Annotated in this window: 36 protein-coding genes and 1 tRNA gene (1 of these 37 only partly in view); 17 read left to right on the top strand and 20 right to left on the bottom strand. The window is 66.4% G+C overall.

From position 1 onward, the window contains the following. Both BLR41_RS09110 and BLR41_RS09105 read right to left on the bottom strand, forming a co-directional pair. Positions 1-414: S-adenosylmethionine synthetase N-terminal domain-containing protein (locus BLR41_RS09110; RefSeq protein WP_281240952.1), on the bottom strand; the 414-nt coding region annotated here is incomplete at its 3' end. A gap of 66 nt (positions 415-480) precedes the next feature. Further along, a complete protein-coding gene (locus BLR41_RS09105) occupies positions 481-2,178 on the bottom strand; it encodes a glycine/sarcosine N-methyltransferase (RefSeq protein ID WP_092627531.1) in 1,698 nt (565 codons plus the stop codon). A 1,295-nt stretch (positions 2,179-3,473) separates the two neighbouring features. Here BLR41_RS09105 and BLR41_RS23480 point away from each other — a divergent pair. From BLR41_RS23480 to BLR41_RS09090, 3 genes are all read left to right on the top strand, one after another. Next, positions 3,474-4,241 carry a sugar-binding domain-containing protein gene (locus tag BLR41_RS23480; protein WP_245694016.1) on the top strand — a complete coding sequence of 256 codons (768 nt, stop codon included), beginning with the start codon at positions 3,474-3,476 and terminating at the stop codon, positions 4,239-4,241. After that, positions 4,238-5,329 carry a glycoside hydrolase family 2 TIM barrel-domain containing protein gene (locus BLR41_RS23475; protein WP_245694015.1) on the top strand — a complete coding sequence of 364 codons (1,092 nt, stop codon included), beginning with the start codon at positions 4,238-4,240 and terminating at the stop codon, positions 5,327-5,329. Before BLR41_RS23480 ends, BLR41_RS23475 begins: the two co-directional genes overlap by 4 nt. Positions 5,330-5,449: 120 nt before the next feature. Then, entirely contained in the window at positions 5,450-6,520 is a 1,071-nt protein-coding gene (locus BLR41_RS09090; protein WP_092627530.1) for an aldose 1-epimerase family protein, read from the top strand. A gap of 99 nt (positions 6,521-6,619) precedes the next feature. Here the strand turns inward: BLR41_RS09090 and BLR41_RS09085 are convergent, their stop codons facing one another. From BLR41_RS09085 to BLR41_RS09015, 15 genes are all read right to left on the bottom strand, one after another. Beyond that, positions 6,620-7,291 (bottom strand): LuxR C-terminal-related transcriptional regulator, encoded by a 672-nt coding sequence (locus BLR41_RS09085; protein ID WP_092627529.1) that lies wholly within the window; start codon positions 7,289-7,291, stop codon positions 6,620-6,622. A 265-nt stretch (positions 7,292-7,556) separates the two neighbouring features. Then, a complete protein-coding gene (locus tag BLR41_RS09080; protein WP_092627528.1) occupies positions 7,557-8,687 on the bottom strand; it encodes a glycosyltransferase family 4 protein in 1,131 nt (376 codons plus the stop codon). Positions 8,688-8,692: 5 nt separating this feature from the next. Next, positions 8,693-9,379, bottom strand: a complete 687-nt coding sequence (locus BLR41_RS09075; RefSeq protein WP_092627527.1) for a response regulator transcription factor — start codon at positions 9,377-9,379, stop codon at positions 8,693-8,695. A 136-nt stretch (positions 9,380-9,515) separates the two neighbouring features. Next, positions 9,516-10,865 carry a glycosyltransferase family 2 protein gene (locus tag BLR41_RS09070; protein WP_176797901.1) on the bottom strand — a complete coding sequence of 450 codons (1,350 nt, stop codon included), beginning with the start codon at positions 10,863-10,865 and terminating at the stop codon, positions 9,516-9,518. 105 nt (positions 10,866-10,970) lie between these two features. Continuing rightward, entirely contained in the window at positions 10,971-12,119 is a 1,149-nt protein-coding gene (locus tag BLR41_RS09065) for a glycosyl hydrolase family 18 protein (RefSeq protein ID WP_092627525.1), read from the bottom strand. Between the two features lie 21 nt (positions 12,120-12,140). Further along, positions 12,141-13,145: an NAD-dependent epimerase/dehydratase family protein gene (locus BLR41_RS09060; RefSeq protein ID WP_092627524.1), complete on the bottom strand. Its 1,005-nt coding sequence runs from the start codon at positions 13,143-13,145 to the stop codon at positions 12,141-12,143. Continuing rightward, positions 13,142-14,293 carry a glycosyltransferase gene (locus tag BLR41_RS09055; RefSeq protein WP_245694013.1) on the bottom strand — a complete coding sequence of 384 codons (1,152 nt, stop codon included), beginning with the start codon at positions 14,291-14,293 and terminating at the stop codon, positions 13,142-13,144. Before BLR41_RS09055 ends, BLR41_RS09060 begins: the two co-directional genes overlap by 4 nt. Then, positions 14,275-15,747, bottom strand: a complete 1,473-nt coding sequence (locus BLR41_RS09050; protein ID WP_092627522.1) for a sugar transferase — start codon at positions 15,745-15,747, stop codon at positions 14,275-14,277. Before BLR41_RS09050 ends, BLR41_RS09055 begins: the two co-directional genes overlap by 19 nt. Further along, a complete protein-coding gene (locus BLR41_RS09045; protein WP_092627521.1) occupies positions 15,744-16,973 on the bottom strand; it encodes an NAD(P)-binding domain-containing protein in 1,230 nt (409 codons plus the stop codon). Before BLR41_RS09045 ends, BLR41_RS09050 begins: the two co-directional genes overlap by 4 nt. A 12-nt stretch (positions 16,974-16,985) precedes the next feature. After that, entirely contained in the window at positions 16,986-18,341 is a 1,356-nt protein-coding gene (locus BLR41_RS09040; protein ID WP_218120017.1) for a carboxylate--amine ligase, read from the bottom strand. A gap of 11 nt (positions 18,342-18,352) precedes the next feature. Beyond that, positions 18,353-19,720 (bottom strand): nucleotide sugar dehydrogenase, encoded by a 1,368-nt coding sequence (locus BLR41_RS09035; RefSeq protein WP_092627520.1) that lies wholly within the window; start codon positions 19,718-19,720, stop codon positions 18,353-18,355. Positions 19,721-19,882: 162 nt separating this feature from the next. Beyond that, positions 19,883-20,623 carry a polysaccharide deacetylase family protein gene (locus tag BLR41_RS09030; protein ID WP_092627519.1) on the bottom strand — a complete coding sequence of 247 codons (741 nt, stop codon included), beginning with the start codon at positions 20,621-20,623 and terminating at the stop codon, positions 19,883-19,885. Between the two features lie 90 nt (positions 20,624-20,713). Then, complete coding sequence (locus tag BLR41_RS09025) at positions 20,714-21,748, bottom strand: thiamine pyrophosphate-dependent enzyme (protein ID WP_092627613.1); 1,035 nt, start codon at positions 21,746-21,748, stop codon at positions 20,714-20,716. Between the two features lie 23 nt (positions 21,749-21,771). After that, complete coding sequence (locus BLR41_RS09020; protein WP_092627518.1) at positions 21,772-23,688, bottom strand: 2-oxoacid:acceptor oxidoreductase subunit alpha; 1,917 nt, start codon at positions 23,686-23,688, stop codon at positions 21,772-21,774. Between the two features lie 659 nt (positions 23,689-24,347). Continuing rightward, positions 24,348-24,968, bottom strand: a complete 621-nt coding sequence (locus BLR41_RS09015; protein WP_092627612.1) for a TetR/AcrR family transcriptional regulator — start codon at positions 24,966-24,968, stop codon at positions 24,348-24,350. A 189-nt stretch (positions 24,969-25,157) separates the two neighbouring features. On the opposite strand from BLR41_RS09015, the gene BLR41_RS09010 reads away from it, so the two are divergent. Next, positions 25,158-26,693: a glycosyltransferase family 39 protein gene (locus BLR41_RS09010; protein WP_245694012.1), complete on the top strand. Its 1,536-nt coding sequence runs from the start codon at positions 25,158-25,160 to the stop codon at positions 26,691-26,693. A 39-nt stretch (positions 26,694-26,732) separates the two neighbouring features. Here the strand turns inward: BLR41_RS09010 and BLR41_RS09005 are convergent, their stop codons facing one another. From BLR41_RS09005 to BLR41_RS08995, 3 genes are all read right to left on the bottom strand, one after another. Further along, positions 26,733-27,392: a class I SAM-dependent methyltransferase gene (locus BLR41_RS09005; RefSeq protein ID WP_218120014.1), complete on the bottom strand. Its 660-nt coding sequence runs from the start codon at positions 27,390-27,392 to the stop codon at positions 26,733-26,735. Positions 27,393-27,595: 203 nt separating this feature from the next. Beyond that, positions 27,596-28,918 carry an aspartate aminotransferase family protein gene (locus tag BLR41_RS09000; protein WP_092627610.1) on the bottom strand — a complete coding sequence of 441 codons (1,323 nt, stop codon included), beginning with the start codon at positions 28,916-28,918 and terminating at the stop codon, positions 27,596-27,598. Between the two features lie 174 nt (positions 28,919-29,092). Continuing rightward, entirely contained in the window at positions 29,093-29,545 is a 453-nt protein-coding gene (locus tag BLR41_RS08995; RefSeq protein WP_176797890.1) for a DUF5313 family protein, read from the bottom strand. 56 nt (positions 29,546-29,601) lie between these two features. Here BLR41_RS08995 and BLR41_RS08990 point away from each other — a divergent pair. The 13 genes from BLR41_RS08990 to BLR41_RS08930 form a co-directional block, all read left to right on the top strand. Next, a tRNA-Pro gene (locus tag BLR41_RS08990) sits at positions 29,602-29,678 on the top strand. A gap of 43 nt (positions 29,679-29,721) precedes the next feature. Then, positions 29,722-30,249 (top strand): transposase, encoded by a 528-nt coding sequence (locus BLR41_RS23990; protein WP_176797889.1) that lies wholly within the window; start codon positions 29,722-29,724, stop codon positions 30,247-30,249. A 557-nt stretch (positions 30,250-30,806) separates the two neighbouring features. Further along, positions 30,807-31,949, top strand: a complete 1,143-nt coding sequence (locus tag BLR41_RS08980; RefSeq protein ID WP_218120013.1) for a questin oxidase family protein — start codon at positions 30,807-30,809, stop codon at positions 31,947-31,949. 80 nt (positions 31,950-32,029) lie between these two features. Beyond that, positions 32,030-33,367: an MFS transporter gene (locus tag BLR41_RS08975; RefSeq protein ID WP_245694011.1), complete on the top strand. Its 1,338-nt coding sequence runs from the start codon at positions 32,030-32,032 to the stop codon at positions 33,365-33,367. A 796-nt stretch (positions 33,368-34,163) separates the two neighbouring features. Further along, complete coding sequence (locus BLR41_RS08970; RefSeq protein WP_218120012.1) at positions 34,164-34,847, top strand: response regulator transcription factor; 684 nt, start codon at positions 34,164-34,166, stop codon at positions 34,845-34,847. Positions 34,848-35,890: 1,043 nt separating this feature from the next. Then, positions 35,891-37,360 carry an FAD-dependent monooxygenase gene (locus BLR41_RS08965; RefSeq protein WP_092627513.1) on the top strand — a complete coding sequence of 490 codons (1,470 nt, stop codon included), beginning with the start codon at positions 35,891-35,893 and terminating at the stop codon, positions 37,358-37,360. Positions 37,361-37,382: 22 nt separating this feature from the next. Next, the gene (locus BLR41_RS08960; RefSeq protein ID WP_092627512.1) at positions 37,383-37,709 is read left to right on the top strand and encodes a TcmI family type II polyketide cyclase; all 327 of its coding nucleotides are present in this window, start codon (positions 37,383-37,385) and stop codon (positions 37,707-37,709) included. Further along, positions 37,706-38,977 (top strand): beta-ketoacyl-[acyl-carrier-protein] synthase family protein, encoded by a 1,272-nt coding sequence (locus BLR41_RS08955; protein ID WP_092627511.1) that lies wholly within the window; start codon positions 37,706-37,708, stop codon positions 38,975-38,977. Before BLR41_RS08960 ends, BLR41_RS08955 begins: the two co-directional genes overlap by 4 nt. Next, positions 38,974-40,218, top strand: a complete 1,245-nt coding sequence (locus BLR41_RS08950; RefSeq protein ID WP_092627510.1) for a ketosynthase chain-length factor — start codon at positions 38,974-38,976, stop codon at positions 40,216-40,218. Before BLR41_RS08955 ends, BLR41_RS08950 begins: the two co-directional genes overlap by 4 nt. Positions 40,219-40,260: 42 nt before the next feature. Beyond that, a complete protein-coding gene (locus tag BLR41_RS08945; RefSeq protein ID WP_092627509.1) occupies positions 40,261-40,539 on the top strand; it encodes an acyl carrier protein in 279 nt (92 codons plus the stop codon). 86 nt (positions 40,540-40,625) lie between these two features. Further along, entirely contained in the window at positions 40,626-41,411 is a 786-nt protein-coding gene (fabG, locus tag BLR41_RS08940; protein WP_092627508.1) for a 3-oxoacyl-ACP reductase FabG, read from the top strand. A 27-nt stretch (positions 41,412-41,438) separates the two neighbouring features. Continuing rightward, complete coding sequence (locus BLR41_RS08935) at positions 41,439-42,374, top strand: aromatase/cyclase (RefSeq protein WP_092627507.1); 936 nt, start codon at positions 41,439-41,441, stop codon at positions 42,372-42,374. Between the two features lie 4 nt (positions 42,375-42,378). Next, positions 42,379-43,413, top strand: partial view of an SDR family oxidoreductase gene (locus BLR41_RS08930; protein WP_092627506.1) — the 5' portion only. Its footprint extends 966 nt past the window's final position; 1,035 of the gene's 2,001 nt are visible here — the first part of the coding sequence; its start codon is at positions 42,379-42,381; the stop codon falls past the right edge of the window.

Below are 43,413 nucleotides of genomic sequence, written 5' to 3'. Positions count from 1 at the left end.
CGAGGCGTAGCCGAACATGAGCCCCTGGTCACCGGCACCCTGCTGGGCGATCTCGTCGATGACACCGTCGACACGGGACTCGTGCGCGGTGTCGACACCCTGACCGATGTCCGGCGACTGCGCGTCGATCGAGACGTTGATGCCGCAGGAATCGCCGTCGAAGCCCTTGGCCGAGTTGTCGTACCCGATCTCCAGGACCTTCTCCCGCACGATCGCGGGCAGATCCACGTCGGCGTCGGTGGTGACCTCACCGGCCAGGTGCACCTGGCCCGTGGTGATCATGGTCTCCATGGCCACCCGCGAACGCGGGTCCTGCGCCAGCATCGCGTCCAGGATCGCGTCACTGATCGAGTCGGCCATCTTGTCCGGGTGGCCCTCGGTCACGGACTCACTGGTAAACAACCTGCGGTTCATCTCAGTCACGGCTGATCTTCACCTCACTGCTTGTTGCTTCGATTATTCTTCGTACTCGACGGCCTGTCATGCCTTGGCGTGGATGATGCCCCAGGCAAGGTTCCCGCCATTTCCGCCCTGCACCCAGTTGCGCAGGCCGGCCTTCATGCGAGTCCGGTATTCCTCGCCGATGAAGTCGGCGAGTTCCTTCTCCCGGCTTTCCAGAACTTCCAGCACCCGGCCGTAGTGCAGCGGCAGGTACTCGCTGAGGTCCTCGAACTCGACGTTCTGCAGCCCCAGCCTGCTCAGCTCCTTGCGGTAAAAGCTGGGCGAGCCGAGCGAGTCGAGGTGCAGCCGGTCCAGGATCGGCCCGAGGGCGCTCTTCTCGGCCGAGTCGGCGGCCATCGGGTCGGTGAACAGCACCGAGCCCTTGGGCTTGAGGACCCTGGAGATCTCCTCCATCACCCTGGTGCGATCACCGCTGTGCAGGAAGGAGTCCTGCGACCAGACGATGTCGAAGGCATTGTCCTGGTAGGGAATGTCCTCGAACGAACCGTCGGCCACCTCGATCAGGTGATCGAGCCCCTCGGCACGGCTGATCTCACGGTTGCGCTGGTTCTCCACCTCGCTGAGGTTGAGGCAGGTCACCTTGCAACCGTAGGTGCGCGCCAGGTAGCGGGCGGCACCGCCGTAGCCGGCGCCCAGATCCAGGATGGTGGTGTTGGCGTCGATGTCGACCTTGCTCGCCATCCGCTGGACGGTGCGCTCGCTCGCGGCGGCGATGTCCTCCTGCGGGGTCTGGTAGAGACCGACGTGGATGTCGTTGCCTCCCCAGACGTGGTAGTAGAAGTTGTCCGCGTCCTCGGAGTTGTAGTAGTCCCGCGCGGTGTGCACCGCGTTGGAGTACATGTCCAGGAACTCGTCCTCGGTGCGGTAGTTCTTCTCCGCCACGTGGATGAAGAAGTCCGGCTCCGTGTCACCGTAGGTTTCCTGAAAGTCACCGTAGGTGTCAATGCGCTGGAAACCGACCTCACGCATGAGCCGCCGGACGTAGTCCTTCCGCAGCGGGTACATGTTCAGGAAGAATTCGGACTTGTCCGGGAACGTGTACTTGAACCGCGCCAGACCGTCGTCGATGTGGTCCGGCTCCGCGGAAACGTCCTCACCGGCGTAGTAATAGGTGTGCTTACTGGAGAACCCGGTGTCCAGAATGGAATCGTAGTTACGCTGGTCGATGATCAGAACACCGTCGTGCTTGAGCATCGCGTAGAACTCCGCAAGCGTCTTGCGGCGGTCCCGCTCCGAGAACAGGTGGGTGAACGAGTTACCCAGGCAAATGATCGCGTCGTATTCACCGTGCACGTCGCGGTTGAGCCAGCGCCAGTCCGCGTTGACCACACGCAGGATGTGACCACCGTACTCCAGTCCGTTAGTGAAGGCCTTGGCCAGCATCTGCGGACTGCCATCCGCACTGACGGTCTCAAAACCCTCTTCGAGCAGCCGGACCGAGTGGAAACCGGTCCCGGTCGCTGCGTCCAGCACGGTCTTGACACCACGGGCACGCAATTGATCGATGAAGAAGGTTCCCTCGCTCTCGTAGCGGGCCTTCCAGTCGATCAGATCGTCCCACTTGTCGACGAATCCACCGACATACTCTTGAGTGTAGTGATCAGTGTCGCGTACTTCCAACGGATTGTCGCCGAACGCCTGCTCCTCGAGGTGAACCGAGTCCTGGTCGTTCGACTCCTGGTCACCACGTGCAAGATCGTCCACGCTCTTGGTCATACTCAGCTCCCACTCGCGTTGGTCAAGCGCCACTGCATCGCTCGGAACCACGGTGAATTCACCGCCCCGAGCCTTCACGGGCGCGCCGGGGCACCTCACAAGGGGCACACCGCACCGGTGCGGGCAGCCAACTGGCGGGCCGCGCACTGGCACCGGTCAGCACACTCGGTCGGCACCTTTGCCGCCCGATCCCGACGCAGATTCCGTACGCCGAGAACCCAACTTATTCGCATTCACGAAAAATGCAAGCACATTCAGCTGTGACCCTAATCATAGAAATAGGATGATCGCGTGATTCGCACAGTTACCCTAAGTAAAGAAATAGGCCGTCACCAGGGAGAATTTAGCTTTCCGCCCCAGGGGTCACGATCCGGCAAAGGCAATCAGGCTAAAGATGTAGTACAATGCACGTGCGCCACATACCACAACGGTGACGAATAGTGCAACCGTACGATCCGATGAAATGAACAACGCGAGCACGGTGCCGCACTGATTCTTTATTCGCCTGTCCCCCTTCCATCGAAGGCGGGACCCCGGATGTTACGCCCCCTCCCCACTCGGGGTGTGATACCCCACTCTTCCGCGTGGCGGACGCTGTTCGTCCAGGTCAGCACCACTTCTCGACGAGAAGAATGATCAATGACTCACAAACCCGTCGACAGCACCCCGCAAGATCCGCGAAATCGACCCTTTTCCCACTTTATTATTGTCGACAATCATTCTAATCGATTGTGCCTGATTCCTGTTCCACCGTTCGGAGTGCGATCGGGCGGGGATCGCTGGCCGAGCGGCCCACCCCGCCCTGCTGACCGGCCCCGCCCCGTGCCGGTCGCTCCTTCGAACCACAGGAGTGGGCGCCCCCACCGGGGAGCCGTGCCCCCCCCCCCCCCCCCCCCCCCCCCCCCCCCCCCCCCCCCCCCCCCCCCCCCCCCCCCCCCCCCCCCCCCGACCACGGCTTCGCCGCACTCGGGAACCGGTGTTCGCGGTCGGACCCAGGTGCGGGCCGGCCATGACCCGACATGAACCGTCGCCGCCCGTTCGGCGCGTCTGCCGGACGAGACCCGAACGAGCTCGCAAACTGACGCTGTGCCGCCATTCGACTTCACAGTGTTGCACCGAACGGAGCAATCTCGTGCACCGGTGTTGACGTGAGATGTGTTCTGGCTCATTAATGTTTGTTAATGGTGATTTAAGTCCGCTTGTGTTGCTCTTTGTTGTTGTGTGTGCTTCCGATGCGGAGGCTCCGACGCTCTCAACACGGATGAGGATCGCCCGATACCGTGTGAGGAGGATCGATGCAGTCACGACCACCGCGTCGTGTGACGGCCAAGCACCTGGGCGTGCTCGCCATGGCCGCCGCGTTGGCGCTGGGTGTCGCTCCGGCGGCGGCAGCGCATCCCGGCAAGCACCGGCCACCGGCTGACGCACCACTGACCACGCCGTGGACTGATCAGGTGGGACCGGACAACGCGCTACCCGAGTACCCGCGCCCCCAGCTGAGACGCGAGCGTTGGCAGAACCTGAACGGCGCATGGGAGTACGCGGGCGGTGCCACCCCGCCGGACCGGGAGCAGCGGGACCTGGGCGAACGAATCCTGGTCCCCTACCCGGTCGAGTCCGCGCTGTCCGGCATCCAGCGGCACGACGACCACATGCTCTACAGGCGCGACTTCCGGGTACCGCCCCACTGGCGGGGTGACGAGCTGTTGTTGCACTTCGGGGCCGTGGACCAGGAGGCCACGGTCTGGGTCAACGGCGAGCGAGTCGGTTCCCACCAGGGTGGTTACACCTCGTTCACGGTCGACGTGACCGACGCGCTGCGACCGGGATCACGGCAACAGGTAACCGTGGCTGCCACGGACACCAACGAACGGGGCCGGTACCCCATCGGCAAGCAGACCGACACTCCCGGCGGGATCTTCTACACCGGTTCCTCCGGCATCTGGCAGACCGTGTGGCTGGAGCCCGTCTCACGGACGCACCTGACGGAACTGAACATCCACCGCACCTCGAAGCGGAGACGTTCCGGTTGGAACCCGAGATCCGCGGCTCACGAGCCGTGAGTGTGGAAACGGTGGTCTCGCGCCCCGAGGGTGAGGTGGTCTCACGTACCACCACGGCAGCGGGCGCAACCGTGCGGGCGCCGGTGCCGAACCCGCGAACGTGGAGTCCCGATGATCCCTACCTCTACGACCTGACCGTACGCCTGTTGGACGCCGGTGGTCGTGAGCTGGACCGCGTCGCCAGTTACGCGGGGATGCGTTCGATCGGGCTGGTCAAGGACTCGCAGGGCAGACAACGAATCACCCTCAACGGGAAGATCCTGTTCCAGCAGGGAATGCTCGACCAGGGCTTCTGGCCGGACGGGCTGCACACCCCGCCCACCGACGGGGCGATGCGCCACGACATAGCGCAGGCCAAGCGGATGGGTTTCAACATGCTCCGCAAGCACATCAAGGTCGCGCCGAAGCGCTGGTACTACTGGGCCGACCGGATGGGCATGCTGGTCTGGCAGGACATGCCGTCCCTGACGGCCCAAACCGGCGGGACCAACGGCGTGCCCTCGGAGGAGGCCCGAGCGAAGTTCGAGGCCGAGACCACCGACGTGGTCGATCAGCTCGACAGCGTGACCTCACTGGTGACCTGGGTGCCGTTCAACGAGGGGTGGGGTGAGTTCGACACCGCACGCATCACGGAGCGGATCCAGCGACAGGACCCCAGCAGACTCGTGAACGCCGCCAGCGGTGTGAACTGCTGTAACTCACTGCCGGACACCGGGGCGGGCGACATCTACGACGATCACACCTACGTGGGGCCGGGTACTCCGGAGGCCACCGCCGAACGAGCGGCGGTCGACGGCGAGTACGGCGGCCTCGGCCTGGTCGAGCAGGGACACCTCTGGCCCGGCCAACCGGGAGCCTACGAGATGACCGAAACTCGGGCCGAACTCACCGAGCGCTACGGCCAGCTCAGCGACGACCTGATCAGCGCGATCGAGCGGAACGGTCTGTCGGCCGCGGTCTACACCCAGGTCTCGGACGTGGAGAACGAGGTCAACGGGCTGATGACCTACGACAGGAAGATCACCAAGCCGGATGTCGCCTCAATCCGTGCGGACAACGAGACGATCATCGAGGCCGGCAGTCCGTGACCTGCTCGTAGTGGGCCGGGTGGGCGGATCGTGCGTTCGTCCCCCGGCCCTCTCCGCCAGAAGATTCCGGGGAACCCGCCCGGAGGACTCCGGACAGGCTTCGACAGGAAGGGAATTCCCATGACCGAGGGCGGACCGAAGAGGAGTGGCTGGAGCAGGCGCGGCACGTTGACCACTCTCACGGCGACGACAGCGGCCGCGGCGCTGGGCGGCAGAGCCGCCGCACGAGCCGGCGGAGGCGGGCACCGCGTTCCCCACCACGGTGGTCGGGAACAGAGCGCGAACGGCAGGCTCTACGAGATCCGTTCGGGACACCACCGCGCGCTCGTGGGCGGGGTGGCGGCCACCCTGCTCTCCTGGCAGGTGGCGGGCGAGGAAATGCTGCTCACTCACCCCCCGGAGGATGTGGGCGAAGGCTTCCAGGGCAAAACGATTCTGCCCTGGCCCAATCGGATCGACGGAGGAACCTACGAGTTCAACGGTGAGCGGTTGCAGGTTCCGATCAACGAGCCCTCGAGGAATGCGGCACTGCACGGCCTGATGAACTTCGTGGAGTGGGAACCGGTGCGGCACCGAGCCGACAGCGTGTCGCTGCGGTACCTGTTGCACCCGCAGTACGGCTATCCGTTCCGCATGGCGTTCCTGGTCGAGTACAGCGTCGACCGACACGGTGTGCGGTGCACGCTGACCGCCGAGAACACGGGCAGTCACGAAGCCCCCGTGGGTTGGGCGAACCACACCTACATCTCCGCCGGGACGGGTGGGACCGACAGCATGGAGCTCCGGTTGCCCACGGCGACCTACTACCGCACCAACGATCGGCTCATCCCTACGGGTACCGCCTCGGTCGCGGGCACCGAGTACGACTTCCGAAGTGGCAGGACCATCGGTTCCACCACGATGGACACGGCCTTCAAGGATCTGGCACGGAATCGGCGCGGTCACGCGACCGTACGATTCGGGCGCACCGAGGGACCGGACGTGCTGCTGTGGGTGGACGAGTCCTACGGCTACCTCCAGGTCTACACCGACGACGCTCCCAGCGAACAGCGTCCGCAGCCGGCCCGTTCGGGAATCACGGTGGAGCCGAACACCTGCCCGCCGAACGCGTTCGTGACCGGCGAAGCCGTACGAGTGCTGCGTCCCGGTGAGCGACACGCCGGGACCTGGGGGCTGCTGGTACCCCGGTGAGGGTGGTGCTTTCGGCACGAGCGGTCCGCTCGTGCCGAAAGCACCACGACGCAGCACCGGCCCGCGAATCCGCGCGGACTCGTGGGCACCGAACTCCGCTCAGCCTGCCTCGTCCTCCTCGTCGGGAGGTTCCAGCAGACTGTGTCGCACCGCGAAGGTGGCGGCTTCCAGCCTGGAGTGCACGCCCAGTTTGCCCAGCAGCGCCTGTACGTGGGTGCGTACCGTCGTGCTGGACACTCCCAGTTGCTTGGCCATGGTCGTGGTACGAGCCCCCGAGACGAGCAGACGCAGGCAGTCCTGCTCCCGAGGGGTCAACGACATCCGCGGCGAGGCGCGATCGCGGTTGTTCGGCAGGCTGACACCGGTGCGACGACCGTCGGGGAAACGTGGCAGGCGGGTGACCGGTTCCCCGGCCGCGGCCTTGCCCACGGCCTCGACGAGGGCGGTCAGTCCGCACATCTTGGTTACGTAACCGATGGCCCCCTCACGCATCGCGCGGCGCATACCCTCCGCATCGGGGTCCGCGGTGAGCAGCAGCACCCGCATTCGTGAGCCTCCGGCGGCCGTGATCTCGTCCAGGTGGTTCAGGGAGTCGCCATCGGTGAAGAACCTCTCCAGCACGCACACGTCGGGTTTGTTGCGACGCACGCTGCGTACGGTCTCGGTGATGCTGTGCGCGGTGTCCAGCACGTTGAGTCCCCGTTGTGGGAGCACCGTCACCAGTGCCTCCACGAACACCGTGTGATTGTCCCCCAGCACCAGGTCAGCCATTGTTTCCCCCTCGCGGTCAGCCGTGATCCCGCCGGAGCCCGTTTCGCGGCGCACCACGGATCCCGGCTCACGATCACGGCCTCGACAAGCCGATGTGGACACGTCCCCTACGCTTCCACCGGCGTTTCACTGCGGTCGGGCTCGGGCGGCCCCACCGCCGACTCGGGTTCGAAAGAGCACCACAGTCGCCACACTGGTGTTATACCCGTTGCGAACGAACCGCGCACGCTCTGTCGTTTTTCGAATTCGTTACGTAGTAAACGATTCATTCTCCCCGGTAAACGAATCCCAGCTCGCGGGTGACCGCCGCGATGCCGAATCGCTCGCCGTCGACACCTCGGTTACCCGCACCCCCCATGCGGGCCCGTTCGGCCGGGTCGTCCAGCAGTCCGGAGATAGCTCCGGCCAACAGATCGGGGCGGCGTGGCGGAACCAGCACCCCGTTGTGCCCTGTCACGACGAGGTCCGGCACAGCGTTGACCGCGGTGGCCACAACGGGGAGACCACAGAGCATGGCCTCGATCACCGCCAACGGCAGACCTTCGTACCTGCTGGGCAGGGCGAACACGTCGAGGGCGGGCAGCAGCTCGGCGACATCCGAACGCTGACCCGCGAACACGAAACGGTCACCGAGCCTGTCCCGGGCCAAACGTTCGATGCGGTTACGCAGCTCTCCCGCGCCGAGCCAGACCCCACAAACATCCGTTCGGGGCAGCCGGGCCAGCGCGTCGACGAGGTCCTCCGGTGCCTTCTGGTAGGTCAGTCTGCCAACGGCACCGACGACCAGTCGATCTTCGGGTATGCGAAGCGCGCGACGGGCCCGGCGTCGACTCTCGGTATTCGCGCGAGGGGACTCCAGCGAAACGGGAACACCGACGGCGCGGATCCGCTCGGGGGCGGCCAGCCCGAGCCGCACGGCCTCGGTCGCGACCCCATCCCCCACACACAGCACATCGTCGGTGAGTCTGCCCAGCAGCCGTTCCACCGCCGTGTAGCAGAGCCGCAGCCACCGTGACTGAAACCGGTGGAAGGGGAACCCGTGGTAGGTGTGCACCACTCGCGGCACCGCCGACAGCCGAGCGGCCGTTCGCCCCACCGCCCCGGCCTTGGCGGTGTGGGTGTGCACGACGTCGAACTCTCCTCGGACGAACAACGCGGTCAACCGGAACAGCGCGACGAGATCCCACCACGGGACGATCGGTTTGCGCAGCGCCGGTTCCACGACCACGTCGAGCCCGGCTCGTTCGGCACGCCGCACCAGTTCCCCGGCGCTGCCGGTGACAAGGGTGATCGGCCAGGAGTCGGCATGCTGCGCGAGCGCGCAGCGCAGGGCCACCAGTCCGGCCCCACCCTCCAGACGCGTGATGACGGTGGCTACCCGTGGGTGCTCGCGCATGTCGTCTACCGCGGCAGCGCGCGCACGGCGGTTTCCGCGAGGGCGGGCATCTCTCCCCCGGAACTCGCGAGCATGGCCGCCTCGAGTTGCGTGTGCACGTTGAGCTTGGTGAGGATGCCACGAGTGTGCTTGCGAACCGTCTGCACGGATATGAAGAGTTCGGCGGCTATCTGCCGACCACGTTTGCCCTCCGCCATGACGGCCAGCACTTCCCGCTCGCGCACGCTCAGCACCGCGAGCGGATCGTGGTCCGTCCCGGCGGGGCCGGCCTCCCGGCGCAACGCGCACAACACCTCACCGAGTACTTCAGGGGGATACCAGGCGTGTCCGCGACCGACCAACCGAAGGACCTCGACCAGTTCGCTGATGCCCCGCTCCTTGGGCAACCAGGCGGCCGCACCGGCCCGCGCGGCACGCACCGCCAAATCCGAGTCCACGGTCGAAGTCAGCACCACCACCCTCACGTCGGGGCACACTTCCTCGAGTCTTCGTAACACTTCGTGCACCCGAGTTCCCAGTACCGCGATGTCGACGACGGCAATGTCCGGCCAGGCGATTCGTGCCCGTTCGAGCAGATCGGTCTCGCTCGGATACGAGCTGTCGGCCACCCAGAGGTCCGACTCGGTGGACAGGTACTGCGTAAGAGCCTCGACGAACATGCGTTGTTCGTCCACGAGCAGCAGGCGGAGCATGTTCCCCCCAGGACACGGCCGGCGCGGTTACCTCCCGTACCGGCGAATTCTGCAGTAGCCGCACAGGACGCGCAGCACGGAGAGCGCGCCGCTCCGCCGGCGCACGAGCCGTTTTCCGAACCGAACGAGGGGATGTTCACGCTCCCGAACCACTGGAGGTGGGGACATCGGCCTCGACCGAAGGGCTCGGCTCCACCGGTGAGGGCGCCGGGGCACGCCGTCCGGGGCTCCGCCACCGTCCCGTCGACCTGGTCAGCCACGCCAGCGGGAGGGTGTACAGCGACAGGGCGGCATCCAGGATCCGCAGGAACAGGAAGAAGGCACCGAACACGAGAAATCGTGGTTTGCGAAGTGCCAGCGCCACCAGCAGGGTCAGTGACAGGTCCACGACCACCACGCCCAGCAGCAGCGAGAACAGGCTGACGTAGCCCGACACCGCCTCGTGCAGTGGTCCCAGCACGACGAGCTCGGGCGTGCCCGGCAACAGCAGCGGCAACAGCAGCAGCAGGAGCACCAGCGGCAACGCGATCATCAGCAGGCTGCTGGTGAGCAGTTCGGTCAACAGCAGCAACAGCATGCAGGTGAACAGATTGGTCCTGGGGCGATGTCTGCGTACGGTCTGCCACAGTCCCAGCGCCCAACGCTTGGTCTGCCGAACGTAGTCGCGAAGGTTGTCCGGATCCTGGGTCACTGCCACCGCGGCGGGGGTGAAACCGACCTTGCCGAGCCGTTTCTGATACACCTCGAAGGTCATGTTGAAGTCCTCGATGACCAGACCGGGTGGATTCATCTCGATGTGGGGCAGCACCTCGGTGCGATACATACTGGCGAAGCCGGGGACGATATGTGTGGCGTTGCACCGCAGCCAGGTCTGGCCGAACTTGAGCAGGTACTGGCTCAGCGCATAGATCCGCTGCCGATGGCACACCAGCAACCTGCCCAGCGGTGACAGCCCGCTGCGATCCCAGTCGGTGCGTACGAAGCCCGCCACCGCCGCGACCCGCGGATCGCCGAACAACGGCAGCGCCGCCCGGAAGTAGTTGCTGTCGAGCCGGGTGTCGGCGTCCAGCAGCAGTACGGCCGGATAGTGCTCGACGAGGTGGAACCGCTCGATCGCCTGTTGCAGCGCGCCTGCCTTCCCCACGTTGCTCCAGGTGCTGATCACGTTCACGCCCGCCTGTTCGGCGAGTTCCACGGTTCGGTCCGTGGAACCGTCCGAAACCACGTACACGTTGGCGCGCGGTACGAGTTCGGTCACCGACTCCAGACTGTCGGTGATCACGAGCTCCTCGTTGTGGGCGGCCATGAGCACCGCCACCCGATCGGTGCCGAAGGGGGGGTCGCCACCTGCACCCCGGGTCCGTCCGACGTCCGTGTCACCGGGAAAGCAACCGGAGCCGCGGAGCGAGAACGGTGTTCGGATCCGGCGTGTCACGCGATCGTAAAACGCGGCGCAGCTCGTGCTGATCCTCCGAAGCAGCCCCATACTGCCCCAGAGCACGAAATTCGCCCCGAAAATCAGCACGGCCACAAGCCACCACGGAATCACCTGACCACCTCCTCCACACCCGAACCACCTCGTGGACGGACGTCATCGGCGTGCCCGAGCGGAACGCCGGGCCACGGGAAAGGCCTGACGCAGTCGCGGCCAAGTGGCGGGATCGGCCGGGCCGTACATCCACAGGTAGACGCCACCGATGCCGGACCGGTCCGCCACTTCGAACTTGGCGTGCGAGCTGGCCGCGTTCTCGAACCACACCTCGTGCCGCGTCCCGTCCGTGTCGGTGTAGCGGAACCACGGGGTACGGCTCTCCTCGTCGAATCGGATCCGCTCGTCGTGCCGCCGCGCGATTCGAGTGGCCTCGCCCCAGGTCACCGGCTGCCCCTTGCCCTGGGACCAGTCGTATCCGTAGAGCGGTATCCCCAGCACGATCTTCTCGGGCGGTATGGTGCCGCGTGCGTAGTCGAGCACGTCTCTTATCCAGTCGATCGGCGCCACCGGTCCGGGCTGCGAGGTCGACCAGTGCCGGTCGTACCCCATCAGCCGCACCTGGTCCGCGGCGCGACCGATGGCCGCGTAGTCCTGCGCGACGTTGCGTTCGTCGTAACCGCGCCTGCTGGCCTTGGCGAACACCGCAACCGACAGTGTTCGGTCGTGGGAGTGCAGCGCCTCCGCCAATTCCCGGACCAGCACACTGAACTCGTCGCGGTCCTCGGCCTCGAGATCCTCGTAGTCGATGTCGATACCCGCGTAGTCGTTGGAAAGCACCAGGTCGACGATCTCCCGCACATGCTGCCGCCTCCGCTGGGGATCGTGCAGGATCGGGGCCACCGAGTCGTAGGACCAGGCACCGTGGGTCATGTTCGCCACGCTGGGGGTGAACCGCAGTTCGGTTTTCCGCAGGGAGCTCAAGGCCTCACGGGTCCGGCCTGCTCGGTCCGAGGGAATCTGGCTGACCACGTTGCCCTGGGGGTCGAGCCCGTACATCCAGGGTGAGACCTCGGTGAACCCTGCGGTGTGCCGCATGACCTCCGAGGTCCCGCCCTGGAAGTTCCAGAACGGCAGGGCGGCGACCACCTCACCGGAGCCGGCGGTGGGGCGCGGTGTCGGTTCCCGTCGCACCGAAAGCACAACCAGCAGCAACACCAGGCACAGCACCGCCACACCTCCCACGAGGGCGATGCGCCGCACCCTGGCTCCGAGCACGGCGAACCGCCGGGTTCCGGCCTTCCCACGCATGAGCACTCCCCCAACCGCGAGTCAGCCGGTGTCACCACGACCCGACCTGGCTATGACGCCCTCCCCGGCGCGGGTGTGCTCGTCGACGACCGATCTGATGATCGAATCCAGATCGTGGGCGGGCCGGAAACCGACCAGCTCCCGCGCCAACGAACAGTCGGGCACACGCCGCAGCATGTCCTCGTACCCGGAGCCGTACACGGCCTCGTAGGGGCTGTGCACGATGTCGCTCGGCGAGCCGGTGGTGGCTATCACCCGGTGCGCGAGTTCCTCGATAGAGACCTGTTCGGTACTGCCGAGATTGACCGCACGTCCGCGTGCCGAGTCACTGTGCACCAGCGAGACCAGCGCGGGAACCACGTCGTCCACATGGCAGAAACAGCGAATCTGCTCCCCGCTCCCGAAAACCGTGAGCGGATGGCCACGAAGCGCCATCGACACGAATCGGGGCAGCACCATGCCGTAGCGGCCGCTCTGTCCGGGCCCGACGGTGTTGAACAGGCGCACGATGACTGCCCACAACCCCTGTTCGTCCACCAGGGACCTTGTCATGCTCTCGTCGACGGCCTTGGCCTCCGAATAGGACCACCGCGACTTCAGCGGCGAACCGAGGACCCTGTCGTCGTCCTCGGTGAGGCCGATCTTGTCGTTCTTCCCGTAGATCTCGCTGGTGGAGGCGATCAGCACCCGGCTGGCGTTCCGGTGGGCCGCCTCCAGCACGCGGTGGGTGCCGTGGATGTTGGTGAGCAGGCTTTCCAGCGTACGGTCGCGGATGACGAAGGCCCCGACCGCGGCAGCCAGGTGGAACACCACGTCACAACCGGCCGTGGCCCGCTCCACGATCTCCCTGTCCACAATGCTGCCCGGCACGGGGTACAGGCGTTCGTGATCGGCCATCCCGGACAGATTGGCCCAGTCTCCGGTGCTGCCGTCGTCCAGCGCTACGACCGTGTGGCCCCCCGCGAGCAGATACCGAACCAGGTGTGACCCCACGAACCCCGCGGCCCCGGTGACGAGTGCCCTCATGGATTCACCCCCGAGCTCGCCGGGTCCTCGACGGCCCCCTGCTGTCGAACACGTCGTCCGTCACGGCGTCCGCTCAGCAGATCGTCGTAGAGCTGGTCGATCCGCTCGGTGACGGCGTCCATCCCGTACAACTCCCGCAACTCGGGCACCTGGGTGCGGGGGCGAGCGGCTGACAGCTCCGCAAGCAACGCGGACCGCAGTTCCTCGACCTCGCCAGCCACCTCGATCGCACGGTCGGTACTGACCCCGTCCAGGGCCGGGCAGGTGGTGTAGAGCACCACCAGCCCGTTGGCCAGGGCCTCGAGTACTGACAACCCGAACGTCTCCTGCTTGGAGCAGGCGACGAAGAGGTCCAGCGCGGACAGCACGGACGCCACGTCGCTTCGCTTGCCCGCGAAGATCACCTTGTCGGATACCCCGTTGGCTTCCGCGAGTTCCTCCAGCCGTTGCCGGTCCGGACCGTCGCCCACCAGCAACAGCCTGGTCTCCTCGTCCAACAGCGGGGTGGCGGACTCTATGAGCAGGTCGAACCGTTTGTTCGGGTCGAGCCTGCCGAGCACTCCGACCACCCGGTGCCGCTCGGCTAGCCCGAGTTCGTTCCTGGTTCGTGCGCGGGCATCCGGATCGAAGGCAACCCGGTCGAAGTCGACACCGTTGGGGATGACACGCAGCTTGCGCGCGGGCAGCCCCCACCGGCGCAGCCGGGCGGACACGGTGTCCGAGACCGCGATGGTGGTGTCGGAGAACAGATCGCTGCCCAGGTAGAGCAGCCGCACACCCGCACTCATGCGTCTGCGCTCGAGGTGGGTCTCGCCGATGGAGTGCTCGCTGGCAACGACCGCGGGAACGCCCGCGAGTCGCGCCGCTATGCGGCCGTAGACGCAGGAACGGTAGAGATGCGTGTGCACGGCGTCGAACCCGCCGGAGCGCATCAGGGCACGAAGCCGGAACAACGCGCTCAGCTCGGTGTTGCTGGTCATGCCGAGATCGTGTACCGGAATCCCGGCCCCGGAGATCATGTTCGCGACCTCGCCCGCGTTGTACAGCGTCACGACCTCGCACTCGTGTCTGCTACGGCGTACCAGCTCGTAAAGCTGCAGCTCGGCTCCGCCGATTCCCAGTCCGGTGATCACGTGTAGGACTCGCACTGTTGCCCCCTCTGCCGGTTGCGGCGCGACCCGCCGAGTCCCGTGAGCACGGCTTGGGCCGTGCGCACGAGAATCACCAGGTCCAGCCAGGGTGACCAGTACTCGATGTACTGGTTGTCGAAACGGGCCCGCTCGACGATCGAGGTGTCACCGTGCAGCCCGTGCACCTGTGCCCAGCCGGTGAGCCCTCCTGGGACGCGGTGTCGGTCGGAGTAGCTCGGTATCGCCGCCGCGAAGCGCACCGCGTAGTACGGCCGTTCGGGACGTGGCCCGACCAGGGACATGCCACCCCGTAGTACGTTCCAGAGCTGTGGTAACTCGTCGAGGTGATTGCCGCGCAGCCAGCCACCCAGCTTTCCGCACTGCGCGGGTGTCGGCGTCCACCCCGTATGACCGGTCGCGTGGACGGTGCGGAGCTTGGTCACGCGGGTCAGGGCTCCGGCCGCGGTGATCCGTTCCTGCCGGAAGAACGCCGCTGGGTTCCGGCAACGCACGGCGATGCCCAGCAGCAGCAGTGCCGGCAGCGTCGCCAGCAGCAGCACGGGGGCGAGCAGCAGATCGAGGGTTCGTTTGGCGAAACTCCCACCGAGGGCGTGTGCGCCGCGGCGGAGTGGCAGCAGCGGTATCCCCCACACCTCGTCCAGCGACGCCCCTGAGGCGGCCAACCCAAGCCCGGGCGTCCTGGGAAGCACGCAGATGTCCAGCGCCGAGCTCCGGCACCGGCGCACCACACCGGTGATCTCGGGGATCATCTCGTCGGTGCAGCACACCACCACCCGAGTGACTCGGTAGCACCGAACGACCTCGGCCAGCTCCTCAGGACGGGCCAGCACCTCCCGTCCCACCGCCTCACCCGTGCCGGGGTGATCGAGAAACCCGACGAACCGCAGCCCGAGCTCACGGCGGCGCGTCATGGCGCGGGCCAGCTCAGCCGCGGCCTCGTTACGTCCGACGATCACCACCGGTTCGAGCAGCCTCCCCCGGTTACGGGCAGCGCGCAGCGCGAACAGGGTCACGAACCTGCCGAGCAGCAGCGCCGCGGCGGAGCAGGCTCCCAGCAGCAGCACACGAGATACCGGCAACCAGGTGAACAACACCAACAGCGGCAGAGCGGCGGCGGTCACGAGGGTTCCGACGTCGTCGGAAATCCTGCTGCGCAGCGGGAGACGTTGCGTCCCGCGAACGGCCAGCGCCAGCAGCACCGCGGGCACGTAGAGCAACGCCGCGGGACCCGGCAGTCGCAGCGCGAGTGCCACCGTGCCGAGCACGAGCAGATCGACCGTCGGAAACAGTCGTGGAAGCAACGAGAGCGTCCAGCTCGCGGGCAGCGGCACGTGGGATCCGGGGGCCCCGGTGAGTTCCTCCGACTCACCGGGGCGCCGCGTCTCCCCCGGCCCCGCCGCTCGTGGCGCGGGCACCGCCCGGTGCCGATCGCGCACCGGTTGCCAATTCATCTACCCACCCCCGGCAGGGCGAACGCGCGGCGTTCCCTGGCGGGTGAGATCCGGCTGGTGACGGCGCGAGCAGCGTGGTCGGCACCGTAGACGAAGCGCATCACCGGACCGAACGTCGGAGTGACGGCTGGTCCGATGAAGTACAGCCCCGGTACCGTGGACTGGTATCCGGGATCCACCCGCGGCGCGCGGTCCAGCGTCCCCACCCTGCCGCGCAGCTCAGGGCTGATGAAGGGCAACCGCCCGAGATCGGGTCGATAACCGGTGGCGCTGATGATGTGATCCAGGGTGAGCGTGGTGGTCTCGGCGCCTCGACGCAGCCCCAACCTCAACCGGTCCCCGGTGGGATCGGCCCAGTCCAACTGGCGGTCCAGCAGCATCGGGATGCGCCCGTCCACGCGTTCCCGCAACCACCAGGCACCGGCGGGCCCCATCGCGGTACGGGCCAGCCGCACTCGGGTGCTCACCGGTAGTCTGCGGAACAGGTCGGGATGTTCGGAATAGAACCAGGTCGCCCAGCCCGATCCCAGTCCCGCCTCGGGTTCACGGAGTCTGCGGCGCAGCGATTTGTCCTCGGTGGGGGGTAGACCGTTCCACACGATGTCACTGGCTCGGGCGATGATCCGGACCGAAGCACCGGCTTCCCGCAACAGCGCGGCGGTCTCCAGGGCGGACTGTCCGGAGCCGACAACGGCCACCTCGCGATCGCGGAACACCCCGAGATCCACGTGAGCACTGCTGTGCGAGGCCAGATGGGCCGGTAGCTGGGCGAGCACGTCCGGGACCCGGGTGAAGTGCTCGACACCGGTGGCTATCACGACGTTTCGGGCGGTGGCGCTCCTACCGTCGGTCAGTTCCAGTTCGTAGTGATCCCCGGCGCGACGGACGTCCTCGACCAGCACCTGTTCCACCTCGGGTGCGTGGTTGCGCTCGAACCAAGCACCGTATTCCAGAAAGGTCTCCAGCGAAACCGGTATTCCGATGTCGGCGTAGGCCCGTCCGGTCTCGCGGCAGAACTTCTCGAGTGTGTGGCTGGCGTGGGGATCGGAGAGGTTGGAGGCGAATCCCTGCGACTTGAGGTACATCCCCCGAGGCATGGCGGTACGCCAGAGGTTGAGCGGAACTCCGAACTGTCTGTGGCTCACTCCGGCGGCTCGCAGGTGGGCCGCCAACGACAGGCCGTAGGGACCGGCTCCGACAATGGCGACGTCGACTGTTTCGTTCATCGCTGGACCCCCTCAACTCGGAACTGAAGTATTCGACTCGTTCGGCTGGTTCACGATGGGCGAGCCCCGCCGGGAGCCCGCTCGTCCGAAATGGAACTCGGGTGCGCGCGCTCGTTGCGGCCGACGCGAGACCGGAATCCGGCGCGAGAGCGCTCGCCACCCCATCCGCAGACACATCAGCCCGAACGGAGCGAGGTCGTCCCGTGCGAACCAGGCGGTTTCCTCGGTGCCGCGCAGCGAGCTGATCCACTCTCGGAGACCGAGGCGGCCACCGCGCCACCCCCCGAACGCCGCCAGTGGGTCGTAGTTCTCCACCACGAAACGACGGTCGGGACCGTGCGCTATGTGCGGAACACGCTGTCCGGTCAGGTCCAGGTAGGCCGTCACCGCGAGATCCAACCCGGCCCGGTCGCTGAAAAGTCGGAATTGGGCGCCCAGCCTGGGGTTGCAGTCGAGCAGTTTGTAGTGGCCGTCCCTGGGATCCCAACGCCAGTCCATGTCCACGAGGCCGCGAAAACCGGTACGGCGCAGCAGTTCGACGGCTTGTTGCCCGAGCTCGTGGTTGGTCACCCAGCGACCGAAGCTGGTCAATCCCGCCGCGGCCGGATACGAGCGTTCCTTGACCCCGATACACACCGGACTCTGTGCCGGATCGTCACCCAGATAACCGTGGAGGAACCAGTCCTGGCCCCGTCCCGGCGTCGTCGCGTGGGGCAGGAACTCCTGCAACACGATCGGCTGGCCGGCGGCGCGATGCAGCTCCCCGAGCTGATTCGGGGTGCGCACCACGCTCGTGCTGGGAATGCGGTGACCGGCGCGACGCCAGGGAGTGGCCAGCTTCGCGACCAGTGGATAACCGACCGAGGCCGCGAAGGCACGGGCCCTCGGCCAGGTGGTGACCGTCTCGGTTCTGGGGGCGGGAACTCCGTGCTCCCGGCAGAGTCGGTACAGCGAATCCTTGCCCGCCAGTTTCCGCGGCAGGTCGGTGGGGGGACGGGGGAACAACAACCACGGGTGCAGTTCGGCCGCGTGTTCGGCCAGCAGGATGGCCCCGGCGTCGTCGGTCGGCAACACAACCGTGGGCCGTCCGAGCCGTTCGACGATCCGTGCCAACCCGTCCACGACGTCGAGCTCGGTGCCCTCCCCGGCTCGCCATCGCCAGTGACCGTGCAGGTAACGGGAGTGGGCGGTGGGCACCAGCGGGTCCTCACAGACCCCGTAAACCGGCACCCCCAGCCTGCCCAGACCACGGACGACCCCCAGACCGCCGTGGTGCAGCGGATTGTCGTCCAGTTTGAGCACCACCACGGGCGTGGCGGTGTCGAAGACCCCCGCGGCGGGCGACGGTGTGTCTCGGGAAGCGGGCACGGCACACCTCCTCACACGAGCCTGCGATGCGGGGCGTGATCGAACCGGTAGGTGGCGTCGAGCACCAGCGGGAAGCGACCGACCCAGCGGTAGTCGAACTCCGGATGGGGCGTGTGCACCAGCACCAGATCCCACGACCCCTCGGCGGGACTGATCTCGCTGACCAGCTCGGTGCTCTCGGAGAGCCGAACTCGCGGAACCAGCGGATCGTAGTAACCGATCTCGGCCCCCAACTCCGCGAGCCCGGACAGAATGGACAGTGCGGGCGACTCCCGCAAGTCGGCCACCCCGGCCTTGTAGCTGACCCCGACCAGCAGAACGCGTGCCCCGCCCGGGGTGAGCCCTGACTCGGCGAGCAGTTCGGCGACCCGCGTCACCACCTGTTGCGGCCGGTCCCGGATCACGCGCATAACCTGCTCCAGCAGCGGAGCGGACACCCCCTGGGAGCGCAACTGCCACAGCAGGTAGTAGGGGTCGCAGGGAATGCAGTGTCCCCCCACTCCGGGGCCGGGAAACCCACCCAGAAACCCGTAGGGCTTGGTACCCGCCGCCAGGGTGACCTCGATGGGATCCAGCTCGAGGTTCCGGCAAACCTCGGCGAACTCGTTCGCGAGGGCGAGCGTGACCGCGCGGAATATGTTCTCGTACAACTTGGTCAGTTCCGCGGCTTCCGGGGAACTGACCAGGAACACCGAGTCGGTCACCTGGTTGATCACGTCCGCCGCGCGTGCCGAGCAGTTCTTGGTGACCCCGCCCACCACACGCGGCGTGTCCTGCTGCCGGTGGTCCGGATTCCCCGGATCGATCCGTTCGGCGCTGAATGCCACGTAGACATCCCGGCCAGGCAACAACTCACGACGTCGCAGGGGTTCGACCAGCAGCTCCCGCGTGGTGCCCACGTAAGTCGTCGAGGTCAGGATCAGGGTTTGGCCCGGCCGGGCCTGCGATGCCACTTCGGTACAGGCGGCCCGCAGCGCGGCCAGTTCGGGAGTTCCGTCCTCACGCACCGGCGTGGGGACGCATATGACTATCGCCTCCGCTTCGGCGATGGCTCCGCTGTCGGAGGTGAGTCGGATTCCTTCCGTGCCGAGCGCGCGTCGCAGCTCTTCCCGGTCGGATTCGGCCAACTCCACGTCGCCGTCCAGGATGCTGCGTAGCCGCTCGCTGCTCGTGTCCACTCCGATCACGTCGATCCGTTTGGAGTGGAACTCCACGACCGTCGGCAGCCCGACGTACCCCAATCCCACCACCGCCACTCTGGCGGGGGTGGAAGCGGCGGGCCCGTCTTCGCCGCCACCGAGCGGCGAATGAGTCACCAACCGATCATTGAATTCGTACTCCCGGCCGTTGACCGCCAGCGAGAGCGGAAGTTCCCCCACGATTCCTCCCCAGGATCGACGGTGCCGTATCACTGCCGATGCGTTCGACCATGCCATCGGCATGCCCCCGGGTTCCTCCTCCGCAGTGGGGAAAAGCGTCTACCCACCCGGCAGGAGGGGTTACTCCTCAACACTCGACGGGACGCCGCACCGGGCTCGCCGTCAACGGCTCGGTCGTAGCCGGGCGCGCCACCGCTTGGCCTCGAGTCGCAGTCCGTTGTCACGGTCACCCACGTGAATTCGTGGAATGGCGAGTCCACAGGCGAGCGAGCCCGGCCGAACGGCGCAGGCGTAGGCGTAACCGGCCTCGTGGACCTCGCGTAGAGTGTTCCGGTCGAGGTCGCCGTAGGGATAACAGAACCCCTCGACCGGCTGACGCAGCAACTCCGTGAGCTCGGAACGGCTGCGGTGCACCTCCTCGGCCATCTCGACGCGGGAGAGGGTGGACAGCGGGCGGTGCAGCAGCCCGTGTGAGCCGATCTCCATCCCCAGTTCGGCGGCGCGGTGGATCTGCTCGGCACTCATCAGCGGCTTGCGTGGACCGTCACCGTCCCACGCGTTGTGGCCGTCGATCCGGCGGGCGAGTACGAACACGGTGGCGGTGAAGCCGTGTTCACGCAGTGCGCCCACCACGGTGGTGTCGAAGTCCGCGTAGCCGTCGTCGAAGGTGAGCCCGATGAGCCCACGCGCACGTCCCTGCCGGTACGCACGGAGCAGCTGGCCCACCCCTACCCCGGTCCAGCCGCGCAGGCGGAGCCAACGCAGCTGCCGCAGGAAACGCTCGGGACGAACTGTCACTCGATAGGGGTCAGTCGTGTACTCCTGCACGGAGTGATACATCAACACCGGCGGCATGTCGCTCGCCGGCCGCTGGACAGTGCCTGCCGTTTCCGAGCCGATCATCGTCCTCCCCCGCGACGGGCACTCGTGCGGAGATGACGGTAACCGGTGACCCGCCCCGACGGATCCGTCAAGGCGGGTATCGTGTCTACCTCAGATTGTCCAGGTGTCGCGGCCGGTGAGCAGCTGCTGCAGATCGGCGGGACGCTGCCGGGCGGCGTCGTCGAGCTGCTGCCTGGCCTGGTCGTCGTAGGTGGGACGGTCGACGTCGCGGAATACGCCGGTCACCGTCGGATCGAGGTCCTGCCCGCCGAGCCGGGAGAGGGCGAAGGCGTGACCGGTGTCGGCGCGGTGCGCGTCGTGGATCACGAGGTCGCGCTCGTCGGTCTCGTCGAGCTTGGCCACCCGCAGCTCACCCCCCTCGTCGCGAACCACCCCGAACCGCTCGTGTTCGGGGCCGAACGTGACGGGCTGGCCGTGGCGCAGCTGGATGAGCCTGCGCTGCTTTTCGTCGGCGTCCTTGAGCACGTCGAACGCGCCGTCGTTGAAGATGGGGCAGTTCTGGTAGATCTCCACCAACGAGGAACCGCGGTGGGCCGCGGCGGCCCGCAGGGTCTCGGTCAGGTGCGCGCGGTCGGAGTCCAGGGTGCGAGCCACGAAACCGGCCTCGGCGCCCAGGGCGAGCGAGACCGGGTTGAACGGGGTGTCCACCGAACCGGCCGGGGTGGACTTGGTGACCATGCCCTGATCCGAGGTGGGTGAGTACTGCCCCTTGGTCAACCCGTAGATCCGGTTGTTGAACAACAACACGGTGATGTTGACGTTGCGCCGCAGCGCGTGGATCAGGTGGTTACCGCCGATGGACAGGCCGTCGCCGTCGCCGGTGACCACCCACACCGACAGATCGGGACGGGTGGTCGCCAGGCCGGTGGCGATCGTCGGTGCCCGACCGTGGATCGAGTGCATCCCGTAGGTGTTCATGTAGTACGGGAAGCGGGCTGAGCAGCCGATACCGGAGACGAACACGGTGTTCTCCCGCTTGATGCCCAGCTCGGGCAAAAAGCCGCGCACCGCCGCCAACACCGCGTAGTCACCGCAGCCGGGGCACCAGCGGACCTCCTGGTCGCTGGTGAAGTCCTTGGCGGAGTACTCCTCGTCGGTGGTGGGCACCCCATCCAGCCCGCCCATCGTGGGCAGTCCCAGATTCGTCGTCACAGCTCGGCTCCTCGAACCACATCGGACAGCACGGTTTCCAACTCCTCGGCCTGGAATGGCAAGCCCGCCACTTTGGTGTAGGACTGAGCGTCCACCAGGTACCGCGATCGCAGCAGCATCGCCAACTGCCCCATGTTCATCTCCGGAACCACGAGGCGCTCGTAGCTCCGAAGTATCTCGCCGAGGTTGCCCGGCATGGGGTTGAGATGGCGCAGATGGGTCTGCGCGATCGACATGCCACGCGCCCGCAGCCTGCGGCAGGCCGCACCGATGGGCCCGTAGGAGGAACCCCATCCCAGCACCAGCACCCGCGCCTGCCCGCCGGGATCATCCACCTCGACGTCGTCCACCTCGATGCCGTCGATCCTGCGTTGCCGCAGCCGCACCATCGCGTCGTGATTGTCCGGATCGTAGGAGATGCTGCCCTTGCCGTCCAGCTTCTCCAACCCGCCGACGCGGTGCTCCAGACCGGCCGTACCGGGGATCGCCCACTGTCGGGCGAGGGTTTCCGGATCGCGCAGATACGGCCAGAACTCCTCGGAGCCGTCGGCGGCGTTGGCCTCGGTGGCGAAATCGACCCGCAGGTCGGGAAGCTGCTCCACGTCGGGGATCATCCAGGGTTCGGAGCCGTTGGCCGTAGCTCCGTCCGACAGCAGCAGCACGGGGGTTCGGTAGGTCAACGCGATCCGTGCGGCGTCGATGGCGATGTCGAAGCAGTCGGCCGGTGACCGCGGCGCCAGCACCGGCACCGGGGACTCGCCGTTGCGGCCGTACAGCGCCTGCAGCAGATCGGCCTGCTCGGTCTTGGTGGGCAGCCCGGTCGAGGGGCCGCCGCGCTGGATGTCGCAGATCAGCATCGGCAGCTCCAGGGCCACCGCCAGCCCGATCGTCTCCGACTTCAGCGCCAGTCCCGGCCCGGAAGTGGTGGTCACGCCGAGCGAACCACCGAAGGCCGCCCCCAGCGCGGCACCCACGCCCGCGATCTCGTCCTCGGCCTGGAACGTCGTCACACCGAAGTTCTTGTGCTTGGCCATCTCGTGCAGCACGTCCGAGGCGGGCGTGATGGGATAGCTGCCCAGAAACACCGGGAGTTCGCTGCGCCGCCCGGCCGCCACGAGACCGTAGGACAGCGCCAGGTTGCCGGTGACCTGCCGGTAGGTCCCCTCGGGCAGGCTGGCCGGCTCGACCTCGTAGCTCACCGCGAACGACTCGGTGGTCTCACCGTAGTTCCACCCCGCCCGGAACGCGAGCAGATTCGCCTCGGCCACCTGGGGTTTGCCGGAGAACTTCTCACGCAGGAAGCGCTCGGTGTTCTCGGTGGGGCGGTGATACATCCACGACAGCAGCCCGAGCGCGAACATGTTCTTGCAGCGCTCCGCCTCCTTGCGGGTAAGCCCCGTCTCGGCCACCGCACCCTTGGTCAGCTCGCTCATCGCCACCCGGTGCAGCGTGAACCGATCCAACTCGCCCGACTCCAGCGGAGACTGCTCGTAGCCCACCTTCTTCAGATTCCGCTTGGTGAACTCGTCGGTGTTGACCACCACGGTCGCGCCGTGCGGAAGATCGCCGAGATTGGCCTTGAGCGCGGCCGGGTTCATCGCCACCAGCACGTCCGGCCGGTCACCCGGGGTAAGAATGTCGTAGTCGGCGAAGTGCAACTGAAAACTCGACACTCCGGGCAGGGTTCCCGCGGGCGCCCGGATCTCGGCCGGGTAGTTCGGCAGGGTCGCCAGGTCGTTGCCGAACGCGGCGGCCTCCGAGGTGAAACGGTCGCCGGTCAACTGCATACCGTCACCGGAATCCCCGGCAAACCGGATCACGACGCGGTTCACCTTGCGCTGCGTGTCCGGCTGCTGTTCGTCAGCCCCGGATCCCGTTCGCTCAGCGGGTTGTTGCCCGTTCGTCGCCACCACTTGACCAGTTCCCTTTCACCGTGCGAGGAAGTCCCCATCGCGGAATGGGTGACTCGTCCACCGCCGCTGTTCGTACCGTGAGCCGCGTCCGGCGATCAAGCCGCAACCCGTCCGCAGCATACTCGTGGCACAACGAACTCGGCAGTCGTCGCATTCCGTTTTCCGGGAAACTCCGTTCCGCGCGGGACCGGGGAACCGCGAGCCAGCACGGAAACGAAAACCGCAGTGACAGGAGCGAATACCGCACGCGAGAGCGAAAACCACCGCGACCTGCTCGCCGCGCGGGGCTCCCCACGGGGCGACGGTCGAGCGAGGTGGGCAGGCACGGCACGAACGGCTCGGCTCGTGCCGTTCGTGCCGTGCCTCCGAAAACGCGAGCGGCTGCGGAGCAGGTGGCGCACGAACCCGTTTCCGCTCGTGCATTCGAAACGGCGGGCGCCCATTCCGCGAGACACCTGATCGGCAGCACGATTTCTCGCTAGTCGTCCGAAAAAAGGAATGTGATTTCCGCCATACCCAACGGTGACTTTCCCACTACCGGGCGGCAGCTACAACCCCGCACACGACGCTCGGGCGACTCCCCCGGCTGGGAAGCCGAGGTGTTCGCGCGCTGCACGACTCGTGGAATGCAACGCCACCTCGTGCCCGTCGCTCGCGGGTCAGCCCCGCTCGGGAACCACCATGCCGTCGCGGAAAATGCGGGTGTACTGCTCCGCGATCCCTTGGACGCTCATGCGACCACTGGGGTTGTACCAGCGCACGGCGGCGGAGACGGAATCCCGAATGAACCGGTGCGCCAACCGGGGACTGAGCTCGGCGCGAAACACCCCCATCCGCTGCCCCTGCCGCAGCACACGTACCCAGATGCGTTCGAAGTCGCGGTTCGCGGTGTCGATGTAGCCGAACCGGTCGAATCCCGCCAGGTACCCGGCCTCGTTGTGCAGGACGGCCATCGCCCACCGATGGCGATGCAACGCCGCGAACGCCTCGTGAATCAGCTCGCCCACCGTGGTGTGCGGGTCGTGACCGGCGTCGACCACTCGTCGGAACCGCTCCAGCTGCGCGTTCAGGTACTCCCGCAGGATCTCGTCGACCATCGCCTCCTTCGAATCGAAATGGTGGTAGAGACTGCCGGGCAGTATCCCTGCCTCGTCGGCGATCTCACGCATCGTGGTGGCCGCGACACCGCGAGTCGCGAACATCCGAGCCGCCATGGCCAACAGCTCCGCCCTGCGCCCGGAACCACGCTCCCTGCCACTCGTCCGATTCCCGCCGGTCATCAGCGACATTATCCGGGCGCACGCGCGAGTTCGCCGGAAATCAGGGGGCGGACGCCCCGCCCGGCGAGGACTCCCGCACCGCTCGCGGACAGGCCTTTTCCCGGGACCGACCGGACTCGGGCACGTGCTCCCGCACGGCCGAGGAGGGCCCTAAGCTGATCGTGGTCGAGTCCACTTGGAGGAGCTTCGGTGTCCGCGTCCCTGTCCACAGCCGAGCAGCGCAACCCGAGCACGTGTGGGGCGATGAGGGCCACCTCGTTCGCACGCGTGCCGGTACTGCTGCTCGCGGGAGCCGTCAGCGCCCTGTTGCTGCTGCTCAGCCCTCGCTACGGCTATCTCTCGGACGAGTTGTACTTCCTGGCCGCGGGCAAGCACTACCTGGACTGGGGCTATATGGACCAGCAACCGCTGGTCCCGTTGCTGGCGCGGTGGGCCGACGTGCTGGCTTCGGACTCCTTGCTCGTGCTGCGGCTCGTCCCAGCCCTGGTGACCGCGGGCGGAATCGTGCTAACCGCCCTGATCGCCCGGGACCTCGGCGGGGATCACCGGGCGCAGACCCTGGCGGCCGCTGCCTACGCGATCTCGCCGTGGCTGCTGCTGAGCGGTCACTGGCTGGCGGCGGCCACGCTGGCACCACTGGAGTGGGGCCTGATCCTGTGGTTGCTGGTCCGCTGGAGCAGGTGGCACCACGCCGGGTTTCGCAGGGACCGGCTGATCTGGAGCGCGACAGCAGTCGTCGTGGTCGGAGTGCAGACCAAGTTCCAGGTGATCCTGCTGTGCTTGGCGGTGCTGCTGGCCGTTTCCGCCGTCGGCCCCCGCCGGATGCTGCGCCGTCCCGCGTTGTGGCTCGGCGCCGGAACAGTACTGGCCACCTCCCTTCCGACCCTGCTGTGGCAGCACCGGAACGGCTGGCCCGCCCTGGACATGGGGGCGGTGGTGGCTGGTGAGACACGGCGCCTGCTGTTCGTGCCGAACGCGCTGCTCTACTCCGGGATCGCGGTGGGCGCCGTGCTGTGCTGCTACGGGCTGTGGCAACTGCTGCGAGCTCCCGAACTCGCCGAGTACCGGTTCCTGGGCTGGACGGTACTGGGCCTGGTGCTGTTCTTCCTCGCGGCCAGTGGCAGACCGAACTATCCGGCGGGAACGTTCGGGCTGCTGTTCGCCGCGGGGGCGGTGGGGCTGCGGCACCGCCGCGAACTGCGCGGGCACAACAGGGCCCGTTGGGTCCCGTGGGTGGTATACCCGCTGTCGGCGTTGCTGCCGATCGCGCTGCTACCCATCTATCCCCTGCCGCTGTTGGCCGCCCACCCCGAGCTGCCCAGCTACAGCAGAATGTACGAGACGGGATGGCGAGCGCTGGCACGAACCACCGCGAGCGCCTACCGCGAGCTGCCCGCAGGGCTGCGCGAGGACACCGTCGTGGTCGCGGCGAACTACCCGATGGCGGCGGCGCTGGACGTGCACGGGCGGGAACTCGGGTTACCCCGGGTCCACAGCCCGCACCGCGGGTACTGGTTCTTCGGAGCCCCGCCCGACTCGGCGCGCGCGATGCTCTACGTCGGCAGCGAGCATCCGCTGGCGCCCCACTTCGGCGAGCGGCGGCAGCTGGACACCGTGCGAAGCGAGCACAACGTGGTCAACATCGCGCGCGGCGTCGCCGTCACCCTCTACACCGAGCCCCGGCTTAGCTGGTCCGAGCTGTGGCCCCGGATCCGGAAGATGTGAGTGTTCCCCGCCCTGCCGACCGGAAGCTCAGCCCGAAGCTCAGCGAGGCGCCACGGGCCTGCGGCAGACGTAGACGCGGGCGGGTGGCACGTTGCGCCAGACGGTACGCGAGGTGATCACCTCGTCGAACGCCGCTCCCAACCGGTCACGGAATCGCCGGGCACCCGACATGCCGAGCGCGTGCGCGTAGGCGATGGTGGTGAATCCGCCGCCGGGTGCGAGTACGGAACCGATCTCGCGCAGGATCCGGCGCTGCGATTCGGGCGCGAACAGTGACCAGGGCAGCCCGCTGACGACGGCGTCCGCCGACTCGATCCCGTTCTCGGCGAGCAACTCGCCCAGTCGCATCGCGTCCCCCTGTACGACCTCCAACCAGGGTGCCTCGGTGCGCAGGTGTTCACACATACCGGGGTCGACCTCGACGGCGACGTGGCGTCCCCCCGCGGGGACGCGCTCGGCGATGGCACCGCTGAGCGCGCCGGTGCCGGGGCCCAGCTCGACGACGACCGGCTGTTCGATGCTGGGCACGACAGCTGCCATCTCCCTGGCCAGCACGGGAGAGCTGGGCAGGACGGCACCGACGGTGGCGGGTTCGCGTACCGCCCGGTTCACGAAAGTGCGGTACTCGGACAGCAACGAACTGCTGCGGGATGCCGGTGCGGCGAGATCGCCGGAGCCGGTCTGCTGGGATCGTGTCAACGAATGGCCTTCTCGTTCGGTCCTGTCCACGTCGGGGTCACCGATCGTGGCCGTATTTCGACCGGAAACCCGGCACGGGCCGTGGCCCCGGGCGTCACGGGGTTGGGGACGGTCCCGCCGGAGCGAACCGCCTTACCGGCCACCAGCCTAGCGCCCGGCAAAGCGGGAGCGCGGCCGTGGCCACTACGACGCCCGGTCGAGCGTCACACGGCGGGCGTCGCGGCGCGCAATGCCTCGACCAGCGCCCGAGCTCCTTCGGTCGCCTCCTCCTCGGTGACGCTCAACGGCGGGGCGATACGCAGCACGTTTCCCTCCAGTCCCCCTTTACCGATCAGCACCCCGCGCTCCCGGGCCCGCTCGGTGACGGCGGCGGCCACCTCGGCGGCGGGGTTTCCGTCCGCTCGCACCAGTTCCACACCGAGCATCAGCCCCTTGCCGCGGATCTCGGCAACCGAGTTCAGGGATTCGGCGGCCCGCAGTTCGTCGCGCAGCACCGCACCGACCCGACGCGCGTTCTCCCGGAGATCGTGGCGCTGGTGGTAGTCGAGGTTCGCCAGCGCACCGGCGGCTGTCAGCGGACTGCCGCCGAACGTGGAGATCGAGTTCGCGGCGACGCTGTCCATGACCTCACCTCGGGCCACCACACCGGCTATCGGAAGACCGTTGCCGATGCCCTTGGCGAAGGTGACCACGTCCGGCGCGCCGTTGTCGGCGTGCGCCTGCCAGCCCCAGAAGTGCTCGCCGGTACGTCCCCAGCCGGTCTGCACCTCGTCGCTGATCCACAGGATGCCGTGCCGGTCCAGCACTTCCCTGAACCGCGCGAACAGGCCGTCCGGGGGCGCGGCGAACCCGCCGACGCCCTGAATCGGTTCGGCGATCAGACACGCCACGTTGCCGTGCAGCTGATCGAGGGTGTCCTCCAGATCGCGCACGCAGGCCTCGGTGAACTCCCCGTCGCTCAACCCCTCCAGCATGGTGCCGCGCCTCCGGGTGCCGTGGACGTAGCTGGTCTGCACCGGTGAGAGGCTGCTCGGCGACCAGCTCCGGTTGCCGGTCACCGCCAGCGAGGCGAACGAACGACCGTGGTAGCTGTTGCGCAGGGCCAGGATCTGGTTGGAGGCCCGATAGCCGGTGGCCAGCAGCAGGGCGGTGTCGTTGGCCTCGGTGCCGCTGGTGGTGAAGAAGACCCGGGGGTCGTCCAGGCCCGACAACTCGGCGATCCGTTCCGCCAGGTCCACCATCGGCCGGTTCAGGTACAGCGTGGAGGAGTGCAGGATCCTGCCCGCCTGCTCGGCCACGGCCTTGGTCACCTCGGGTACGGCGTGACCGGTCATGGTCGTGAGGATGCCGCCGAAGAAGTCGAGGTAGCGGTTCCCCTCGGCGTCCCAGACGTGCCTGCCGGATCCGCTCTCGATGTCGATCGGCTCGGAGTACATGGTCGACAGCCAGGACGGCATCACCGCCGCACGCCGCCGCGCCAAACGTGCGTGCTCTCCGCCCGGGTCGAAGCCGGCTTCGGCGTTCATCGTCACTCCTGTCAGCTCCGCCGTTGATGCCACCGGACCGTCTTTCGGGCCAGCGTGGTCTCGAACCTATGGGCGAACCGGGGCCGGGGCAATACCGAAGCGCGCGAACGGCCCGAACTCGGGAAGCGGCTCATTCGGCTGAGTTCGTTCGGGGGGGGGCTCATTCGGGTGGGCTCATTCGGATGGTCCGCGCCTGCGCGACTCGCCGCGGGTGGTCCTGCGCACCTCGCGGTACATCGCGCGGGTCTCACGCCCGATCCCCGGGGGATAGCCGTGTTTGATCACGCGGTGTTCACAGCTCTCGCCCATGGCACTGACCGAGTAGAACAATCCCACCAGCAGCCCCAGGGCCACCGAGGACCACCGGATGTAGAGCGGGCCCGGCAACAACAGCAGCACCACCACGCAGAACGGGGCGAGCTGCGTCAGAGCGCGGAGAAGGTGACGAAGCACCCAGGTACGGCAGGTCACGTCGTGCAGTACCCATTCGGCCAGGTGAGCGGGCAGCCTGCCACCGAACGTGTACCAGACCCACTGCAGGGGGTTGGGACGGTGCTTGCCCATCGCCTCGACGATAGCCCCCCTGGCGCGAATCGCTCGCCACCGGCGAGTGAACGTAACGGCCACCCCCGTGCTCCGGACCGTGGAAGGTGGTGTAAGCTGATCACTGTTCAACAGAAGAGCGGGACGTGGCGCAGCTTGGTAGCGCACCTGACTGGGGGTCAGGGGGTCGTGGGTTCGAATCCCGCCGTCCCGACCACGGGAATGGTCTGCCGCCCCGGCAACGAGCGGGGCGGCACACTGTGCTTGCACCTCGGAGTGAAATCCCCGGCCGTGCTGTCCACCGGCCAGACCATCGCCCACCCGAGACATCTCGACCGGCAACAGCGAGAACTACGCCGGTTACTGCGCCAGGCCGCCCGCCGCCCCTGGCGGACAAGCGCACCGGCCGGAAGCCGTCGAACCGGTGGCACACCGCCCAAGTCCGCATCGCCAAGCTGCACACGCGGATCTCCCACGCGCGCCGCGACGGGCTGCACCAGCTCTCCACCCGACTGGTGCGCCAGTTCGACACCGTGGTGGTCGAAGACCTCAACGTGTCGGGGATGGTGCGCAACCGGCGCCTGGCCCGCCGCATGGCCGGACCGCCCGAGGCTGGGGGCAGCACGTCCTCCCCGAGTTGCGGTGCGACGGAAACGAGTCGGCTGGAAACCCACCCAAGAGCAGCCCCGCTGGCCACGGGTATCGCCGCGGGAAGACCCCGCCCCAGCGGGCCGGGGCCGACGCCGCGCCGCAAGGCGACGGCTCGGGAACGTTTACACGTTTCCTGAACGGAAGGGGATATATCTGGTCCCCTTCATGGCTCCGGCGCGTTCGAGGATCGCGAAAACGGGTGCCCCTTCGTAACCACGGGCGGCCATCACCTCGACTTCCGCGTGCGGGAGCGCTTCCCTCGTTCGTGCCGCACGCTCCTGCTTGACCCCGGACTCTCTGAACGGATCGACACCCCGACGCCTTCGGGAAACGTTCTCCGCTGATCAGGATAGCTCACGCGCAGAAATTAATCCAACCGTGCGGTACTTTTCTGTAGTTGACCACTGCGCATCGGAGTTCCGAGCCGATCGGGCGTGCCGAGCTGCACGGGTTCCACAATGACTTCCGGAGCACCTGCGCTGTCGAGCTTCTCCTGCTCCCGTTCCACCTTCCCACCGCTGCGCTTCACCGAATTGACGAATTCTTGAGGAAATCGGTGTTGAGCTTCCCCACAGCGGTTGTGACGCTGATGGCAGTACACCGTGGAACGAGTCTTACGGACTCTGTTCCAACACTTCCGCAGGGTCGGCGGACCGGCCGGGAACGCGTACGGCGGCTCGGAGAGTGGACAGGTGTGCGCATCGTCGTTCCGGATCAGGAGGCTCCGTTGGGAACCCAGGGGTATGCCGACGCTGTCGGTGAGGCACTGCAACGTTTGGAAGGCCTCGGCTACGAGCGCGGCACGAACGGGGATCTGGCCAACCACGGCCCGATGGGCGCCGAAGCCCTGGCGGTTCTCGGGTTCGGTGAGGCGGTCTCGAGTTGGGTCGAGGGGTACAAGCAGGCGATGCCGCACCACGATCCTCCGGCCCCCCGGTTCGAAATCGACCCCTCCGACGAGTCCTCGTGGCGGGAAGCGCTCGGACAATTCCACCGTGCCGGGGACTGGGAACGACTCTTCTGGCGTGAGCTCCGCGAAGACCCCTGGCAGCGGGTGCTCGAACGATGGTGGCCCCGCTTGCTTCCCGGGCTGATGGCTGGACTGACTCACGGACTGATCCGCACCGCCCACGCCACTCGCTCGGTGGCCGCCGCCGAACCACCGAGCGATCTGGCACTGACCGAGTTGGCCCGGGGGCTGGCGTACTGGGCGGCCCGTTACACGGGGTTACCCGGCGACGCCAGGTTGATCGGAAAGCACCGTCCTGCAGAGGCCGTGGCAAGACTGCCTCGGCCGGAGTCCGAAGGCGTGATCACTCCTCCGATGGCCGCGGAACGGCTGCGGCGCGTTCGACTGCAGGACGACGAGGAGTTCCCCGGATACTTCGATGCGTTGGACGACATCGCGCCGAACAGTGCGCAGTGGTTGCTGAGCGAGATGACCTCCACATTCGCAGGTGTTTACCTCGCCCATCCGGAAATTCTTCCCATTCCGCTCATTCACGGCGTGACCGCACCGGCCGCGATCAGGTTGGTGCTTCCGTACCTGCCCTCCGAACAGCACGGTCCTACGGTGGCCACCATGTGGCAAGTCCACGTCGCACTGTTGATGGCTTTCACCAGTGACGCTTCACCCGAGCGTCGAAGTCTGGACACCGCGCGCGCCATGGACCTTCCGTCCGGGCCGCAGCTGCTGGTCGGCGCGATGGAGCACGGGGACGAGCACGTCATCAAGTTCGCGGAAGCGTGCCAGCGTGAGTACGCCCTCCGGCCCGATCCGCGCTACCCGGCGGCGGCCTTCGCCGCCCAACAGCGGATCGCGGTCCTCGGACGGTAACGGATGCGGGCCGCGAGCCGAACCCGCACGCACGTGCCGGGGCGATGGGGAGCGACACAAGAGGCACTCGGGGCGGAAAATTGTCCAAGGAAGTGACCAACGTTCCGGCGCGTGGGAAGCAGGAGCGAGCGCAACCCCACGACGGGGTGGGCGGGGAGCGGCGAGAACGCTCGTGGGCGATGTTCGCCTCACTGCGGGTCGGGAACTTCCGACTCTACGCAGGAGGACAGGTCGTCTCCCTGCTCGGGACGTGGATCCAACGTATCGCCCAGGACTGGCTGGTGCTGGAGATCTCCGGCGGCAGTCCGGTGGCACTCGGCGTGGCAGTGGCTCTGCAGTTCCTGCCGATGCCGCTGCTGACGCTGTGGGCGGGAGTGCTGGCCGACCGGCTCGACAAACGACGACTGCTGATGTCGTTGCAGTACGGGATCGGCGGCTGCGCACTGGTGCTGGGCACACTGGATCTGGCCGAGCTCGTCCAACTCTGGCAGGTCTACGTACTGTGCTTCGGGCTCGGTTGCTGCGGAGCCCTGGAGATGCCGGTGCGGCAGTCATTCGTGATGGAGATGGTCGGACAGGAGCAGGTCGGAAACGCTGTCGCCCTGAATTCCATGATCGTGAACTCCTGCCGGGTGGTGGGCCCTGCCATCGCCGGATACCTCATCACCCTCATCGGAACGGGATGGTTGTTCCTGCTCAATGCGCTCAGCCTCGTAGCGGTCGTCGCGACGCTGGCTACTATGGACAAAGACGGGATTCGCAGCGACAGCGACGGCTCCCGAAAACGCGGACAGCTCGTCGAGGGGATTCGCTACGTACGTCATCGCAGCGAACTGATGCTGGTGCTACTGCTGGTCTGCTGTATCGGCACGTTCGGAACAACGTTCAACACCTCACTGGCGGTGATGGCCGAAAAAGTGTTCCTGCTCGGTTCGGACGGTTTCGGACTGCTGCACACCATGCTTGCCATCGGAACGCTGAGCGGGGCCGCACTGGCCGCTTGGCGCAGTGGCCGAAGCGGGCCACGACTACGTCTGTTGGTGGGCAGTGCCCTGGCCTTCGGATTGTTGGAAATACTGGCTGCGCTGGCACCGGACGCGGGGACGTTCGGAGCAGCGCTGATCGCCGTCGGGGCGGCGCAGATGACGTTCATCCTGACGGCGAACAACACCATCCAGCTTTCGGTCGATTCCGCGCTACGCGGTCGAGTGATGGCGTTGTACATGCTTTTACTACTAGGAGGTACTCCGCTCGGGAGTACCCTGGCGGGCTGGACCGCCGAGCACTTGGACGCCCGCTCACCACTGCTGATCGGTGGTGGTCTCTCGGTTCTTGCTGCCGTTTTCTGCGCGGCGATGCTGACGATGCGCTCCGACAGCTCGACCAGAACGGCGCGGCACGGAGAACACTCGAAGTGAGCACGGTGTCCGGATGGGTTGCCCGGACACCCGCCGGTCCGAGCACGAAAACCTCGACCGGGCATGTTGCGTCCCGGATACGAGCCGGAGCTGCGGGAGCGATCGATTCGGTGCGAGTGACCGACCGACGCCGGCAACGTCGTTCCGGTGCACCACTCGGAAATTCCGCCGATCGGTCCGGTGAACGACGCGGGACGGTACTCGAGATTTCCACGAGCTTGCCGCGCCCGGAGGGGCGTACCGAGGTTTCGACCGCGTGCCGGGCGCTCGGGAAAAGGCTGCGCTGAGGTCAGCACGCAGCGCGCCGAAGATCGCGCTCGCCGATCCGTGTCCCGCTGAAGGCCTCGTTCGATCCAAGCGACGAGGCTCCGCACCAATTTCAACCACGGGGAACCGCGGCATGCCGCCCGGAGGCACGTGGGCGGCGGGGCAAGCGCGGCACTCGTAGTGGCTGCAGGAGAAAGCGGCGAACGCATCGGCGGCAACACGGATTCCGGCCCGAGTTCCGAGACTGGCAGCAGCACGTGCGCGGACAGCCATGGGCTCGGTCCCGACGACACCGAACGGACCGCAGCACCACACGCGATACGGAGTGAGGCGAATTCCGCTACTCCTTCCTGAGCAGCGGGGTCCACCACAGCGAGCAAAAATACCGGGAGACCGGTTTTTCATTGAAAACCGCATAGATGGTTTGTATGCTGGTCCCACTGAGGGGCAACAGCTTGAACACGCAGAGAGCTCCGATGTCAACCAGACAGGAACGACGCGAATCCGGGAGCCAACGATGCATCTGCTTGTGACGGAGAGTGAAAAAACCGCAGCAGCATCCATAGTCGACGGCCTGCGCAACCACGGGCACGAAGCGGTGGCTGTCCACACTGGTAACCAGGCGCTCGAGGCATACCAGGAAGCGGATCTCGTACTGCTCGACCTGGAACTTTGGGACATGGACGGACTGGAGGTCTGCCGCAACATCAGGACGGCCTCCGATATACCGATCATCGCTTTTACCAGATGCAGCACGGAATCGGACAAGATCCTCGGACTACAGGCCGGTTCGGACGACTGCCTGAGCAAACCGTACGGCTTCCGGGAACTGTTGGCTCGAATCGACGCGGTCATGCGACGTGTGAACACGGGAAACCCCAACTCCTACCTGGTCCGAGGCCCCTTGGAGATCGACGCCGCAACAAGGGAGGTAAGAGTCGACAACCAGCCGGTAAATCTGACCAGGAAGGAGTTCGAACTACTCCACTACCTGGCCAGCAGACCAAGCGCCGTGATTTCGCGACAGAAACTGATGGCCGAGATCTGGGGGGACCCTGTCGCGGACAACATGGGCACCAGGGTCAGCCGCACCATCGACACGCACATGAGCACGCTGCGGAACAAGCTGGGATCCAACGACTGGATCCGCACCGTCCGGGGAGTCGGCTTCCAATTCGAGGCGGAGCGGAAGAAGCAACACGCGGCGTTGTGACCGGACGAAGGCCACTGCGCGGCACACGGCCGGAACGAACACACGAACACAGACGCGGCAGTCCACAGTGATCACTTGCCCCGACCGGGAGGATTCGGCGATCTCCTCCGAACGGCCGGAACCGTACGATACGACGGGTTCCTTCGCGTACCGGTACGACTGAAAGCGGTCACGACTACTCCGGGACGGTTCGGGCCAACGACGGCCCCGGACGAGCCCGATCGCAGCAACCGGCTCGCCGTCGAGCGTTACCGCGGGAAATGAACACTCCGCGGCGTCCACGGCTGGAACCGACCGAAGGTCCGAGCGGTACCGCGGGGTGATGCGGATCCCGCCCCACTGGCCGACCGTTTCGAGCGATTCGCCCTCCTGCAGCTCATCGCCGGTTCCAACCGGCCGGGGTCGGACACGAACCCGAGGTCGATGATCCGGGGATCCCAGCCCCGAGGAGAGCTTCGGACCAGGTGCATCAGTCACTCGGAATCGGACCTCCGCGGGGCGCCCCGCGGACCACACGACACCGACAGCCGCACGTTCACCCGAAACACCGCAACGGCATGATTTCTGACAAAGATTTTTAGTTTCCGAACACAGAGTTTACGCAATCTCACTTTTTGTTTTTGACAAAGTATTGTACTTCCGTTCACAATCCGGGGATTGCTTCGCCGCCGAAATCGAAATAACATGGCAATCGACCTCCGGGGCGACACGCAAACGGCGCGCCTCCCCCGCATACGTTGTCAACAAAGCTGGACCGTGAACAGAGAACCGATCGACGAAGTCTTTGCAGAAAATTGAGCACCACCCCTCGACGGATCGATTGACACCGACAGCGAAACGGGTGAAGATTTTCGTATCCGCGAGAAACAACAACCTCGAAACGAGACAGCAGGCCGAATCGGGTCTCCCTCAGAGCAGAAACCAGATCACGGCGTCGCAACGAATTGATTTTTTCAATTCTTTACCGCCTACGGCGACTACCGAGCCGGTTGATCCACGTTGCCACGATCCCATGCTGTTCAACACTTCACGAGGAGAGGTACATGGACGCACCAGTCATAGTGGTCGGCGCCGGACCGGCCGGACTCATGCTCGCCGGTGAGCTACGTCTCGCGGGAGTGGACGTCATCGTCGTCGAACGACTCGAGAATCCCACCGGCGAATCCCGTGGACTTGGTTTCACGTCACGAACCATGGAAGTGTTCGACCAGCGGGGTCTGCTGCCACGGTTCGGTGAGATCGAAACCAGCAATCAGGGGCATTTCGGCGGTATCCCGGTTGATTTCGGCGTTCTCGAGGGTGCCCACCAGGCCGCCAAGACCATCCCGCAATCCACCACGGAATCGGTGCTCGAGGACTGGGCGCGCGAGCTGGGGACCGACATTCGCCGAGGAAACGAACTCGTCTCGTTCCAGGACGAGGGGGACGAGGTATCCGTCACGGTTCGTTCCCCGGAGGGTGAGCAGACTCTGCGCACCGGCTGGCTCGTCGGTTGCGACGGTGGTAGAAGCACCGTCCGGAAGGCAGCGGGATTCGACTTCCCCGGAACCGCGGCCACGATGGAAATGTTCCTGGCCGATCTGCGCGGTGTCGAACTGGAACCACGAATGATCGGGGAATCGCTTCCCGGCGGCATGGTTATGGTTGGGCAGCTGCCCGGCGGAGTGACGCGGATCATCGTCTGCGAACGCGACAGGCCCCCGCAGCGCCGCAGCGAGTCGCCTCCGTTCGCCGAGGTCGCCGATGCCTGGAAGAGATTGACCGGCATCGACATCTCTCACGCCGAACCGGTGTGGGTCAGCGCGTTCGGGGACGCCACCCGGCAGGTGACCGAGTACCGCCGTGGCCGGGTACTGCTCTCCGGCGATGCGGCACACATCCACCTCCCCGCCGGGGGCCAGGGCATGAACGCCAGCATCCAGGACTCGGTCAATCTCGGCTGGAAGCTCGCTGCCGTGATCGGTGGTACCGCTCCGCTCGAGCTGCTTGACACCTATCACGACGAGCGGCACGCGGTGGGACGACGCCTGTTGATGAACACCCAGGCCCAGGGATTGCTGTTTCTCAGTGGCCCGGAGATGCAGCCGCTGCGGGACGTCTTCTCCGAACTGGTCCAGTACGACGAGGTCAGCCGCTACTTCGCCGCGATGGTCAGCGGCCTGGACATCCGCTACGACGTCGGGAACGGCAGCCATCCCCTGCTCGGGTTACGCATGCCGCGATTGGAACTGGCGAGGAACGGTAGCCGTACCAGCAGCACGGAACTGCTGCACCGGGGACGCGGGGTTCTGCTCGACCTCACCGACAACTCGGTGCTCCGCAGTCGAGCCTCGGGCTGGTCCGACCGCATCGACGTCGTTACCGCGACCGCGGACGAATTGTCGGACGACAGTCCGCTGGCCTCCACCACGGCGATCCTCATCCGGCCAGACGGCTACGTCGTCTGGGCGGCTCCGGGCAGTCACCACGACCTGCCCACGGCGCTGGATCGCTGGTTCGGCCCAGCCAGGTAAGTCACGGACAAGGAGAAACAGGATGCACAGCACGTTGATCGTGGCTCGGATGGAGCCACAGTCCGCGGAAGAGGTCGCCGAACTCTTCTCCGCGTTCGACGAGAGCGACATGCCGCACCGGATGGGAACTCGCCGGCGCCAGCTTTTCACCTACAGGGGACTTTACTTCCACTTGCAGGACTTCGACTCGGACGACGGCGGTGAACGGATCGAGTCGGCCAAGAACGACCAGCGATTCGTGGACATCAGCGAGAACCTCAAGCCCCACATCAACGCCTACGACCCTTCCACCTGGCGCTCGCCGAAGGACGCGATGGCCGAGCGCTTCTACCACTGGAGCGCGCTGTGACCGAGGGACGTGTAGCGATTACCGGAATCGGGGTGACCGCGCCGGGCGCGGTGGGTACCAAGAACTTCTGGAGTCTGCTGAGCGACGGCCGCACGGCCACGCGACGCATCAGCTTCTTCGACCCATCCGATTTCCGTTCCCAGTGCGCGGCCGAGGTCGACTTCGATCCGGAGCAGGCCGGGCTCACCCCGCAGGAAACCAGGCGCATGGATCGGGCAGCGCAGTTCGCGGTCGTCACGGCACGAGAAGCGGCGGCGGACAGCGGACTTCCGTTCTCCGACGTGGATCCGTATCGCATCGGCGTGACCATCGGCAGTGCCGTCGGAGCTACCACGGGTCTGGACTGGGAGTACCGCACCGTCAGCGATGGCGGGCGACTGAAACTGGTCGACCACGAGTACGCGGTCCCACATCTGTACAACTACTTCGTTCCCAGCTCGTTCACCGCAGAAGTCGCCGGAGCACTGGGTGCGCAGGGTCCCAGCACTGTGGTGTCGACCGGGTGCACGTCGGGGCTCGACGCCGTCGGTCACGCCACCGAACTGATCCGGGAGGGCTCCGCCGACGTGATGATCGCGGGGGCGACCGACGCTCCCATCTCGCCGATCACGGTCGCCTGCTTCGACGCGATCAAGGCGACAACCCCGCGCAACCAGGATCCCGAGCACGCCTCACGTCCGTTCGACGGGACGCGCAGCGGATTCGTGCTGGGCGAGGGTGCCGCGGTATTCGTACTGGAGGACTTGGAAAGTGCCAGGAGCCGCGGTGCTCATGTCTACGCCGAGATCGCAGGCTATGCCTCCCGGTGCAACGCCTACCACATGACCGGGCTGCGTTCCGACGGTCGGGAGATGGCAGAGGCGATACGGGTCGCCATCGACGAGGCGCGAATGGCACCGGAGCGGATCGACTACGTCAACGCGCACGGCTCGGGCACCAAGCAGAACGACCGGCACGAAACCGCCGCCTTCAAGCGCAGCCTCGGCGAGCACGCGTATCGCGTCCCGGTGAGTTCGATCAAGTCGATGGTCGGCCACTCGCTGGGTGCCATCGGGTCGATCGAGGTGGCCGCTTCCGCGTTGGCCATCGAGCACGACGTGGTTCCACCGACCGCCAACCTGCACACGTCCGACCCGGAGTGCGATCTGGATTACGTACCGCTTGCAGCGCGCGAGCACCCGACCGACGCCGTCTTGTCGGTGGGGAGCGGCTTCGGCGGATTTCAGAGCGCCATGGTGCTCACCAGCCCGGAAAGGAGTGGGGCATGAACGGCAGGAACAGTAGCGTCGTCGTGACCGGCCTGGGAATCGCGGCACCCAACGGGCTCGGGAACCGGAACTATTGGGAATCCGTCCGCGAGGGTGTATCCGGTATAGGACGGATTTCCCACTTCGATCCGTCGCAGTATCCCTCCCGACTCGCCGGCGAGGTGAAGGGATTCGTCCCGGAAGAACACCTCACCAGCAGAATCATCTCGCAAACCGATCGCATGACGCAGCTGGCTCTGGTGGGTACCGACTGCGCTTTCGCCGACGCGAGAACACAACCGAGCGAGTTCGACGAGTACGAGATGGGGGTGGTGACCGCCAGCTCGTCCGGTGGTTTCGAGTTCGGTGAGAACGAACTGCGAAATCTCTGGAGTCAGGGAGGGCAATACGTCAGCGCGTACCAATCCTTCGCCTGGTTCTACGCGGTAAACAGCGGTCAGATCTCGATCCGCAACGGCATGCGCGGCCCCAGCGGGGTGGTCGTCAGTGACCAGGCCGGGGGGCTGGACGCCATCGCCCAGGCGAGGCGCCAAATCCGCAAGGGCACGCGGATGATCGTCTCGGGTGGTATCGACGCCTCGCTGTGCCCGTGGGGTTGGACCGCTCAGCTGACAAGCCGGAGGTTGAGCACCAGCAGCGACCCGAATCGGGCGTACCTCCCCTTCGACGCGGAAGCCGCGGGACACGTGCCCGGCGAAGGCGGGGCGCTGGTCATCATGGAGGATCTCGCCAGCGCCCACGAGCGACGTGCGCCGAACGTCTACGGCGAGATCTCGGGGTACGCAGCCACCATCGACCCCGGAGCCGGGGTGGAGAGCGCGACCAGTCTGCAGAAGGCGATCGAGCAGGCACTCCGTAACGCGGACGCGGATCCTGCCGAGATCGACCTCGTGTTCGCCGACGCGGCCGCGGTGCCCGAACTGGACCGGGCGGAGGCCGAGGCCCTCACCAAGGTGTTCGGTGTCCGCGGAGTCCCGGTAACCGCTCCGAAGACGACGACCGGGCGACTCGGTTCCGGGGCCGCCTCGTTGGACGTTGCCACTGCTTTCCTCGCGATGCGGGACGGCGTCATCCCTCCGACGCCGAATGTCCGCATCGCCGACGAATACGACATCGACCTGGTGTCGGAAAAGCGCGAGTCGAGGGCAGGTGTCCGTAACTGCCTGGTGATCGCCCGGGGAATCGGCGGCTTCAACTCCGCAATGGTCCTGCGGGATTCAAACCAGTCCTCCGGACGGTGAAGTCCGGAAACAACAATGTTCACAACAATTAGGAGATTCCGAATGTCGACCACCGAATTCACAGTCGAAGACCTGAAGCGGATCCTTCGTGAGGCAGCCGGCAGCGGCGACGGTGTAAGTCTCGACGGCGACATACTCGACATCGACTTCGAGGTGCTCGGCTACGACTCGTTGGCCCTGCTCGAAACCGGCGGGCGGATCGAGCGGGAATACGAGATCTCACTCGACGAATCCGCGATCAGCGAAGCTGAGACACCCCGCGCTTTGGTCGAAGCCGTCAACAACGACCTGGGGCTGGCACAGGCAGACCCGGTCTCCTGACCACGGCACTCCAAATCCCGCACCAGCCGCTGCCGCCGCAGGCTGCGGCAGCGGCACCCCGCAGCAACCGTTCCACGGGAGTAGGCATGACACAGCAGGAACAACGGACCGCGATCGTCACCGGGGGCACCAGCGGCATCGGCCTTTCGTCGACCAAATTGCTGGCTCGGCAGAACCACCAGGTGTTCATCTGTGCTCGCGACCAGGAGAACTTGTCCGCGACGCTCAAAGAACTCCGGCAGGAGGGGCTGAACGTGGACGGCGCCGCGTGCGATGTGCGCTCGGCGGAGGACGTGAACAGCTTGGTGCGGCAGGCGGTGGACCGGTTCGGGGAGATCGACGTGCTGGTCAACAACGCCGGGCGTTCCGGCGGTGGGGTGACGGCGGATATCGCCGACGAGCTGTGGTTCGACGTCGTCGAGACCAACCTGAACAGTGTGTTCCGGATGACTCGTGAGGTGCTCAACACCGGCGGCATGCGGCACAAGAGCTGGGGGCGGATCGTCAACATCGCCTCCACGGCGGGCAAGCAGGGCGTGGTTCTGGGCGCTCCCTACTCGGCCTCCAAACACGGTGTGGTCGGGCTGACCAAAGCGCTGGGCAAGGAACTCGCCCAGACGGGCATCACGGTGAACGCGGTCTGCCCCGGGTACGTGGAGACCCCGATGGCCGAGCGAGTGCGGCAGGGTTACGCGGCCGCGTACGACACCACCGAGGAACAGGTCCTGTCCCAGTTCCAGGCCAAGATTCCACTCGGCCGGTACTCGACCCCTGACGAGGTCGCCGGGCTGGTCGGATACCTGGTTACCGACACCGCGGCTTCCATCACGGCACAAGCGCTCAACGTCTGCGGCGCTCTCGGCAACTTCTGATCTCATCCGCAGGAGAGGACTACCACCATGACCAAACGCGAAGTCGAGCACGAGATCACCGTCGATGCCCCGGCTGCCGAGGTGTACCGGCTGATCGCGGAAGTGGAGAACTGGCCGCAGATCTTCCCTCCTTCGGTGTACGTCGACTACGCCGATCGCGGTGAGACCGAGGAACGCATCCGGATATGGGCAACCGCCAACGGTGCGGCGAAGAACTGGGTCTCGAAGCGCGTCCTCGACCCGGAGAACATGTCGATCTCCTTCCGGCAGGAGACCCCGGCACATCCGGTCGCCGAGATGGGCGGTACGTGGATCATCGAACAACGGAGCGAGCGCTCCTCGCTGGTGCGGCTGCTGCACGACTACCGGGCAGTCGACGACGATCGAGAGCACCTGGAGTGGATCGACCAGGCCGTTGACCGCAACAGTCGTTCGGAACTGGCTTCGTTGAAGGAGAACGTCGAACTCGCCACCAACGAGGACCTGTACATGTCCTTCGAGGACAGCATGGACATAAGCGGTTCGGCAAAGGACGTCTACGACTTCCTCAACGAGGCCCGACTGTGGGAGGAACGGCTTCCCCACGTGGCCACGGTGAGCATGACCGAGGATTCACCCGGTGTGCAGTTGCTGCGCATGGACACCAGGACGAAGGACGGTTCGACGCACACCACCGAGTCCGTACGGGTCTGTTTCCCGAATCACAAGATCACTTATAAGCAGACGACCGTTCCGCCGCTGATGACGGTGCACACCGGCTGCTGGACGCTCGAGGAGAACGAGGACGGCACAACGATCGCCACGTCACAGCACACCGTTGTGATCAACGCGGACAACATCGCCGGAATCCTCGGTGATGACGCCGGAGTCACCGAAGCACGCACGTTCATCAGGAACGCGCTGGGCGGGAACAGCAGGGCGACCCTGGGGTACGCCAAGGAACACGCGGAAGCACGGCGCTAGAACGATGGCCACGTACGTCAATCAGCGAACGGACGAGTCGGACGCGGACGTCGTGATCGTCGGTGCCGGTCCGGTCGGGCTGTTCCTCGCCTGCGAACTGCGGGCCAACGGAACGGGAGTCACCGTTCTGGAGCAGCTAACCGAGCCCACTACCGAGTCGCGGGCCTCCACACTGCACGCGCGCACCATGGAGCTGTTCGACGAGCGTGGGTTACTCGAAGAGTTGGGCCCACCCCCGCGGGGCGGGGCCGGCCACTTCGGCGGCATCCCGCTCGACCTGACAGCCGCAGCTCCGGAAAACCCCCACTCGGGCCAGTGGAAGGCACCGCAGACCCGTATCGAGGCGGTACTGCAGGACCGCGCCATCGCCATGGGCGCGAGGATAAGGCGTGGCCACCGGGTCGACGGAGTCGTCGATCGCTCGGACCACGTGGATGTCGAAGTGAAGGGGCCCGACGGGGCTGAGCTGCGGTTCCGCCCGTCCTACCTGGTCGGTTGCGACGGGGAGCGGAGCACGGTACGACGCCTCACGGGTTTCGACTTCCCCGGAAGCTCGGCGACCAAGGAACTGCTCCGCGCCGATGTCGAGGCCATCGACATTCCCAACCGGCGATTCGAACGGCATCCGAACGGACTGGCGATCGCTTCGCGCGGTCCGGACGGAATCACTCGCGTCATGGTGCACGAGTACGGACGCGAACCCGAGCACCGTGGAACGGAACCCGACTTCGAGGAGGTGGTGCAAGCCTGGTGGCGGGTCACCGGCGAGGACATCAGCACCGGTGTGCCCGTTTGGGTAAATGCCTTCGGCAACGCCAACCGCCAGGTGAACCACTACCGACTGGGACGGGTGCTGCTCGCCGGGGACGCGGCTCACGTGCAGTTGCCCACCGGTGGACAGGCCATCAACCTCGGTCTGCAGGACGCCGCCGATCTCGGTGGGAAGTTGGCGGCGCAGTTCGTCGGGAACCCCGATCCAGCCCTGCTGGACTCCTATCACGAGACCAGGCATCCGGTCGGAAAACGTGCCCTGACGAAC

The sequence above is a fragment of the Actinopolyspora mzabensis genome, from assembly GCF_900101095.1.
Classification (GTDB): domain Bacteria; phylum Actinomycetota; class Actinomycetes; order Mycobacteriales; family Pseudonocardiaceae; genus Actinopolyspora; species Actinopolyspora mzabensis.
Note: the sequence above shows the minus strand (reverse complement) of the source record. Positions and strands in the feature narration are given on the sequence as shown.

What these genes read in the sequence shown, in the direction of transcription:
- BLR41_RS08960 (WP_092627512.1), top strand. Translation starts at nt 37,383, where the DNA reads ATGCACAGCACGTTGATCGTGGCTCGGATGGAGCCACAGTCCGCGGAA.
- BLR41_RS23480 (WP_245694016.1), top strand. Translation starts at nt 3,474, where the DNA reads ATGCAGTCACGACCACCGCGTCGTGTGACGGCCAAGCACCTGGGCGTG.
- BLR41_RS09045 (WP_092627521.1), bottom strand. Translation starts at nt 16,973, where the DNA reads ATGAACGAAACAGTCGACGTCGCCATTGTCGGAGCCGGTCCCTACGGC.
- BLR41_RS09065 (WP_092627525.1), bottom strand. Translation starts at nt 12,119, where the DNA reads ATGCGTGGGAAGGCCGGAACCCGGCGGTTCGCCGTGCTCGGAGCCAGG.
- BLR41_RS09050 (WP_092627522.1), bottom strand. Translation starts at nt 15,747, where the DNA reads ATGAATTGGCAACCGGTGCGCGATCGGCACCGGGCGGTGCCCGCGCCA.
- BLR41_RS08965 (WP_092627513.1), top strand. Translation starts at nt 35,891, where the DNA reads ATGGACGCACCAGTCATAGTGGTCGGCGCCGGACCGGCCGGACTCATG.
- BLR41_RS09090 (WP_092627530.1), top strand. Translation starts at nt 5,450, where the DNA reads ATGACCGAGGGCGGACCGAAGAGGAGTGGCTGGAGCAGGCGCGGCACG.
- BLR41_RS09070 (WP_176797901.1), bottom strand. Translation starts at nt 10,865, where the DNA reads ATGGGGCTGCTTCGGAGGATCAGCACGAGCTGCGCCGCGTTTTACGAT.
- BLR41_RS09015 (WP_092627612.1), bottom strand. Translation starts at nt 24,968, where the DNA reads ATGACCGGCGGGAATCGGACGAGTGGCAGGGAGCGTGGTTCCGGGCGC.
- BLR41_RS09060 (WP_092627524.1), bottom strand. Translation starts at nt 13,145, where the DNA reads ATGAGGGCACTCGTCACCGGGGCCGCGGGGTTCGTGGGGTCACACCTG.
- fabG (WP_092627508.1), top strand. Translation starts at nt 40,626, where the DNA reads ATGACACAGCAGGAACAACGGACCGCGATCGTCACCGGGGGCACCAGC.
- BLR41_RS08950 (WP_092627510.1), top strand. Translation starts at nt 38,974, where the DNA reads ATGAACGGCAGGAACAGTAGCGTCGTCGTGACCGGCCTGGGAATCGCG.
- BLR41_RS08945 (WP_092627509.1), top strand. Translation starts at nt 40,261, where the DNA reads ATGTCGACCACCGAATTCACAGTCGAAGACCTGAAGCGGATCCTTCGT.
- BLR41_RS09085 (WP_092627529.1), bottom strand. Translation starts at nt 7,291, where the DNA reads ATGGCTGACCTGGTGCTGGGGGACAATCACACGGTGTTCGTGGAGGCA.
- BLR41_RS09000 (WP_092627610.1), bottom strand. Translation starts at nt 28,918, where the DNA reads ATGAACGCCGAAGCCGGCTTCGACCCGGGCGGAGAGCACGCACGTTTG.
- BLR41_RS09025 (WP_092627613.1), bottom strand. Translation starts at nt 21,748, where the DNA reads ATGGGCGGGCTGGATGGGGTGCCCACCACCGACGAGGAGTACTCCGCC.
- BLR41_RS09075 (WP_092627527.1), bottom strand. Translation starts at nt 9,379, where the DNA reads ATGCTCCGCCTGCTGCTCGTGGACGAACAACGCATGTTCGTCGAGGCT.
- BLR41_RS09080 (WP_092627528.1), bottom strand. Translation starts at nt 8,687, where the DNA reads ATGCGCGAGCACCCACGGGTAGCCACCGTCATCACGCGTCTGGAGGGT.
- BLR41_RS09030 (WP_092627519.1), bottom strand. Translation starts at nt 20,623, where the DNA reads ATGATCGGCTCGGAAACGGCAGGCACTGTCCAGCGGCCGGCGAGCGAC.
- BLR41_RS08935 (WP_092627507.1), top strand. Translation starts at nt 41,439, where the DNA reads ATGACCAAACGCGAAGTCGAGCACGAGATCACCGTCGATGCCCCGGCT.
- BLR41_RS09105 (WP_092627531.1), bottom strand. Translation starts at nt 2,178, where the DNA reads ATGACCAAGAGCGTGGACGATCTTGCACGTGGTGACCAGGAGTCGAAC.